The organism is Haliea sp. (genome assembly GCF_040221975.1).
Lineage (GTDB): Bacteria > Pseudomonadota > Gammaproteobacteria > Pseudomonadales > Halieaceae > Haliea.
Map to the genome: position 1 here is coordinate 115,343 of NZ_JAVJWR010000017.1, position 55,895 is coordinate 171,237.

General features: G+C 64.7%; 56 protein-coding genes and 1 riboswitch (1 of these 57 cut by a window edge). Of the genes, 24 read left to right on the plus strand and 32 right to left on the minus strand.

Annotated features, from left to right (window positions below; all coding sequences use genetic code 11):
* Positions 1-266 precede the first annotated feature (266 nt).
* On the minus strand, positions 267-542 hold the full coding sequence (locus RLO07_RS06790) for a BrnA antitoxin family protein (RefSeq protein WP_462291381.1): 276 nt from the start codon (positions 540-542) through the stop codon (positions 267-269).
* Positions 535-828 (minus strand): BrnT family toxin, encoded by a 294-nt coding sequence (locus tag RLO07_RS06795; protein WP_462291382.1) that lies wholly within the window; start codon positions 826-828, stop codon positions 535-537. Before RLO07_RS06795 ends, RLO07_RS06790 begins: the two co-directional genes overlap by 8 nt.
* A 457-nt stretch (positions 829-1,285) precedes the next feature.
* On the opposite strand from RLO07_RS06795, the gene RLO07_RS06800 reads away from it, so the two are divergent.
* Genes RLO07_RS06800 through dapE form a run of 3 tightly spaced genes read left to right on the plus strand, consistent with a single transcriptional unit; the run spans position 1,286 to position 3,850 of the window.
* The gene (locus RLO07_RS06800) at positions 1,286-1,642 is read left to right on the plus strand and encodes an ArsC family reductase (protein WP_462291383.1); all 357 of its coding nucleotides are present in this window, start codon (positions 1,286-1,288) and stop codon (positions 1,640-1,642) included.
* Between the two features lie 40 nt (positions 1,643-1,682).
* Positions 1,683-2,702 (plus strand): 2,3,4,5-tetrahydropyridine-2,6-dicarboxylate N-succinyltransferase, encoded by a 1,020-nt coding sequence (dapD, locus tag RLO07_RS06805; RefSeq protein ID WP_462291384.1) that lies wholly within the window; start codon positions 1,683-1,685, stop codon positions 2,700-2,702.
* Positions 2,703-2,719: 17 nt separating this feature from the next.
* Positions 2,720-3,850 (plus strand): succinyl-diaminopimelate desuccinylase, encoded by a 1,131-nt coding sequence (gene dapE, locus RLO07_RS06810; protein ID WP_462291385.1) that lies wholly within the window; start codon positions 2,720-2,722, stop codon positions 3,848-3,850.
* On the opposite strand, the gene RLO07_RS06815 is transcribed toward dapE, so the two are convergent.
* Positions 3,839-4,594: an SDR family NAD(P)-dependent oxidoreductase gene (locus RLO07_RS06815; protein WP_462291386.1), complete on the minus strand. Its 756-nt coding sequence runs from the start codon at positions 4,592-4,594 to the stop codon at positions 3,839-3,841. The two genes, dapE and RLO07_RS06815, sit on opposite strands and share 12 nt — an antisense overlap.
* A gap of 100 nt (positions 4,595-4,694) precedes the next feature.
* Between RLO07_RS06815 and RLO07_RS06820 the strand changes: the two genes are divergently transcribed.
* Positions 4,695-5,471 carry an SDR family NAD(P)-dependent oxidoreductase gene (locus RLO07_RS06820; RefSeq protein ID WP_462291387.1) on the plus strand — a complete coding sequence of 259 codons (777 nt, stop codon included), beginning with the start codon at positions 4,695-4,697 and terminating at the stop codon, positions 5,469-5,471.
* 12 nt (positions 5,472-5,483) lie between these two features.
* On the opposite strand, the gene RLO07_RS06825 is transcribed toward RLO07_RS06820, so the two are convergent.
* From RLO07_RS06825 to RLO07_RS06835, 3 genes are read right to left on the minus strand one after another with little or no spacing between them, the layout of a single operon-like run.
* Positions 5,484-6,272 (minus strand): class I SAM-dependent methyltransferase, encoded by a 789-nt coding sequence (locus RLO07_RS06825; RefSeq protein WP_462291388.1) that lies wholly within the window; start codon positions 6,270-6,272, stop codon positions 5,484-5,486.
* Positions 6,273-6,317: 45 nt separating this feature from the next.
* Positions 6,318-7,220, minus strand: a complete 903-nt coding sequence (locus RLO07_RS06830; RefSeq protein WP_462291389.1) for a hypothetical protein — start codon at positions 7,218-7,220, stop codon at positions 6,318-6,320.
* Positions 7,221-7,224: 4 nt separating this feature from the next.
* A complete protein-coding gene (locus tag RLO07_RS06835; RefSeq protein ID WP_462291390.1) occupies positions 7,225-8,535 on the minus strand; it encodes a hypothetical protein in 1,311 nt (436 codons plus the stop codon).
* A gap of 112 nt (positions 8,536-8,647) precedes the next feature.
* On the opposite strand from RLO07_RS06835, the gene RLO07_RS06840 reads away from it, so the two are divergent.
* A complete protein-coding gene (locus RLO07_RS06840; RefSeq protein ID WP_462291391.1) occupies positions 8,648-9,142 on the plus strand; it encodes a hypothetical protein in 495 nt (164 codons plus the stop codon).
* Here RLO07_RS06840 and RLO07_RS06845 read toward each other — a convergent pair.
* Genes RLO07_RS06845 through dapA form a run of 3 tightly spaced genes read right to left on the minus strand, consistent with a single transcriptional unit; the run spans position 9,107 to position 11,843 of the window.
* On the minus strand, positions 9,107-9,898 hold the full coding sequence (locus tag RLO07_RS06845) for an MBL fold metallo-hydrolase (protein WP_462291392.1): 792 nt from the start codon (positions 9,896-9,898) through the stop codon (positions 9,107-9,109). The two genes, RLO07_RS06840 and RLO07_RS06845, sit on opposite strands and share 36 nt — an antisense overlap.
* 11 nt (positions 9,899-9,909) lie before the next feature.
* On the minus strand, positions 9,910-10,971 hold the full coding sequence (bamC, locus tag RLO07_RS06850) for an outer membrane protein assembly factor BamC (protein ID WP_462291393.1): 1,062 nt from the start codon (positions 10,969-10,971) through the stop codon (positions 9,910-9,912).
* Entirely contained in the window at positions 10,971-11,843 is an 873-nt protein-coding gene (dapA, locus tag RLO07_RS06855) for a 4-hydroxy-tetrahydrodipicolinate synthase (protein WP_462291394.1), read from the minus strand. The genes bamC and dapA overlap by 1 nt, the downstream gene beginning before the upstream one ends.
* A gap of 166 nt (positions 11,844-12,009) precedes the next feature.
* On the opposite strand from dapA, the gene RLO07_RS06860 reads away from it, so the two are divergent.
* From RLO07_RS06860 to RLO07_RS06880, 5 genes are all read left to right on the plus strand, one after another.
* On the plus strand, positions 12,010-12,531 hold the full coding sequence (locus RLO07_RS06860) for a DUF3806 domain-containing protein (protein ID WP_462291395.1): 522 nt from the start codon (positions 12,010-12,012) through the stop codon (positions 12,529-12,531).
* A 65-nt stretch (positions 12,532-12,596) separates the two neighbouring features.
* Complete coding sequence (locus RLO07_RS06865) at positions 12,597-13,730, plus strand: ABC transporter permease (protein WP_462291396.1); 1,134 nt, start codon at positions 12,597-12,599, stop codon at positions 13,728-13,730.
* Positions 13,730-14,515 carry an ABC transporter ATP-binding protein gene (locus RLO07_RS06870; protein WP_462291397.1) on the plus strand — a complete coding sequence of 262 codons (786 nt, stop codon included), beginning with the start codon at positions 13,730-13,732 and terminating at the stop codon, positions 14,513-14,515. The genes RLO07_RS06865 and RLO07_RS06870 overlap by 1 nt, the downstream gene beginning before the upstream one ends.
* Positions 14,508-15,479, plus strand: coding sequence for an MlaD family protein (locus RLO07_RS06875; protein ID WP_462291398.1), 972 nt, complete (start codon positions 14,508-14,510; stop codon positions 15,477-15,479). The genes RLO07_RS06870 and RLO07_RS06875 overlap by 8 nt, the downstream gene beginning before the upstream one ends.
* Entirely contained in the window at positions 15,476-16,072 is a 597-nt protein-coding gene (locus RLO07_RS06880) for a PqiC family protein (RefSeq protein ID WP_462291399.1), read from the plus strand. Before RLO07_RS06875 ends, RLO07_RS06880 begins: the two co-directional genes overlap by 4 nt.
* Here the strand turns inward: RLO07_RS06880 and RLO07_RS06885 are convergent, their stop codons facing one another.
* The gene (locus RLO07_RS06885; protein ID WP_462291400.1) at positions 16,073-16,834 is read right to left on the minus strand and encodes an SDR family oxidoreductase; all 762 of its coding nucleotides are present in this window, start codon (positions 16,832-16,834) and stop codon (positions 16,073-16,075) included. It abuts the gene before it with no gap.
* A 179-nt stretch (positions 16,835-17,013) separates the two neighbouring features.
* Here RLO07_RS06885 and RLO07_RS06890 point away from each other — a divergent pair, with 179 nt between their 5' ends.
* The 3 genes from RLO07_RS06890 to RLO07_RS06900 all read left to right on the plus strand — a co-directional run bounded on the left by RLO07_RS06890 (position 17,014) and on the right by RLO07_RS06900 (position 20,886).
* A complete protein-coding gene (locus RLO07_RS06890) occupies positions 17,014-17,463 on the plus strand; it encodes a Zn-ribbon domain-containing OB-fold protein (protein WP_462291401.1) in 450 nt (149 codons plus the stop codon).
* Positions 17,463-18,650 carry a lipid-transfer protein gene (locus tag RLO07_RS06895; protein ID WP_462291402.1) on the plus strand — a complete coding sequence of 396 codons (1,188 nt, stop codon included), beginning with the start codon at positions 17,463-17,465 and terminating at the stop codon, positions 18,648-18,650. The genes RLO07_RS06890 and RLO07_RS06895 overlap by 1 nt, the downstream gene beginning before the upstream one ends.
* A gap of 94 nt (positions 18,651-18,744) precedes the next feature.
* Positions 18,745-20,886 carry a hypothetical protein gene (locus RLO07_RS06900; RefSeq protein ID WP_462291403.1) on the plus strand — a complete coding sequence of 714 codons (2,142 nt, stop codon included), beginning with the start codon at positions 18,745-18,747 and terminating at the stop codon, positions 20,884-20,886.
* A 34-nt stretch (positions 20,887-20,920) separates the two neighbouring features.
* On the opposite strand, the gene RLO07_RS06905 is transcribed toward RLO07_RS06900, so the two are convergent.
* The 5 genes from RLO07_RS06905 to RLO07_RS06925 are packed head-to-tail and all read right to left on the minus strand — an operon-like array spanning position 20,921 to position 24,919.
* Positions 20,921-21,784, minus strand: a complete 864-nt coding sequence (locus RLO07_RS06905; protein WP_462291404.1) for an HpcH/HpaI aldolase/citrate lyase family protein — start codon at positions 21,782-21,784, stop codon at positions 20,921-20,923.
* A complete protein-coding gene (locus RLO07_RS06910) occupies positions 21,781-22,239 on the minus strand; it encodes a c-type cytochrome (RefSeq protein WP_462291405.1) in 459 nt (152 codons plus the stop codon). Before RLO07_RS06910 ends, RLO07_RS06905 begins: the two co-directional genes overlap by 4 nt.
* Positions 22,236-23,759 (minus strand): FAD-dependent oxidoreductase, encoded by a 1,524-nt coding sequence (locus tag RLO07_RS06915; protein WP_462291406.1) that lies wholly within the window; start codon positions 23,757-23,759, stop codon positions 22,236-22,238. The genes RLO07_RS06910 and RLO07_RS06915 overlap by 4 nt, the downstream gene beginning before the upstream one ends.
* Positions 23,756-24,454, minus strand: a complete 699-nt coding sequence (locus RLO07_RS06920; protein WP_462291407.1) for an NUDIX hydrolase — start codon at positions 24,452-24,454, stop codon at positions 23,756-23,758. The genes RLO07_RS06915 and RLO07_RS06920 overlap by 4 nt, the downstream gene beginning before the upstream one ends.
* Before the next feature lie 9 nt (positions 24,455-24,463).
* Positions 24,464-24,919, minus strand: a complete 456-nt coding sequence (locus tag RLO07_RS06925; protein ID WP_462291408.1) for a MaoC family dehydratase — start codon at positions 24,917-24,919, stop codon at positions 24,464-24,466.
* Positions 24,920-25,099: 180 nt separating this feature from the next.
* On the opposite strand from RLO07_RS06925, the gene RLO07_RS06930 reads away from it, so the two are divergent.
* The 5 genes from RLO07_RS06930 (at position 25,100) to RLO07_RS06950 (ending at position 34,953) form a co-directional block, all read left to right on the plus strand.
* Complete coding sequence (locus RLO07_RS06930; protein WP_462291409.1) at positions 25,100-28,237, plus strand: efflux RND transporter permease subunit; 3,138 nt, start codon at positions 25,100-25,102, stop codon at positions 28,235-28,237.
* Between the two features lie 14 nt (positions 28,238-28,251).
* On the plus strand, positions 28,252-29,577 hold the full coding sequence (locus tag RLO07_RS06935; RefSeq protein WP_462291410.1) for an efflux RND transporter periplasmic adaptor subunit: 1,326 nt from the start codon (positions 28,252-28,254) through the stop codon (positions 29,575-29,577).
* 41 nt (positions 29,578-29,618) lie between these two features.
* Positions 29,619-30,437, plus strand: a complete 819-nt coding sequence (locus RLO07_RS06940) for a mechanosensitive ion channel family protein (RefSeq protein ID WP_462291411.1) — start codon at positions 29,619-29,621, stop codon at positions 30,435-30,437.
* 128 nt (positions 30,438-30,565) lie between these two features.
* Positions 30,566-31,825, plus strand: a complete 1,260-nt coding sequence (locus RLO07_RS06945) for an efflux RND transporter periplasmic adaptor subunit (protein WP_462291412.1) — start codon at positions 30,566-30,568, stop codon at positions 31,823-31,825.
* Positions 31,822-34,953, plus strand: coding sequence for an efflux RND transporter permease subunit (locus tag RLO07_RS06950; protein WP_462291413.1), 3,132 nt, complete (start codon positions 31,822-31,824; stop codon positions 34,951-34,953). Before RLO07_RS06945 ends, RLO07_RS06950 begins: the two co-directional genes overlap by 4 nt.
* Before the next feature lie 22 nt (positions 34,954-34,975).
* On the opposite strand, the gene sppA is transcribed toward RLO07_RS06950, so the two are convergent.
* Genes sppA through arsC form a run of 4 tightly spaced genes read right to left on the minus strand, consistent with a single transcriptional unit; the run spans position 34,976 to position 38,161 of the window.
* Positions 34,976-36,823, minus strand: a complete 1,848-nt coding sequence (sppA, locus tag RLO07_RS06955) for a signal peptide peptidase SppA (RefSeq protein WP_462291414.1) — start codon at positions 36,821-36,823, stop codon at positions 34,976-34,978.
* The gene (locus tag RLO07_RS06960) at positions 36,820-37,209 is read right to left on the minus strand and encodes a DUF2069 domain-containing protein (protein WP_462291415.1); all 390 of its coding nucleotides are present in this window, start codon (positions 37,207-37,209) and stop codon (positions 36,820-36,822) included. The genes sppA and RLO07_RS06960 overlap by 4 nt, the downstream gene beginning before the upstream one ends.
* Complete coding sequence (wrbA, locus tag RLO07_RS06965) at positions 37,206-37,811, minus strand: NAD(P)H:quinone oxidoreductase (RefSeq protein WP_462291416.1); 606 nt, start codon at positions 37,809-37,811, stop codon at positions 37,206-37,208. Before wrbA ends, RLO07_RS06960 begins: the two co-directional genes overlap by 4 nt.
* Complete coding sequence (arsC, locus tag RLO07_RS06970) at positions 37,811-38,161, minus strand: arsenate reductase (glutaredoxin) (protein ID WP_462291417.1); 351 nt, start codon at positions 38,159-38,161, stop codon at positions 37,811-37,813. Before arsC ends, wrbA begins: the two co-directional genes overlap by 1 nt.
* 122 nt (positions 38,162-38,283) lie before the next feature.
* Between arsC and RLO07_RS06975 the strand changes: the two genes are divergently transcribed.
* On the plus strand, positions 38,284-38,721 hold the full coding sequence (locus RLO07_RS06975) for a TlpA family protein disulfide reductase (RefSeq protein ID WP_462291418.1): 438 nt from the start codon (positions 38,284-38,286) through the stop codon (positions 38,719-38,721).
* Positions 38,722-38,731: 10 nt separating this feature from the next.
* On the opposite strand, the gene sat is transcribed toward RLO07_RS06975, so the two are convergent.
* The 8 genes from sat to RLO07_RS07015 form a co-directional block, all read right to left on the minus strand.
* Positions 38,732-39,913 (minus strand): sulfate adenylyltransferase, encoded by a 1,182-nt coding sequence (gene sat, locus RLO07_RS06980; protein WP_462291419.1) that lies wholly within the window; start codon positions 39,911-39,913, stop codon positions 38,732-38,734.
* Positions 39,914-39,939: 26 nt separating this feature from the next.
* Positions 39,940-40,557, minus strand: coding sequence for an adenylyl-sulfate kinase (cysC, locus tag RLO07_RS06985; RefSeq protein WP_462291420.1), 618 nt, complete (start codon positions 40,555-40,557; stop codon positions 39,940-39,942).
* A gap of 10 nt (positions 40,558-40,567) precedes the next feature.
* Positions 40,568-41,749: a sulfotransferase family protein gene (locus RLO07_RS06990; RefSeq protein ID WP_462291421.1), complete on the minus strand. Its 1,182-nt coding sequence runs from the start codon at positions 41,747-41,749 to the stop codon at positions 40,568-40,570.
* Entirely contained in the window at positions 41,742-42,866 is a 1,125-nt protein-coding gene (locus RLO07_RS06995) for a DUF1214 domain-containing protein (protein ID WP_462291422.1), read from the minus strand. Before RLO07_RS06995 ends, RLO07_RS06990 begins: the two co-directional genes overlap by 8 nt.
* Before the next feature lie 134 nt (positions 42,867-43,000).
* Entirely contained in the window at positions 43,001-43,177 is a 177-nt protein-coding gene (locus tag RLO07_RS07000) for a hypothetical protein (RefSeq protein ID WP_462291423.1), read from the minus strand.
* A gap of 41 nt (positions 43,178-43,218) precedes the next feature.
* A complete protein-coding gene (locus RLO07_RS07005; protein WP_462291424.1) occupies positions 43,219-44,151 on the minus strand; it encodes an NAD-dependent epimerase/dehydratase family protein in 933 nt (310 codons plus the stop codon).
* 77 nt (positions 44,152-44,228) lie between these two features.
* Positions 44,229-44,876, minus strand: coding sequence for a carbonate dehydratase (gene can, locus RLO07_RS07010; protein ID WP_462291425.1), 648 nt, complete (start codon positions 44,874-44,876; stop codon positions 44,229-44,231).
* 20 nt (positions 44,877-44,896) lie between these two features.
* Positions 44,897-46,039 (minus strand): GGDEF domain-containing protein, encoded by a 1,143-nt coding sequence (locus tag RLO07_RS07015; protein WP_462291426.1) that lies wholly within the window; start codon positions 46,037-46,039, stop codon positions 44,897-44,899.
* A 136-nt stretch (positions 46,040-46,175) separates the two neighbouring features.
* A riboswitch (TPP riboswitch) is annotated at positions 46,176-46,277 on the plus strand.
* Positions 46,278-46,328: 51 nt separating this feature from the next.
* Here RLO07_RS07015 and RLO07_RS07020 point away from each other — a divergent pair.
* The 4 genes from RLO07_RS07020 to RLO07_RS07035 are packed head-to-tail and all read left to right on the plus strand — an operon-like array spanning position 46,329 to position 50,216.
* Positions 46,329-48,434: a TonB-dependent receptor gene (locus RLO07_RS07020; RefSeq protein ID WP_462291427.1), complete on the plus strand. Its 2,106-nt coding sequence runs from the start codon at positions 46,329-46,331 to the stop codon at positions 48,432-48,434.
* Between the two features lie 17 nt (positions 48,435-48,451).
* Positions 48,452-48,706: a YkoF family thiamine/hydroxymethylpyrimidine-binding protein gene (locus RLO07_RS07025; protein WP_462291428.1), complete on the plus strand. Its 255-nt coding sequence runs from the start codon at positions 48,452-48,454 to the stop codon at positions 48,704-48,706.
* Entirely contained in the window at positions 48,706-49,359 is a 654-nt protein-coding gene (gene pnuC / locus RLO07_RS07030; RefSeq protein ID WP_462291429.1) for a nicotinamide riboside transporter PnuC, read from the plus strand. Before RLO07_RS07025 ends, pnuC begins: the two co-directional genes overlap by 1 nt.
* A complete protein-coding gene (locus RLO07_RS07035; protein ID WP_462291430.1) occupies positions 49,326-50,216 on the plus strand; it encodes a phosphotransferase in 891 nt (296 codons plus the stop codon). Before pnuC ends, RLO07_RS07035 begins: the two co-directional genes overlap by 34 nt.
* Positions 50,217-50,242: 26 nt before the next feature.
* Here the strand turns inward: RLO07_RS07035 and RLO07_RS07040 are convergent, their stop codons facing one another.
* Positions 50,243-50,725, minus strand: a complete 483-nt coding sequence (locus RLO07_RS07040; protein ID WP_462291431.1) for a YajQ family cyclic di-GMP-binding protein — start codon at positions 50,723-50,725, stop codon at positions 50,243-50,245.
* Positions 50,726-50,816: 91 nt separating this feature from the next.
* Here RLO07_RS07040 and RLO07_RS07045 point away from each other — a divergent pair, with 91 nt between their 5' ends.
* Complete coding sequence (locus RLO07_RS07045) at positions 50,817-51,731, plus strand: 2-dehydropantoate 2-reductase (protein WP_462291432.1); 915 nt, start codon at positions 50,817-50,819, stop codon at positions 51,729-51,731.
* 9 nt (positions 51,732-51,740) lie between these two features.
* Here RLO07_RS07045 and RLO07_RS07050 read toward each other — a convergent pair whose 3' ends face one another.
* The 4 genes from RLO07_RS07050 to ampD all read right to left on the minus strand — a co-directional run.
* Complete coding sequence (locus tag RLO07_RS07050; protein ID WP_462291433.1) at positions 51,741-53,171, minus strand: serine/threonine-protein kinase; 1,431 nt, start codon at positions 53,169-53,171, stop codon at positions 51,741-51,743.
* Complete coding sequence (locus RLO07_RS07055) at positions 53,168-54,742, minus strand: sigma 54-interacting transcriptional regulator (protein WP_462291434.1); 1,575 nt, start codon at positions 54,740-54,742, stop codon at positions 53,168-53,170. The genes RLO07_RS07050 and RLO07_RS07055 overlap by 4 nt, the downstream gene beginning before the upstream one ends.
* Positions 54,743-54,850: 108 nt before the next feature.
* Positions 54,851-55,693, minus strand: a complete 843-nt coding sequence (ampE, locus tag RLO07_RS07060) for a regulatory signaling modulator protein AmpE (protein ID WP_462291435.1) — start codon at positions 55,691-55,693, stop codon at positions 54,851-54,853.
* Positions 55,690-55,895, minus strand: partial view of a 1,6-anhydro-N-acetylmuramyl-L-alanine amidase AmpD gene (gene ampD / locus RLO07_RS07065; RefSeq protein ID WP_462291436.1) — the 3' end only. It continues 361 nt past the right edge of the window; the window shows 206 of its 567 coding nt (coding positions 362-567); its start codon lies beyond the right edge, outside the window; the stop codon is at positions 55,690-55,692. The genes ampE and ampD overlap by 4 nt, the downstream gene beginning before the upstream one ends.

Genomic DNA, 55,895 nt, shown 5'->3' on the forward strand with positions numbered 1-55,895 from the left:
CCGAGTGCCAGCACGGCTCACAAGGTGCGCGGCCAGACGGCAACGCAAGATTATTGAGGGAACGCGCGCCGCATGCGCCCGTAGTGAAGCAAAAGGAGCTTCCCGTGCCGGAGCGACGCAGCAGCCGTCAGGCTGCCACTGGAACGAAGGTAACACGGAGCGACGCTGCGCCGGGACGCGCAGTCCGTCAGGCTGCCAAGTGAACGAAGGGAACTGGAGCGACGCAGCGGCCCTCAGGCCAGCTGCGGAAAAAAAAGCATAAGGACTCAGCGCTGCCGTTGACTCTCTTCCACATCATCAGCAAGCCACGCCTTGATCAGAGACTGATAGGGCATATCACGTTTATTGGCTTCAATCTTGATTCGCTCCAGAAGGCCTTCGGGCAGCCGCAAGGAAATTGTCCTGGTTGATGGTTTCAAATGAGGAAGTACCACCGTCTGTGTCTTGTTCCAATCGACGTAATCGCTGGAGTCATGGCTTTCCCAGAACTCACGCTCTTCGGCTTCTGTATTGAACACAGGTGTTTTCTTCAGTCTACCCATAAAAGGCCCTCTCTTTCCGGTGCATATCTCGAGCCGAGATTACGCGTATCAGGCTTCCAGACTCGCGCAGGGTAAAAGTAACGTGAAGCCGTCGATCATCGTCGGTGCGACCCAGCGCATGCAACCGGGATTCCTGTTGACTGTGTTTCACATCTTCCACGACGAGCAAGGGCTGATTGAAAAAGATCTGTTCGGCCTCTGCCTGGGTAACGTAATGCTTGGCAACACTTTTTCGCGCGTTGCCGGCGTCCCACTGAAACCCGGTGACTTTCCGCCAATCGATCATCTCTGTATATTACCAGCATATACAATATCGGCAAGTGCACTGACTGTGTACTGGCGATGGAGCCTGCACCTTGCGGCAGCAGCGGCGCGCGAGGGTCATTCTGGATCGCTTCGTTCGCGGGGCGGCCTGACGGACGCTGCGTCGCTCCGGGAGACGCGGACTCCGATACTCCATTCCGGGCGCATGCGCCCGCAGTGGAGCAAAAGGATCTTCCCGTGCCGGAGCGACGCAGCAGCCGTGAGGCTGCCGAGTGAACGAAGGGACCGGAGCGACACAGCGCCGGGACGCGCAGTCCGTCAGGCCGCCACGAGAACGGAGGCACTGGAGCGACGCAGCGTCCGTCAGGCCGCCTCGCGAACTAAGGGCACAGAGCGACGCTGCAGCCGAAGTGCCTGTCAGCACCCGCATTTTTTGTTATCCTTGCGTCCCCCAAAAACCCGCCAGGAACGAGGCCCGCATGATCACCCTCTACGGCATCAGCAACTGCGACACGGTGAAGAAAGCGCGCCGCTGGCTGGAACTGCACGAAGTGGAGTACCGCTTTCACGATCTGCGGGAGGATGGCGTCAGCGCAGAGCAGGTAAGGGGCTGGCTCGCCGAACTGGGCTGGGACACCCTGGTCAACAAGCGCAGCACCAGCTGGAAGGCATTGCCAGCGTCCACCCGCGAGGCCATGGATGACAAGGCAGCGCTCGCGGCGATTCTGCAGCACCCCACGCTGATCAAGCGCCCGCTGCTGGACATCGGCCACGAGCGTCACTGCGGGTTCTCGGAAAAAACCTGGGGTGCGCTATTCCAGCGCCACACCCTTTGATTCACACCCGCGACAGCGGGGCAGCCAGGATACAATCGACATGAGCACAACTGCATTTGCCTTCGGCCTGGGCCTGGGCACCCACAACAGCGAGGGCGAATGGCTGGAAGTCTTCTTTGCCGAGCCAGTGCTGAATCCGCCCGCCGCCCTGGTCAATGCAGCCGGCGCCGGTGACAATCGCACGCCGCTCGACCGCGAGCAGCTGCTCGCCCTGGAGGCAGAACTGACGGCGGTGGATGAGACCCGCCAGGCGCAGTTGGCCGCACAGCTCGCCGGCAGCGATGCCCCGGTGGTGGCGGTATTGCTGCGTGAAGATGTAGCGCCAATCACGGTACCCGAGGCCTACCTCAAGCTGCACCTGCTGTCCCACCGGCTGGTGAAGCCCCACGGCACCAACCTGCAGGGGCTGTTCGGCATTCTGCCCAATGTCGCCTGGACCAGCGAGGGCGCCATCGATATCGGCGAGTTGCCGGCGCGCCAGCTCGCCGCCCGCCTGCGTGGCGACACCCTGGAAGTCAGCTGTGTCGACAAGTTTCCCAAGATGACCAACTACGTGGTCCCGGGCGGCGTGCGCATCGCCCACACTGCCCGGGTCCGCCTGGGCGCCTATCTCGGTGCCGGTACTACCATCATGCACGAAGGCTTCGTCAACTTTAATGCCGGTACCGAGGGTCCGGGCATGATCGAGGGGCGGATTTCCGCGGGGGTCACGGTGGGCAGTGGCTCGGACCTCGGCGGTGGCTGCTCGACCATGGGCACCCTGTCCGGCGGGGGCAACATCATCATCTCGGTCGGCAAGGAGTGCCTGATCGGTGCCAACGCCGGCATCGGCATACCCTTGGGTGACCGCTGCACGGTGGAAGCGGGCCTGTTCGTTACCGCCGGTACCAAGGTGGTACTGCTCGACAGCGAGGGTCTGCCGGTAGAGACGGTGAAAGCGCGAGAGCTGGCCGGCAAGTCGGGGCTGCTGTTCCGGCGCAACTCCACCAACGGCTCGGTGGAATGCCTGACCAACCGCTCCGCCATCGAGCTGAACGCCGAACTGCACGCCCACAACTGACCACCGGGAGCACACACGTGGAACGGACACTGGAGCTGACCTGCGACCTGATCCGGCGCCCCTCCGTAACGCCGGACGATGCCGGTTGTCAGGAGCTGATGATGGCGCGCCTGGAGGCGATCGGCTTCGCCTGCACGCCGCTGCAGTTTGGCGAGGTAAAGAACTTCTGGGCGGTGCGCGGCAACAGCGGTCCGCTACTGGTTTTCGCCGGCCATACCGACGTGGTTCCCACCGGGCCGGAGTCGGCCTGGGACTCGGCGCCCTTCAATCCGGAACTGCGCGACGGCCTGCTCTACGGCCGCGGCGCGGCCGACATGAAGGGCAGCCTGGCGGCAATGATCATCGCCTGCGAGGATTTCGTCGCCGCTCACCCGGATCACCCCGGCCGTATCGGCTTCCTGATCACTGCCGATGAGGAAGGTCCGGCCCACGACGGCACGATCAAGGTGGTAGCGCACCTGCAGCAGCAGGGAGAACAGATTGACTGGTGTCTGGTGGGGGAGCCCTCCAGCAATGAACAGCTTGGAGATGTGGTCAAGAACGGACGTCGCGGTTCCCTCGGCGCCCTGTTGACCGTCCGCGGGGTGCAGGGCCACATCGCCTATCCACAACTTGCCGACAATCCCATTCACCGGGCGCTGCCGGCGCTGCATGCGCTTACCTGCCAGGTCTGGGACCTGGGCAACGTCTTCTTCCCGGCCACCTCGCTGCAGCTATCCAATATCAACAGCGGCACCGGCGCGACCAACGTCATCCCCGGCGAGCTGGCAGTGATGTTCAATTTCCGCTTCTCGACCGAGGTGACGGCGACAGAGCTGCGCCGCCGTACCGAAGCGATACTGGACGCCCACAAGCTGGATTACAGCATCGACTGGCAGCTCAGTGGCGAGCCGTTCCTGACTGCCAGCGGAGACCTGGTCAGCGCCGCGGTCGAAACCATTCGCGACTGCACCGGGCTCGAGACCCAGCTGTCCACCGCCGGCGGCACCTCGGACGGGCGCTTCATCGCTCCCACCGGGGCCCAGGTGCTGGAACTGGGCCCGGTAAACGCCACCATTCACAAGCGCAATGAATGCGTGCGCGCCGCCGACCTGCCGCGCCTCGCGGAACTCTATCGCGGCATTCTGCAGCGTCTGCTACTGCAGTGATTGCAGCTGCTGCTGCAGCCCGCCCCGCACCATCTCCAGATTGACGCTGCCGGGGACGACGACGACCTGGTCCTGCGCCAGCGCCGCCAGGCTGGCGGCCACTACCGGCGCCGCATCCATCCACAACTCCGGCGGCATGCGGGTCTTGTCAAAACCCTCGAAATAGGTCGTGTCGTGGATTTCAGTGCGGGTAAGGCCCGGACAGAGGCACTGTACCCGGATGTTATCCGCCGCGACTTCGGCCTGCAGCGCCTGCGAGAAGGAGACCATGAAGGCCTTGCAGCCGCCGTATACCGCGGTCTGCTTCATGTTCAGGAATGCGCCAATAGAGGCCACGTTCACAATCTGGCCGCCGCCGCGTTCACGCATGAAGGGCACCGCGGCCCGCACCAGTTCCAGCGTGGCGTCAATCTGCAGGCGCACCACCTGCAATTCATCTTCCAGCACGCTGCGTCCGAAATCCCCAAAGGTTGAGAAGCCGGCATTGTTGATCAGGATATCCACCGGCCCCTGCTGGCGCAGGGCTTCCACGGTGCGCGTCACGCCTTCCACCGTGGCCAGGTCAGCGACCACCGGCACCAGCCGGGTGCTGCCGGCCAGCTCTGCCTGCAGCGCCTGCAGCCGATCGGCCCGGCGCGCCACCGCTATAATGGTGCCACAGCTTTGCGCCAGCTGACGACAGTACTCCGCCCCCAGTCCCGCGGAGGCGCCGGTAACCAGGGCAATGTGCCGGGTATCGCTCATGACATCGTGTTCCTTGCAGTTGTTCAGGGCTGGCGCAGACAGGCGTCGACGGGTGTCGTACCATGCGCCTTCGGTAAACGATATCTTGGGGAGAAACGGCATGACGCGCAAGCGCACCGCACTGGTTACCGGTGCTTCCGCCGGACTCGGCGCCGAGTTCGCGCGCCAGCTGGCGGCGGACGGCTACAACCTGGTCCTGGTGGCACGGCGTCGCGACAAGCTGGACGCACTGGCTGCAGACCTGCGCCAGCAGTACGGCTGCGATGTGCAGATTGAAACTGCCGACCTGGCCGATCCCGCCGCGCCCCGGACCCTGTTCGACGCCCTCGCTGCCAGGGAGATCACGGTCGATTTCCTGGTGAACAATGCCGGGGTGGCCGGCTCCGATCTGCTCACCGACCGGGACTGGGGCGAACACCAGGCGTTCTTCCAGTTGATGATGCTGGCGGTCGCCGAGCTCTGCCACCTGTTCATTCCCCCCATGCGGGAACGGGGTTTTGGCCGGGTCATCAATGTTGCCTCGGTGGCAGGCCGCATTCCCCGCTCGGGCGGCTGCAACTACGGCCCCAGCAAAGCCTACCTGATCGCCCTCTCGGAGGATCTCGCCGTGACCCTGCACGGCAGTGGCGTCAAGGTTTGTGCCCTCTGCCCCGGTTACACGCACACGGATTTCCACAGTACTGCGGGCCTGCAGGACATGAAGGACGCGATGCCCGGGTTCCTCTGGTATGACGCCGACGTCGTGGTCCGGGAAGGACTGCGAGGGGTGGAGAAGGGGAAACCGGTCTATCTTTCCGGGCGCCTGTACCGCTGGGTGGACCCGCTGTTCCAGTCCCTCCTTACCCGACGCCTGTTCCGGGTGGCCTCCCGGCATTGAACGGATTACAGTTCAGTTTGCGCCGAGTGCCGACAGCACATAGACATCGTGGCGCACGGCCTTGCCGCGGATGGCGTGGGAGGGTGCACGACCAGCCAGAGGGGCCGCTTTAAGCGGTCGCTTCACCACCACCCGGGCCACTGGCGCCTGCAGGGCCCAGCCCAGCAGGGCATCGGCATCCTCAGCGGCCCCGGGGCGACTGAACAGGGCCTGGAACAGGGCCATCTCTTTTTTCACTGCCGCCGATTTATCCCGCGGCGGAAACATCGGATCTAGGTAGATGACATCCTGCCGCAGCAGGGCGGCGGCGCCCAGGTGACGAGCTTCGCCCTCGGCAAGCGTCATCCGCCCGACAACCTCGCGCAGCCAGGCATCGCCGGATCGCTGCGCCCCGACCAGCCCCGAGCGCAATAGCGCCGCCACCACCGGCTCCCGCTCCGCCAGGGTGACCTCACACCCCAGGTCCGCCAGCACAAAGCTGTCCCGGCCCAACCCGGCTGTCGCATCAAGCACCCGCAGCGGGCTCTTCCTGCCAACGCCCACGGCGCGACCCAGCAGCTCATTCTGCCCACCACGGCGCCGGTGACGCATGGCGGCAGCGCCGAAATCAACCACAACCGGGTTTGGCGCAGAGCGACCCGGCGCGCGCAGGGCCACGGTGTCGGGAGAGACCAGCAACAGGGCCACGAAACGGTTTTCGTCCACCGCCTCACCGGGTGCCAACAGCGGCAGCGCAAGGGCGGCAGCGAGTGCCTCTGCCGCCGTGCTGGCGGTGACCACAGTCGCCTGTACGCCGATCATGGCTGCGGCCGCCAGCGACAGTGACGGAGCGCAGGGCAGGCCGGGTCAGGCACTCCGTGCCCGGGACAACATGGCATCCAGGCGCTCGCTGTTGGCAACAATGGCATCAAGATAGTGGTTGCGGCCGCCGAACCAGACACTGGCATAGTGGTAGGCACCGGCAAAATCGCGCTCTATCCGTGGCCCCGCCACCCGGTGGATAAAGTCCGGGGTGCGGCGCATGAGGTCATCCCGGGACAGGTAGACGAGACCGTGGGTATAGGCACAACCATCCTTGCCAGCAAAGCCGCTGGCCTCGAACTCGTCGTACAGCTCTTGCCGGCACTTCTCCAGATAGTCCGGAGCAGCAAGCTGGGCCAGCAGGTCGGCGGTACCCAACAGCCCACCGAGTTGCCTTTCGGCGCCACTGGCCACGCGCACCGTTGCCGGGCTGCGAGTGCAGTTGGTGAAATGAATCAGGCGGGTACACAGGGGCGCCAGTGACTCCAGTCCGGCGGCCGGCAACTGCGCAGCAATCAGGGCAGCCCCGCGGGCAACGTGGGTCCGGGTATAGGCACCCCCAGTGCCGTGGCGGTTGTCCGCCCGCCGCCGCAGGTAACCCGAATCATGCAACAGTGCACAGGCGATACCGGCCAGCGCGAAGTCGGGGCCCAGGCTCCAGGTGTGGCCCCAGCGCAGCTCCCTCCCCGCCAGCAGTCGCGCCATCGCCAGGGTCACATCCAGAACATGTTCCGCATTGTGATAGCCAACTTCGCAGCCACGGTAGTCGGGGTGCCGCCCTTCGTAGAGTTGCCGGAACAGCGCCCCAAGCGGATCCAGTGGCTGCCAATCGGCATCGGGCCAGCAGCGTGCCAGTATCGAGTGCACCTCAGCCATGACAGCCGCGGCATCGCCCAGGCTCACGATATCGGCAACATCCCTCCGGGTGCTCGCAGTCATTCCCTGCAAGGGCCTACTCCTCGCTAATACCTGAGTCGAAACGACGACGTTGCAACAAGGTGGCCAGTTCTTCACCCTGTTGCTCCAGGACTTGCTCGCCCTGCTCCCGACTGGCGGCAAGCTTCGGCTGCCGGCGCGGTGCCGTGGGCAGGGCGCTTTCATCCAGCCCCAGCGCAAGCGTCGTGTCCTGCAGCTGTATCGTCGCTTCCAGGTTGTAGGCGTGGCGAGACAGGCCATGCTTGTCGACGATCACGAAGCGACGCGCCGCACGGCGCTCTCCCGGGTCAGAGGAGCCACTGAGGTAACAGCGGGTATCGGCAATCACCTTGCCGGCAAATTGTACGCCCTCGATCGCAGCCAGTGTGCGACTGCAATGCTGAATGAAAACCGGGGAGAACACTGTCCCCGGCATTTGCGTCACATGGTCGGCGTCTGCCGGCAGGCGGCACTCAAAGTGCCCGACAAGCATCTGGTCGGGCAGGGCCTCACCCACCATCCGTGCCAGTTCGATAGTAACGTCCCCAACAATGTAGCTGTGGACCGTGGGATTGACGCCCTCTGCCTGATACAGCTCGTAGTGACTGCCGATATGGAAAGCCGTGCGGATCACCGGCACGGTGTTGCCGTGGGACGCAGCGCGTGCAACCGCGTTATCCGCCACCACCAGCAGCATGAAGATAAACAAATCCCGGTTCGCGGCCGGGCCCAGCTGTCTATTCCAGACATAATAACCGTCACCGGTCGTAGTCCGCGAAAAGTGAATTTCAATGCCCTTGGACAGCAGCTTGTTATAGGCGGAATTGAACGAATAAGACAGGCTGTTGAGTTGGCTCGCCTGCTCGAAGGGCGTGAACAGGGAAAACTCGGCAATGTCAAACAGCAGCACGGCCCGGTCGCTGACATAACTGAGACCGTAGCGCTTGATCAGCTGCTCCACGGCATTCATGACCGGCGTCTCATCCGCCAGCGGCGCTTCAAGTTTGATGAATCCCGGCGCCACATCCAGCCGCTCGGCTATGGCAAAGAGCTCATCCCGCTGCTTGCGCCGACGGCCGGAGATGAGTTCGCGGACGAATGCCTCATTGTCGGAGCCGGCGACATCACCCACCCGGGCACAGTAGTTGCCGAGGAAATAATGGGGCACAAAGATCACCAGCAGGCCGCGCTCGTCAGCACTCCAGCAAAGCACGATATTCTGGCCCAGACGCCACTGCCTGCGCAGCGATGCCTCCAGCGATTTCAGGTTGCCGCGCTGGACGATGCTGATGGTATTTTCGACGCCACCATCGGACCCGGTACCCGGCGTTTCTCCGGAAGTAGCCATTCCACACTCGTTTTTGTCCGCCTTTGCCGGTAGCATTATAGAGCGCGGCAGAGGTGGAAGCCATGTGTTGTCGGCCCGCACCCGTACCAGGACCCTGAGAGAGGCCACTCTAATGATCTACCGTTTGCTCATGGGACTTGCGGCCATAGTCGGGCTCGGCGCTTGCCAGCAATACGACGTCAGTGTCAATGAACGGGTAGTCTACAGCCCGCGCCCACTGCTGACCGATTTCCGGATCGTCGATCCGGGCCTGCGCGACTGCGTGACGCGCACCATCAACGACAACAGGGTCAGCAGCGTCGGGCAGTTGCAGGAGCTCGAGTGCAGCGGCGCCAACGTGAGGAGTCTCGAAGGCCTGGGACACTTCTCCAGCCTGAGCCGGGTAGACCTGGCGGGTAATGCCATTGCCGATATCGGAGAGCTGCGGGTTCTGCTGGAGCTGCGCACACTGGTGCTGGACGACAACCGGATCGAGGATGCCAGCCCTCTGTATCGATTGCCTGAACTGGCGATCCTCAGCCTGAAAGGCAACGGCGGTTTGCGCTGTCCGGGCCCGGGACAGTTGCAGTCACTACAGCGGCTGACCCTGCCCCGCCACTGCAGGTAACCCCAGCCAGTCGAAACCCCGGTCCTGGGCGGCAAATACCACGCGCTCATCCAGAGGGCCGTAAACCGAAGCCAGCGCAAGCGCCGCCCGTTGCGGGCAATTGTTGTTTTCACTGATATGCGCCAGTACCAGATGTTGCAGCTTTTCGGTACCCAGCTGCTGCAGCAGCGCGGCTGCCTGGTCGTTGTTGAGGTGACCCCAGTCGCCCGCGACCCGCCGTTTCAGTGCAGGCGGGTAGCCGCCGCGACGCAGCATCTCCAGATCGTGGTTGAACTCCAGCACCAGCGCATCGCAGCCCCGGAAGCGCTCCACCACATGGCTGGTCACACTGCCCAGATCAGTCAGCACCCCGAGGCTGCGACCGCCGTGCCGCAGGCGGAACTGGCACGGCTCACGGGCATCGTGCGGGACCGCCACTGCCTCGACCTCAAGCTGGCCGATGTGGAAGCGGTGATCGCAATTGAACCGGACAACCTCGGGACAGCCCTGCAGGCGACCGCTGTTCCAGGTGCCCTGGGTCAGGTAAACGGGAACATTGACCTGGCGAGCCAGACGGCTGACCCCGGCGCTGTGATCACTGTGTTCATGGGTGACGAGGATAGCGCTCAACTGCTCCGCCTCCAGCCCCAGCAGGGCCAGCCGGCGCCGCGTCTCGCGCAGCGAAAACCCGCAGTCAATCAGCACGATGCTGTCGCCCGCAGCCACCACTGTGGCGTTACCCTTGCTGCCACTGCCAAGGGAGGCAAAGCGCAACACGGGCGCCGGCCTCAGTTAATGTTGCCTTTGAGCAGGGCCAGCAGCTCCTGTTCGTCCCGCTTCTCCAGCGGCCCGGCAGCGTCGTCAAGCGGTGCCAGGCGCACGGTGACTGCCCGCTCACCCTCGGCCGCCACGGTGACCAGAAACTCGCGATTGGCCAGCGTATCGTCATCGCTTCCCGAGAACAGCCGCGAGAACCAGCCCTGCTCTTCCTCGGCCTGTTCCCCGAGGTAGCGAACGAAGTAGGTACCCTCGCTGCGATCGCGGTCGGTGATCTCAAAGCGCGAATCTTCCAGGGCCTTGGCCAGAGCGGCCCAGGCACGGGTGAACGGCAGCCCCACCCGGATAAAGGTGTAGCCGGCATCCGCCTCCTCGAGCGAGATCTTGCCCTCGGCACTCATGGCGCGGTCTGCAATCATGGAGACCGGCGCGGAATCGGCGCTGTTGGCTATGAACTGGGCGACCGCGCGCAGCATCTCGCCCTCCTGGGCGATGTTGTCCGACAGGGACGGCCAGGTAACGCCATCCCCGGCCTGGTCCATCTGCAGTACATGCAGTTCACTGCTGCCGCGCTGGACCCCCTGCTCGATCCGGAAACGGAAGCGGGAGGCCATTGCCTGTCCCTCCAGCTCCAGCCAGTCGCTGTCAATGATACCGGCCTGGGCATCCACTCTCGCCACCGGAATACCCGCCGCGGCGAGAAAGCTGCGGACCTGTGGCCACAGCTGTCCCGGAGCGATCGCAATCAACGCCCAGCTCTCGTCACCAAGAGACTGGATACGAACCACATCTTCCCCGGCACCGGCCACCAGCGGAGTGGGTCTCGGCACCTCGAATTCACCGTCCAGGATCAGGTTGTCACGCACTGGCGGGATCGGGTAGATTTCCTGCAGCGCGGAGTCGTCCTTGCCTTCGGGCAGCTGGATAGGCGCCTGCTCCCGCGCCCGCTTGTAATCCTCGGAGGTGTCCGGAAACATGCCCTCCTCCCCGAATAAATAACTGCAGCCGCTGGCGCTGAGCACCAGTGTAGCGGCCACAAGCGCGCGCATGAAAACCCCGATACGTTCTGTCATTAAATTCCTGCTGCCTCCAAAGCTGCCAGGACCTGCGCATGGTAGCGCTCATCCAGTGGGGTCAAGGGTAACCGAATGCCCGACTCGATCAAGCCGCGCTCCCACATGGCCCACTTGACCGGAATGGGGTTGGCCTCGAGAAAAAGTGCCCGGTTCAAGCCCGAGAGCCGGTCGTTGATCAGGCTTGCCTGCTGGCGGTCACCCGCCAGCGCCAGCCGGCACAGTTCTGCCAGCTGCCGGGGAGCGATGTTGGCAGTCACCGACACATTGCCGTGACCACCGGCGAGGATCAACTCCATCGCGGTCGGGTCGTCACCGGAATAAATGGCAAATTCAGCGGGACAGCGAGCCTTGAAGTCCGGTACCCGGGACAGGTCCCCGGTCGCATCCTTGATGCCGATGATGTTATCCAGCTCCGCCAGCCGGACCACGGTGTCGTTGTCCATGTCGACCGCGGTGCGGCCGGGGACATTATAGAGAATCTGCGGAATGGACACCGCCGCGGCAATCGCCTTGAAATGCTCGTAGAGGCCACGCTGGGTGGGCCGGTTGTAGTACGGCGTTACCAGCAGGCAGGCATCGGCGCCATTGCGAGCAGCCGATGTAGTGAGCTCGATCGCCTCGCGGGTGGAATTGGCGCCGGTGCCCGCGATAACGGGAATGCGCCCGTTCACGTACTTGACACAATATTTGATCACCTCAAGATGTTCAGGCACGCTCAGGGTTGCACTCTCACCCGTGGTGCCCACTGCTCCAATGGCACTGGTGCCAGCAGTGATGTGCATGTCGAGCAGCCGCTCCAGGCTCTCCCAGTCGAGGCTGCCATCCGCATGCATGGGCGTCACGAGAGCGACGATACTGCCGGTAATCATTGAAAATCTCCAGAAATGTCCGCTGCTCGGTGGCCTGGCCAGAGGCGCCGGGAAATAAAGAGGGCAATTATCCATGCCGGGGCGAGGATAACAACCGGATTGCGCTAAAATGAACTGCTGCCCGGAAAGGCAGTCTCAAGCCTCTGAGACGGTGACGGAGTATATCATGAGACACATCCAGCGGATGCCGGGCCACGCGACCTGCTACCTGTTGCTGCCAATGCTGATTCTCCTGGCCGCCCCCGTGTCGGCGCAGGACCGGGTGTGGATCAGCGACCTGTCTGCCCTGGACCGCCAGTACATGACCCGGCAGCACACCAGCATTGACGACATTGCGCGCCGCCACTTCGGCCAGGGCTTCATTGGCCAGAAGGACAGGGATCTGGAGTTGCTGCAACGGCTGCTTGACAGCGGCCTGGTGCGCCCGAACCAGACTCGCGAGTTGCAGGCCATGGGGAAGATTCTGGGAGACCTGCTGGCAGACGAACTGGGCATGCACTGGGTCATTTATGAGGACAAGCAGGGGCGCAACCGGGCCCTGCGCTACCGGGAAACGGATAACTACCTGTTCCCCATGACCATGATTTCCCGCCGCCAGGAGGTCGCAAACCGAACCCCGGTGCGGGAGATATACCAGAGGGCCGTGGACGCGATCACCCCCCATCGCACCCCCTTGCCCTTCCAGTAGCCGGCTGGCAAATGCCAGGGGTGACGCGTAAACTGATGCTTCATCTGCCCTGGACCTGACACTGCATGAGCGAGCAAGCTGCCGGCCTGGAACTGCGGCGCGACGACGCTGCGCGCCAGACGGTACTGCATCTCCGTGGCGACTGGACCCAGGGTGCCGAGGTGCCACCCTTCCCCGAACTGCGAGCGCAACTCAATGCCGCTGTGCCGCGGCAACTGACCCTGGTCTGTAACGAGCTGGGCCAGTGGGATTCACTGCTCATGGCCTTTCTGTTGCAGTGCCACAACTACTGCCGGGAGCAGGACATTGAACTCCTGGACGCCGATCTGCCGGACAATGCCCGACGCCTGCTGAGCATTGCCACCTCCGTACCGCCCCGGCGCCCCGAGCAGGCTGCCAGCAAGCGCTGGTGGCAGGGAGGGCACCCGCTGGCAGTGCTCCGCGATCTGCTTGATGATCTGCGTCTGTCACTGGCATTTTTTGGCGATGTCTGCCTGGCCCTCTGGGCACTGCTGCGGGGCCGGGCCAATACCCGGTTCACGGATTTCCGCCACTTCTGCTATCAGGCGGGCCCGGATGCCTTCGCCATCATCAGTCTCACCAGCATTCTGGTAGGCATGATCCTCGGCTACCTGGGTGCCGTGCAGCTACAGCAGTTCGGCGCCGGCATCTATGTCGCGGACCTGGTAACCATCGGCCTGCTGCGGGAAATGGGCGTACTGATGACCGCCATCGTCATGGCGGGGCGCACGGGGGCGGCCTACGCGGCGCAGCTGGGCACCATGCAGGCCAGCGAGGAAATCGACGCCGTGCGCACCATGGGGATCTCCCCCGTCGAGTTCCTGGTTACCCCGCGGATTCTTGCGCTGGTGGTGATGATGCCGCTGCTGACCATCTATGCCAACCTCCTCGGCATCCTCGGCGGCGGCATCGTGGCCGGCGGCATGGGCATCTCCCTGCTGCAATACGCCAGCCAGGCCAGTGCCGCCGTCAGCCTGGCTCATATCGGCGTCGGCATGCTGAAAAGCGTGGTGTTTGCGATCCTGATTGCCATTGCCGGCTGTCGTTCCGGGATGCAGTCCGGGCGCGATTCAGCCGGCGTCGGCCAGGCAGCCACAGAGGCCGTGGTCACCTCCCTGGTCTACCTGATCGTGGCCGACGCGGCGATCAATATCCTGTTCCAGCACCTGGGCGTGTAATGAGCGACAGCGCACGCGAAGTCCATATCGAAGTCCGCAACCTGACAATGGCGTTCGGCAGCAATGTCATCCAGCGCGACCTCGACTTTGCAATTTACCGCGGCGACATTTTTGTCATCATGGGCGGCAGCGGCTGCGGCAAGAGCACCCTGCTCAAGCATATGCTGGGACTGATAGAACCCGCTGCCGGTGAAATACTCTATGACGGCGAGAATTTCACCCGCGCCAGCAACGTCGAGCGTGACATGATGCGTCGCGGCTGGGGGATCACCTATCAGTCCGGCGGCCTGTTCAGTGCCATGACCCTGGAGCAGAACGTCAGCCTGCCGTTGCAACTCTATACCGACTATACGGCGACGCAGGTCGCCGATGTGGTTGACTACAAGCTATCACTGGTGGGCCTGGGCGGGTTCCAGCGCTATTATCCCGCGGAGATCAGCGGCGGCATGCGCAAGCGCGCGGCGCTGGCCCGGGCCATTGCCCTGGACCCGCAAATCCTGTTTTTTGACGAGCCCTCGGCAGGGCTGGATCCGATCAGCTCACGGCTGCTGGACGACCTGATCCTGCAGTTGAAAGAGTCCATCGGCGCCACCGTGGTCATGGTGACGCACGAGCTGGAAAGTATTTTCGCCATTGCCACCAACAGCGTCTATCTGGACGCCAGCAGTCGCACCATGATTGACTATGGTGATCCGCGGCAGCTGCGCGACCGCAGCGAGCAGCCCGTCGTGCGCCAATTCCTGGCCCGCAGCGCTGCCGCAGGGGAGGATCAGGACAGTGAATGACGAACACCCGCACAGCGTCGCCATAGGCGGCTTCATTATCGGTGCGCTGCTGATTGCGCTGGCAACGCTGCTGTTTGTGCTCGGTTCCGGCGTAGGCGCCGAGCGCACCCGGGTAGTGATGGTATTCGACAGTTCAGTCAAGGGCTTGAGCGTCGGCGCCCCGGTGGCGCTGCGCGGGGTGGAGATCGGCCAGGTAACCGGGATCAACCTGATTCTCGACAGCGACACCGCCAACCTGATCATGCTGGTGGAGGCCGACGTGTCCAGCGCCAATGTGCAGAGTACCCGCCGCGCTTCGGAGGAAATGATCGACGACCTCATTGGCCGCGGCCTGCGCGCCCAGCTCAACCTGCAGAGCCTGCTTACAGGCCTGCTCTACGTGCAGCTGGACTTCCACCCGGAGACGCCGGTCCTGCTGGCCCAGATCGATAGCGAGTACACCCAGATTCCCACCATTCCCACCGGCCTGGAAAAATTCACCCGCCAGATCGAGTCGCTGGATATCGCCCAGATAGCCGCGGACGTGCAGAGCATCGCCGCCAGCATTGACCAGTTCATCGGCCAGGAAGAGTTCCGCCAGCTGCCGCAGGAACTGGGCAAGACCCTGGCCGGCATGCAGGCCCTGACCGCGGAGCTGCAGGCGGCCGTGGCCGGCGCGAGTCCGGGCCTGGAACAGGTACTGGCGAGCACCGACAGGCTGGTCAATCAGGCCAGCGATGCCTTGCCCGCGCTCAATACCATGCTCGACCAGAACCTGGCCACCCTGCAGGACGCGGCGGCCGCCTTTGAGAGAACCATGACCGAAATCGACGGTCTGGTGGCGCCAGACTCCGCCACAACCTACCAGCTCAATCAGGCCCTGCGTGAGCTGGCGCTGGCCGGGCGGGCGCTGCAGCTGCTGGCCAAAACCATCGAGGAGCAGCCGGAATCGCTGCTCCGGGGCAAAAGCGAGGACATGCCATGACTCCGATTCGCCTGTTCTGCGGTATTGCCGCGGCGCTATTGCTGGTGGCCTGTGGCAGCTCGCCGCAGCACAATTTCTACCTGCTCAGCGCCGAGTCCCAGGCAGTCGCCGGCGGCCAGTCGCCCTCGCTCGGTATCGGTCCGATCGAGATTCCGGAATACCTGAATCGCAACAGCCTGGTCTACAGTCGCGGCAGCAACCAGCTGCATATCGCCAGCTTCGAACGCTGGGCAGAGCCACTCGCCGACGGGATCCAGCGCGTGCTGGGGCTGAATCTGGCGGCGGAGCTGGGCACCCAGAATATCCGGCCCCATCCCTGGCAACGGACAGATGCGCCCGCCTATGCCGTGCAGCTCTGGGTGCTGTCGCTGGATGCAGCCGACCAGGCGGCGGAACTGGTGGTGGAATGGCGGGTGTCACGCCAGGGCGAGACCGGCACGCTGGAACGGCGCATCAGCCGCCTGTCGCAGCCACTGCCTGGCCCCGGGTGGCAGGCAGCGGATGCTGCCGGCGCCTACAGCAGGCTGCTGCAGGCGCTCAGTACGGAGATTGCGACGGTCATTCGCGCTGCCGAGGCGAGCGGCGACAGCTGATCAGAAGCCGTCGCTGCGCAGCATGGCGTCGGAGCCGCCGTCGACAAAGAACACCGAGCCGCAGACAAAATCAGCTTCATCGCTCAACATGAAGCGCATGACGTTGGCGATCTGGTCTGGCTGCGCCGCCTCCCCCCACGGTACGCTGGCGCCGAATTGGCGCATCAGGTCGCCGAGTTCGGGATCCTTGAACACCTGGTCTGCCAGCGGAGTCAGGGTGATGCCGGGCGCAACCGCGTTGACGCGCACACCGGCCTTCGCCCAGGCCACCACGTTGCGGCGCATCCACAGCACCAGCGCGCATTTGGAACCGGAGTAGACCGTCTGCCCGTGTTCGCCTTCAGCCACAGCCAGCGCCGCCGCCTCATCCCCGGCGAGAAAAGCCTGTACCAGGGGATGCGAGGTCTGGGTCATGGGCGCGGAGTTGGAACTTACCAGCAATACCGTGCCCCGGCGCTTGCCCAGCAGGTCCTGCAGGCCAGTGGCCAGGTCGACCGCACCGAAGTAGTTCACCGCAGCGATGGTGCGCGAGGGGGCGACCGGTGGCAGGCCAGCACAGGCGATAAAGCCGTCCAGGCCATCGGCCGCGCGTTCCCGCACTGCCGCCAGGGCCGCGTCGCGGCCACTGCTGATCGACAGGTCGGCGATGATGTCGCCCTCCTTGATATCAATGGAGATTACCTGGTCCCCGGCCCGCTGCAACTGCGCACGGAGGGCGGCGCCGATGCCGGTGGCACCGCCGGTCATTGCATACAATTTCATGCTGGTTGGTCCTCGTCTGGTCGTGGGAGGCTATTCTCGCCCAGCCCGGGGCGCAGTGGTAACCGCGAAGTCTGCATTGGTATACCCGCCTGTACAGAAGCTTGCCGCGCAGTCCGCAACCTTGCCTGCCCCGGAGGCGAATAGTACCCTGCAGGCCGCGTATCAGCGGAGTACATTGCATGAGCAACAAACCCCTGGCCCCGGCCATTGAGGGCTGGTTTACTCTGGACCAGCAGCCGCGGCTGATCGGCAGCCAGTGCTGCGCCTGCGGCACCTACTTCTTCCCCAAGCAGAACCGGTATTGCAAGAATCCGGACTGCGACAGCACCGAGTTCCGCGAGGTGCCGCTGAGTCGCACCGGGCGCATCTGGAGCTACACCAACGCCTGCTACCAGCCACCAGCGCCATTCGTCGCCGCCGACCCCTTCGAGCCCTACACCATCGCCGCGGTAACCCTGGAAGAGGAGCAGATGACCGTCCTCGGTCAGGTGGTTAGCGGGATTGCCGTGTCGGACCTGAAAGTAGGCATGGAGATGGAGCTGGTGCTGGAACCGCTGCACGAAACCGAGGAAGACATCAAAATGACCTGGAAGTGGCGCCCGCTTGCCAGCCAGGGAGGTCAGCACTGATGAGCAATGAAATCGCCATTATCGGCGCCGGCATGCACCCCTGGGGCAAATGGGGCCACAATTTCGTCGAGTACGGCGTGGCCGCGGCCCGCGAGGCCCTGGCAGACGCCGGCATCCCCTGGCGCGACGTCAAGTTCGTTTCCGGCGGCGCCACCATCCGCTGCGGCTATCCCGGCTATGTCGCCGGCGCCACCTTCGCCCAGGCCCTGGGCTGGCAGGGCTGCGAGGTCAACACCTCCTACGCCGCCTGCGCCTCCGGCTCCCAGGCCCTGGCGGCCGCCCGCAACAAGATCCTGGCCGGCGACTGCGAGGTCGCGCTGGTGGTCGGTGCGGACACGACACCCAAGGGCTTCCTAGCCCCTGCCGGCGGCTACCGTCCGGAGGACCCGGACTGGGTGCGCTTCTACCTGGGCATCACCAATCCCACCTACTTCGCTCTCTACGCGCGTCGGCGCATGGACCTGTATGGGGATACCCTGGAGGACTTCGCCGCGGTCAAGGTCAAGAACTCCCTGGTCGGCAGCAAGAACCCGCGCGCCCGCTACCGCAAGTGTTTCACAGCCGAGGATGTGGCCGCATCGGCCATGGTCGCAGACCCACTGCGATTGATGGACATCTGCGCCACCAGCGACGGCGGCGCCGCCCTGATCGTCTGCAGCCTGGACTACGCCAAGCGCATCGGCAAGGGTGACGCCCCGCGGATCGCGGCCATCTCCACCGTCACCCCCAGCTTCGCCAGTGCCGTGGTGGAGATGCCCGACATCGCCACCGATTCCGCGGCCGCAGCCGGCATTGAAGCTCACAGCTTCCGCGCTTCGCTACCGGTAAAAGCCTATGAGGAAGCGGGCATCAGCCCGAAGGATGTGGATGTGGCCGAAGTCTACGACCTGTCGACCGCGCTGGAGCTGGACTGGATCGAAGACCTGCAGCTGACACCGCGGGGAGAAGCCGCCCGGTGGCTGCGCCGGGGCGACACCGCCGTGGGCGGCAAGATCCCGGTAAATCCCTCCGGCGGCCTGGCCTGCTTCGGGGAAGCGGTTCCCGCCCAGGCCCTGGCCCAGGTCTGCGAACTGACCTGGCAGCTGCGCGGTCAGAGCGGCGACCGCCAGGTGCAGGGCGCGAGGGTGGGCATAACTGCCAACCAGGGCCTGTTCGGGCACGGCAGTTCGGTGATCGTGAAGCGCTGAAACCTTGATTGATCCGCTGTCTTGGGCAGCGTATTTTCTGGTATAAGCAGGTTCCGGGGGCAATACTGCGCCCCCCAGGCAGACAGGAGCCGGCATGAAAACCGTGGTCAGCATCAGCCTTGGCCCAGCGGGCCTCGATTTCGATTTCCGGACCCGTTTCCTCGGCAGGCGGCTGCGGGTCCTGCGCATTGGTACCGACGGCGACACCAGCAGGGCTGAGACACTACTGCAGGAATGGCAACAACAGGCCGATGCCATTGGCCTGGGGGCGGTGCGCGATCATCGGCAGGTGGGGGTGCGCAAGTACGAGCAGGCGCCAACCCGGCGACTGCTGCAGCAGGTCACCCGGGTGCCGGCGACCACGGGCGCCCGACTGCGGGACATCCTCCAGGAATGGTCCATCCGCCACACCCAGAGTACCCTGCCAGGTTTTTTCAACAACAGCCGCACGCTGTTCATGAGTGGCGCCGCCAGCTATCGCGCGGCGCAGATCCTGGCCGAATTCACCGATAACCTCGTGTTTGCCGACCCGGTCAGGGAACTGGGCATCCCCAAGTTCCTCACCTCACTGCCGGCGCTGGAACTGTATGTGGCCGGCACGCACCCGCTACTGAGCTGGCAGGCTCCACAGATACTGCGGCCGTCTCTCGCAGTGCTGCAGGAATGGAACCAGTTCCTGCTGCGCAAGGCACTGCACAAGGCCCACGTAGTCGCCGCCAGCTTCGATGAGCTCGCGCCCTTCGGGCTGGAGGAACTGGCGGGCAAGACAGTGCTCAGTGCCACCACTTCCAGGGAGCGGCTCGCAAGCCTGGGTGAACGGGGTGTCGACATGGTGGTGGACTACACCCCGGTGATCAGCGGCCGCCTGCTGGGAGTCAACGTGGTCGAAGCCATGATCATGGCCGCCCTGGGAAAACGCCCGGAAGAGCTCGGCAACGACGACTTGCTGGAGATCATCGAGAGTCTCGGGATCGAACCGCGCATACTCTACCCCGCGGGCTTCAAGCGCCGGAGTCGCTTCGCCTTCGTCATCCATCCCCTGTCGCAGCAGTACCTCGCCAAGGCCAGGCCACTGGACACTGTCGCCCGCTTCTCGCCACCACCGGTGATGGATGCACTGGAAAAAATTATGGCGTACTCGCCGCCCTTCACCTACTCGAGGGTGAACGGCATCAAGTCACCCACCGGTGCCGAGGCGGAGGGCTGGCTGATCACCGTGGGCGGCACCCCGAAAGAGATCATGGCGCACAGCCCCGAATTCACCTATCGGCGCCTGCTGGCCGCCGCCGAGATGGCGCGCCGGATGGGTGCCCAGATCATGGGCCTGGGCGCCTTCACCAAGGTCATTGGCGACGCCGGCATCACCGTCGCCAAGCGGGCGCCCCTGCCGATAACCACCGGCAACAGCTACAGCGCCTCGGGTGCCCTGTGGGCGGCCCACGAGGCCACCCTGCGGCTGGGGCTGGTGCGGGTGGGACCCAGCGGACGCATGGCGGGCAAGGCCATGGTAGTCGGTGCCACCGGCGCCATTGGCTCGGTCTGCGCCCGGCTGCTGGCGCGGGCGGTGGACGAGCTGTACCTGGTGTCTCCGGAGAGCGCCAAGCTGCTGGCCCTGAAGGAAACCATCGAGCACGAGACCGATAACAGCGCCCTGCACCTCATGGGTACAGCAGAGCGCCACCTGGACGACATGGACATGATCGTCACCGCCACTTCCGGCGCCGGCAAGAAGATCCTGGACATCATGCAGGTCAAACCCGGCTGCGTGATCACCGATGTGGCGCGACCGCTGGACATCCCCGCGGAAGATGTCGCCAAACGACCGGATGTGCTGGTGATCGAGTCCGGGGAAATCCGCCTGCCCGGCGAAGTGCGGATGAAGGACATCGGCCTGCCTCCCAACGTGGTCTTCGCCTGCCTGGCCGAAACCATCCTCCTGGCGCTGGAGGGCCGCTTCGAGAACTTCACCCTCGGTCGCCAGATCGAGTGGGAGAAGGTGCGGGAGATCTACCAGCTGGGCCTGAAGCACGGCATGCAGCTGGCAGCCATTTCCGGTGTCAACGGACCCTATTCAGACGCCGACCTGCAGCAGGTCCGGGAGCTGGCGCTGGCCGCGCGCGAGACGGCCGCCAGGCCCACGCCCAAACCCAGGTCCACGCCCAAACCCAAACCCAAGTCCAAGTCCAGGCCCCGGCCGGCGGCCAACAGTCGACGCCCGGCTCGAGGCAAGGGCTGAGCGACCCCGGACGTTACACGAACCCGGCCGACGTTTACCCCCGCTCCAGCCTCTCGATATGCGCTGCCGCCGCCAGCACCCGCCGCGCCTCGTCCACATGCATGGTCTCGATCAACTTGCCATCCAGCACCGCCACGCCCTTGCCTGCGACCGTGGCCTGCTCCCAGGAATCGAGCACCCTGCGCGCATGCTCCAATGCGGCGGCATCGGGCCCGAATACGGTGTTGGTCACGGCGATCTGCCCCGGGTGAATCAGGGTCTTGCCGTCAAAGCCCAGGGCACGGCCCTGCTCGCAGACAGCGCGCAGGCCTGCTTCATTCTTGATATCCAGATAGACGCCATCCAGCACGGTAACGCCCGCCTGGCGTGCAGCCATGACGCAGCGGCCCAGGGCGTACTGCAGACCAGTGCGGGCCGGGTCCGATGGCAGGCGCAGCTCACAGGCCAGATCCGTGGTGCCCATCAGCAGTGCTGTCAGTCGGCCATAACCGGCAATCGCCTCCACATTGGCCACACCGGCCGGAGTCTCGATCATCGCCCACAGGGTCATGTCCGGGCGCTGCAGTTCCTCCAGCAGAGCGGATACCTGGTGTAACTGCGCCACGGACTCCACCTTCGGCAGGCACAGGGTGGTCACGGGAGTGACGGCCAGGGCGCGGATATCCGCCTCGCCCCAGGGAGTGGCCAGGGCGTTGCAGCGCGCCACCAGTTGCCGGGGACCATAACCGCCGGCGGCCAGCTGGGCTAGCAGCTGCTCCCGGGCTGCGGCCTTTTTCCCGGCTGCGACCGCGTCTTCGAGGTCGAAGACCACCGCATCCACAGGCAGCTCGCGAGCCTTGTCCATGGCCCGCTGGTTGACAGCGGGCATGTACAGCGCGGAACGCAATATCGTGGTCACAGTTCTGTCTCCGTGTTGGCTGCGGGCCCCGATGCCTCTTCGGGAGATGGCTCAACGCCCCGTACCGAGGCGCGTTTCAGGTAGGTCACCAGGTCCGCCCGCTGCTGCGGGTCGGGAATCCCGCGGGCCATCATGGTGGTGTCGGGGAACATGGCCAGCGGGTCTGCCAGCCACAGGAACAGGAGCTGCGGAGTCCAGACAAATTCCGCCTCGCGGAAGGTCTCCGAGTAGTGCTCAAAGCCAGGTTGCTTGCCCGCCACCTGGCCAAAGATCCGGTGCAGACTGGGCCCATTGTTGTGGCCCATTTCCTTTTCGGGGTAGTGGCAGGTACGGCACTGGCCAAACAGCAAACGGCCCCGTTCGTAATCCCCTTCCGGCATCACCACCGGGGCGTTCTCCGCCAGTAGCGCGGGCGCCGCGACAGCCAGGGCAATAGCGGCAAGCCAGCGCTTCACGCGGCCACCCCGGCACGTGCGGCCGCGATACCGGCGCGACGGCCAAAAAAGGTGCAGTCCCCGACCGAGAGGCCGCTGGCAATATAGGGTGCCACCGGCAAACCGGCGGCTGTGCGGCCCACCGCGTAAAGGCCGGGGATGGTTTCGCCGAAGGAGTTTATAACACGCCCGTCGACATCCGTGTGCAGGCCGCCAAAGGTGTGGGCGGTAAAGAATGCCCGCTTCACCGACATGTCCCAGGCCTTGAACGGAGGCTTGTCCAGGGGCTGCAGGTAGCGCTCCTGCTTCTGGAACAGGGGGTCGCGGCCAGTGGCGGCAAAGCGATTGTAGTAGGCCACCGTGTGCTGCAGGGAACCCTGGGGGAAATCGGTACGCGCTGCCAGGTCGCCGATGGTCGGCGCCTCCGCGACCATGAGAAAGTTGTCCTGGTGGAAATCGAAACTGCTGGCAGCATCCGTGATCAACCAGGCCCTGCCCTGCTGCTGGTAGGCGATGGCGTCACCGAGCACACCGTAGTAGCTGTCCTCGCCGATGAAGCGCTGACCGCTGGCATTGACCACGATCCCGGCCAGGGTGGACTCCGGCGGGTAGATGGGCGTAATGGCAAAGCCTTCGTGCATGCGCAGGGTTTCACCTCCGGCGGCCGTACCCATGGCGATGCCCTCCCCCAGATCGCCGGCATTGCCCCAGGGCGTCGAGCAGTCAAACAGCGCAGGCGCGTGACGCTGCACCATGTCGCGGTTGTGAATGAAGCCGCCACAGGCCAGCACCACCCCGCGGCGGGCGCGGACGTTGTACTCGCGTCCGTCCTGGAGCACCTGCATGCCCACCACCCGGCCGTCGCTCTCCAGCACCAGGCGCTGCCCGGATACTCCCGCGCGCATGGTTACCCCGGCGGCCCGGGTCTGCGCCAGCAGCGCTTCCATCAGGCGCCGTCCGCCGGTCATCCCGGGCTCGCCGGGCACATGGCCGCGGGGCGCGGGGCGGGCGGTATCGCGTGCAGGCCAGGCGAGTTCATTGCCAGAGTAGTACAGCGACTCGTCACCCAGGGTCAGTTCCTTGACGTCGGTATAGCGGTCGTTATACGGGATGCCCATCGCCACCAGCCAGTCGAAATGGGCGACGCTCTCTTCGCAATAGAGCTGGATCTTGTCGAGCTGGGGATAGCCGCCACTGTTGTTGGCAATGAAGCGGTACATCTCCTCGACCGTGTCCTCGAAGCCCGCCGCCTTCTGCAGGGCGGTGCCACCGCCCGCGTAGACCACGCCACCAGACATGGCGGAGGAGCCGCCGAAGCGCGGCAGGGATTCGATCAGCAGTACCCGGGCGCCGCTGCGCCGGGCCTCGATGGCGGCACTGCAGGCGGCGGAGCCGGAGCCCGCGACCAGCACGTCGACGCTGTCATCCCATGCCCCGATCTCGCGGCTGGCCAGCGCCGCAGCCGGACCGGACAGGGCAACACCTGCACCCAAGCCGAGACCCGCCAGCAGCTGCCTGCGCCGGAGACCGGAGCGCGTCACCGGGGTAGCTCCCGAATGTATTCTAGCTGGTAATTGATCATGTAGGTTCGGTGGCGGGGCCCTGTGGCGCTTTCACAGCAGTCCTCGTAGCCCGCATCGCCCTCGTAGAGAAAGCAGATTCCACCCTCCAGCATCACCATTCGGGGCACGTACAGGAACGGTTGCCGCTCGCGCACGGCGGCCTGGGCCGCTGCGCAGCAATCATGGTCGGCAAGGTCGGCCAGGCTGATGAAAGTCGGCGGCAGCAAACGAAACACGTTGTCGGTGTCGCGAATTTCCGCAAAAGCCTGCTGCGGACGCAGCCAGCGGTGGGCAGCGATCTCGCCGCCATCGACCCGGATTTCCTGGTCGTCATCCAGCACCGCGAGGAAGAACCAGGTGCTGTAGCGGCGCTTGGCGCCTTCCGGAGTGGTCCAGTGGGAGAGATAACTGAGCTGCTCCGGCGCGATCACCACCCCGGCCTCTTCCCCGGTCTCGCGGATGGCCGCATTGACCGCGGCCTGGTAGTCATCGCCAGGCGCTGTGTAATCGGCGGGATCGACCCGTCCGCCCGGGAACACCCACTCGCCGCCCATGTGCTTGAGAGCGGCGTTGCGCTGCAGCAACAACACTTCCGGCCCGGTGGGACCGTCCCGCATCAACACCACGGTCGCCGCCGGGTGCACCGGCACCGCCTGTTCACTCAGCTCAAGCATGCCATCACCTCAGGGAAAGAAGCGGCTGATGGTGTCGATCACACAGGCCGGCCGGTCACTGCCCTCGACTTCGATGGTCATGCGCACAACCACCTGCACCCCACCTTTCACTTCTTCGGCACTGAGGATTTCGCCACTGCCCCGGACCCGGCTGCCCACCGGCACCGGTGCCGGGAAGCGGACCTTGTCGCAGCCATAGTTCACGCCCATGGAGACATTGTCGACCCGCAGCAGCTGGGGCAGAAACAGGTTCGCCAGCGACAGGGTCAGGTAGCCGTGGGCTATGGTCTTGCCGAAAGGCCCCTGCGATGCGCGTTCGGGGTCGACGTGGATCCACTGGTGGTCCCCGGTCGCCTCCGCAAACAGATTGATACGCTGCTGGTCTATCAGCAGCCAATCGCTGCTGCCGAGGTGAGTACCTGCGGTGCCCAGCAGGGCGGCTGGATTGTCGAAAACGGTCGTCATCGGGGGCGGTATCCCTGTTGCCAGACAGATCGGGACTATAGCACCCGGAGCCAGCAGGGGCAGCCGGGACGGTTCAATGTTTCCCACCAGCCGTTGCGGGATTCATGTCAGCAGGTATTGGCGCGATTACAATCATGGTGTTATAGTTATGTATAACACCATATCAATGCGGACAGAACCATGCGATCTCCCTGCGGCGAGCACGACGCGCACCCACACTATCTGATTACCACCTTCACCCGCCATCCCCTGGCTGCCAACCTGCTGATGATCATGCTGGTGCTGGCCGGCGCCTGGGGCCTGCGCCAGCTGACCGTGCAGCTGAACCCCAGCCAGCCGACCACTGGCGTGGAAATTGTCCTGGCCTGGCCGGGAGCCGCAGCCGAGGATGTAGAGCGCCTGGTCACTGAGCCCGTGGAATTCCAGCTCAGGGGCCTGCAGAACCTGCGCAGCCTCAGCTCCACAACCAGTGACAGCAGCGCCACTATCCGCCTGCAGTTCACCAAGGGTACTGACATGGGTGAAGCCCTGGAGCGGGTGCAGCAGCAGGTCGCGCTGGCGCGCGGCCTGCCCGCCAATCTGGAACCCCCCGTGATCAGGCTGAACGAGTATCTGGAAACGGTCGCCGCCATTCTGCTTACCGGCGCCGGGTCACTGGCGGAGCTGGTGCCTGTGGCCCGCCAGATCGAGCGCGACCTGATCGCCCGCGGCGCAGACCAGGTCGAGTTCAGGGGCATTCCCAGGGAGGAGATCGCCATCCAGATCGACAGCAAGACCCTGTTCGAACTCGGCGTGCCCCTGCACCAGATCGCCGGCAGGATCCTCGACAGCAGCCGCGATATCGCCGCTGGCAGTGTCGGCAGCGGCCAGCAGGAACGTCAACTGCGCAGCCTGGATCAGCGCCGCAGCAGCACGGAGTTCGCGCAACTGCCGCTGCGTGCCACCGCCGACGGCGCCCTGCACTACCTGGGCGACATCGCCCTGATAGAACGCCGGCAACAGGACCATCAGCGCCTGCTCTATCACGATGGCGAGGCAGCCATCATGATTCGCACGCGCCGGGCGCCAGGCTCGGACATGATGGACGAGGCCGCCATCCTGCGCGCCTGGCACGCCGACAATGCCCCCCTGCTGCGGCAGCAGGGCATTGAGGCCACGGTGTGGCTGGAGGCCTGGCGTTTTGCCCGCGACACCCTGATGCTGGTGGTGAACAATGGTCTCACCGGCATGTTGCTGGTAGTCGCCACCCTGTTTCTGTTTCTCAACACCCGCGTCGCCGGCTGGGTCACCCTGGGCATCCCGGTATCTTTCCTCGGGGCGCTCGCGGTGTTCCATTTCCTGGGCGGCTCGATCAATTTCATCAGCCTCACCGGCGCGGTAATGGCATTGGGCATCGTGGTCGACGATGCCATCGTGGTCGGCGAACACGCGCTGACCCGGTTCGAGGACGGCGCCAGCCCGCAGGATGCCGCCGCCCAGGGTGCCCAGCGCATGTTTGCCCCCGTCATGGCCTCCTCCCTCACCACCCTGGCGGCCTTCCTGCCCCTGCTGGTGTTGAACGAGCCGTTCATCCGCGAGATTCCGCTGCTGATGAGCTGCGTCATCATTGCCTCCCTGGTGGAGTGCTTCCTGATCATGCCCGGCCACCTGCGTCACAGCTTCGAGGGCATGCAGCAGCGCCGGCCCGGCCGTTTCCGGCGCCGCTTCGAAGCCGGCTTCAAGCGCTTTGCCGAGCACCGCTTCCTGCCGCTCCTCAACGCCGCACTCAACAATCGCCGCACCGTGTTGGCCGCGGCCATTGGCGCCTTCGTGGTGGCGCTGTCGCTGCTCGCCAGCGGGCGGGTGAAAACCGAGCTCGACCTGCAAGTCAACTTTGAATTCGCCGATGTACACCTGCAGTTTGCGCCCCAGGTGACCGCAGCGGAAAAGGCGGCGGTACTCGCAGACCTGGAGCAGGCCCTGCTGGATACCAACGCCGCGCTGGGTGGCGAGATCATCGTCACCCATATCCTCCACCGCAACTGGGCGGAGCTGGAACGACAGGAGCGCAGTGGCTCCCAGTATGCGGCGATCCAGGTGGAGCTGGTCTCACCGGACCAGCGCGAGGTCACGCTGGCGGAGTTCTCCACCGCCTGGCAGTCACGGGCACCCGCCAATCCCGCCGTGGAGGTGATTGCGTTTTCGTCGGGCGAAGACCGCTTCCCCGACCTGCAGCTCTACTTCAGTGGCGGCGACCTGCTGACCCTGAAGGCCGCCGCGGAAGAACTGGCGGTTGCCCTTGCCAGCTATCCGGGAGTCACCCAGGTCTTCGACGACCTGCCCTATGGGCGCGAGCAGTGGGTGTTCTCGCTGACCACCGAGGGTCGCGCCGCGGGCCTCACCAGCACCGACATCGGGCGCCAGCTACAGGCTGCCTTCAACGGCCAGCGTATCCAGCTGTTTACCGAGCACGATGCCGAGCTGGAAGTACGGGTATCCCTGCCCGAGGCCGAGCGTTTCGACCCCGGTGCCATCAGCCGGCTGCCGATCGTCACCCCGTCCGGTGCCGTGGTGCCGCTGGCCAGCGTGGCGGAAACCGGTGCCCGCCGCGGTATCGAGCGCATCAACCACCGCAATGGCCAGCGCGTGATCAATGTATTCGCCAACATGAACCGGCGGGTGAACACGCCGATGGCAGTGATTGCCGATCTGGAACAGAACGTGATACCGGCGCTGGTCGCTCGCCACGGCATCCAGTACGGGCTCGGCGAAGGCTCGGCGGAACAGGCGAGGCTGATGACTGACCTGCTGCTGGGCGCGGGCCTGGCACTGGTCCTGATCTATCTGGTGCTGGCCTGGATCTTCGCCTCCTGGACCTGGCCCCTGGCGGTCATGGTCGCAATTCCGATGGCCCTCACCGGCGCCCTGATCGGACTGCAGCTCATGAACCTGAACCTCGGTGCCATGGCCATCATGGGCCTGTTTACCCTGACCGGCGTCATCGTCAATGACTCGATCATCCTGATCACCGCCTACAAGCGCTACCGCGATCAGGGCACAGAGGCCAGGACAGCGCTGGTGGACGCCTGTCGCGACCGCTTGCGGCCTGTGATTCTGACCTCCCTGACCACCACCCTGGGGCTGGCGCCGATGATGCTGGAAAGCTCGCCCATGGGCGCGGCCATGGCGCCGCTGGCAGTCGTGATCTGCTTTGGCCTGCTCTACGGCACCACCCTCATCCTGATTACCATCCCCGCGCTGCTGTCCCTGCTGGACCGGCAGGCCCACAGCGCCGGAGCGACCAGCGACCTCCCAGTCGCCGTGCCCGCAAATACCTGAGAGGATTGCAAAAAATGAAACTTGAATTACAGCTGTCACGCCTGCTGCAGGCGAAAAACCGCCGCTTCGCCCTGGTCGCACTCGCCAGTATGCTCAGCACCGCCGGACTGATGGCTACGGCACCGAAACACGAACCACCGGTGAACCGTGAGAAAGTCTGGACGGTAACCGCAATCAGCCCGCAGGCCGAGTATCTCAGCCCGGAGCTGCAGCTGTTCGGGCGTATCGAGACTCCCCGTCACGCCCAGATCGGTGCCGCCCTTGAATCCCGCGTGCTCACGGTGTACGCGAACGAGGGGCAAGCCGTGGCAGCCGGTGAACTGCTGCTCGCACTCGACGACGAAGAGCAGGCGCTGCAGCTGCGCCAGCGAGTAGCCGACCGGATTGAGGCTGAAGCAGCGGTGGCAGCGCTGCAAACCGATTTCGCCAGCGAGCGCACGGTGCTGGAACAGCAGCAGACACTGCTCGACCTCACCCAGAGCCGGGTCGAACGGCTGCGGACCCTGCATGCCCGCAATCTGGTCGCGACCGAGCAGCTGGAAGGCCTGCAGCGGGAAGCGGCGAGCCAACAGATAGAATTTGCCCGGCAGCAGGCGCTGGTTGCCAAGCAGCCGCAGCGACTGGCCAGTGCCCAGGCCCGCCTGGAAGGTGCCGCGGCGCGGGAGGAGGACCAGCGCCGCAGTCTGGAGCAGACCCGGGTCCGGGCGCCGTTTGCGGGCCGCGTCGCGCGCCTGCAGGCAGCCCCCGGCGATCGGGTGCGGCCGGGGCAGACCCTGCTGGCACTGTATGACGATCGGGCGCTGCAGCTGCGGGTGCCGGTGCCGGGCAGCCTTGCCGGCACGCTCAAACAGGCGTTGACTGCAGGTACCGTGGTGGAAGCATTCGTGGGTGAACAGCAGATACCCGCCCGGTTGCTGCAGCTGGCCAGTGAAGTGGGCCAGGGCCGTACCGGCCTGGAAGCCATCTTCGCCCTGCCCGCAAGCGCCGGCAGCAGTCACGAACTGGGACGCGCGGTGGACCTGTACCTGCGCCTGCCCCCGACCGGGCCCGCGGTCGCCCTGCCCCTGCAAAGCCTCTACGGCCAGAAGCGGATTTACCTGGTGGAGAATGCCCGGCTGCGGGGACTGGAGGTCTCGCCACTGGGTACCCGCCGCAACGCGCTGGGGGAGCTGGAAGTGCTGGTGGATGCCGCGGCCATACCGGCGAACAGCAGGGTCTTGACCAGCGATTTGCCCCAGGCCAGCTCGGGTCTACCAGTTGAAATCCTGGGCGACGCCGCCATCGCCGATACCGGACCGGGCGCCGACAGAACCGCGACACGACCTGTAAATAGCGCCTGAATCCGGTATATTGGGTGCTTTTCCAAGGAGAACCGCGACAAATGCCCGAAAACATCGATATCAACATGCTCTGGCAGAGCTACCTTATCCCCTGGGGCACGCGCATCATTCTGGCCCTGGTCATCTTCTACATCGGCCGCGTAGTCGTTGCCACCGTTGTCGGCCTGATCATCAAGGTCATGCAAGCGCGGCGGGTGGACGAGGTCCTGGTGCGCTTCCTCTCTGCCATCCTGCGCTGGGTGTTGCTGCTGTTTGTCATAATCGCGGCCCTGAGCCAGCTCGGTATCGACACCACGTCCATGGTCGCCCTGCTCGGTGCCGCCGGTCTCGCCATCGGCCTGTCGCTGCAGGGTTCGCTGTCGAATCTGGCCGCCGGCGTGCTGCTTATCACTTTCCGTCCATTTACCAAGGGCGATTTCGTGGAGGCAGGCAATGCCATGGGCGTGATCGAAAGCATCAGCATTTTCACTACCACCATGACCACCCCGGACAACAAGGAAGTCATCGTTCCCAACAGCGCCATCCTCGGTAACAACATCACCAACTATTCCGCGCGACCCACCCGCCGCGTGGACATGGTCTTCGGCGTCTCCTACGATGACGACATCCGCAAGGCGAAACAGCTGCTGGAGGAAGTCATCACCGCCGACAACCGGGTGCTGGCGGACCCGCCACCTACTATTGTGGTCGGTGAACTGGCGGACTCCAGCGTTAACTTCCTGGTCCGGCCCTGGGTCAAGTCGGCGGATTTCTGGGGCGTATACTGGGATACCACCGAGGCGGTGAAGCTGAAGTTCGATGAGGCGGGCATTACCATCCCGTTTCCGCAGATGGACGTGCACATGCCGGAAAAGGAATGAAAACGGCCCTTTGTCACCAGTATTTCACAGCTCCGATCCGGCTCGGTGTGATATAAACACGGCTTCGTAAAAGCCGAAGTGCCCGTTCACCCAGGAAAGGGCACTACGACCTCAGACCGGATCCTGCTGTGGCTTCTGTAAAACGCCAGATTTTCCTCGCCGCCGGCCTCCTCGCAGGCGCGGCTGCCATCACCTTCCTGTTGTACCTGAACCGCCCCTCCACCGACATTACCGAGCCGGTTTACATCCCGGTAACCGTGGATGTGGTGGAAGTGAAGAAGGAAACCATCCGCATTCCGGTGCAGGCCCAGGGCACCGTGTCACCGCTGCAGCAGACCGTCCTGGTGGCGGAAGTGCAGGGGCGCATCGTCGAGGCGGCTGACAACTTCAACGTCGGCGGCTTCCTGCGCCAGGGCGATGTGCTGCTGCGCATTGATCCCCGCGACTACGAGGCGCGCCTGGCCCGCACCCAGGCCGCACTGCGCAGCGCAGAGAGCGAGCTGTTGCAGGAGCAGGGCCGGGCCGATGTCGCCCGGCGCGAATGGGAGAAGCTGCCCGCCGGCAGCCAGCGCTCGGACGCAGCCCGCGACCTGTACCTGCGCAAGCCACAACTGGCCCAGGCCGAAGCCCAGCTACTGGCCGCGAAGGCGGATGTGAGCACGGCCAGGGATGACCTGGAGCGAACTGCGGTACGCGCTCCCTATGACGCCCTGATCCGGGACAAGCATACCGAGCTGGGACAGTATGTCACCCCCGGCACCAGTCTCGCGGAGATCTTCGCGGTCGCCACGGCCGAAGTGCGCCTGCCCATCCCGCAGACACGGCTCGCCTACCTGGATCTTCCCGGGGTCACAGCCGATTCCGGCGGTGCCCTGATCGACCTGTACACCGATGTTGGCGGTGACGTCACCCACTGGAGCGCGCGCCTGCACCGCAGCGAAGGCGTATTCGACGAGCGCTCCCGGGCGCTGTTCGCGGTTGCCCGCGTGGATGACCCCTATGCCCTCGACAGTCCCGGGCGCGAACCCCTGCGCGTCGGCACGTTTGTCAACGCCAACATAGAGGGCCGGCCCATGCCCGGGCTGGTGGCCTTGCCGCGCTATGTACTGCGGGCAGGCGACACGGTGGCGGTGGTGGATGCCAACAATCTGGTGCGCAATCGCAAGGTGACGGCATTGCGCGCCAGCGGCGACTTCATCTATGTGTCCTCGGGCCTGGAAAACGGTGACTTGGTTATTCTCACCACCCTGGACAGCGCGCTGACCGGAGCCGAGGTCGAAGTGGTCTCCAAAGTCAGCAGCAGCGACCTGCGGCGCCGGGAGACAACACCGCCAGGTGTACCTGCGGAGACGACGTCGGACGCGCCGGAAATAGCCGCCAGCCCATGAACATGGGGCGGCACAAGGGCATCATCGCCTGGTTCGCGCATAACCCGGTCGCGGCCAATCTGCTGATGGCGATCATCCTGGTGGTCGGCCTGGGCTCGGCGTTCACCATCCAGCGCGCCATGTTCCCCACCTTCGACATCGACATGATCTTCATCAACATGGCCTACCCCGGCGCCTCACCGGAGGAGGTGGAGCAGGGTATCGTGCTCAAGATCGAGGAGGCCATCAACGATCTCGACGGCATCAAGCGGGTGGAATCGGATGCGCTGGAGTCCCTCGCCAGAATCATGATCGAACCGCTGGACGGTACCGATATCAACGAGCTGCTGGCGGATATCAAGAACCGCATCGACGCAATTCAGCATTTTCCCGAAAATGCAGAAAAAGCCATTATCAGCCAGCCCGAGCTGCTGTTTCCCGCCCTGCAACTGCAACTGTCCGGGGACCTGGACGAGCGCAGCATGAAGACCCTCGCCGACGAGCTGCGCCGCGAACTGCTGACCCTGCCGGAGGTTTCTGCGGCGGAGGTGGTCGGCGCCCGCGCCTACGAGATATCGGTGGAGATCTCCGAACAGCTGCTGCGCGAGTACCACCTGAGCCTGGGGGAAGTGGCGGACATCATCGCCCGCTCATCGCTGGACCTGCCTGCGGGTTCCCTGCGCACCCGCCAGGGCGACATCATGCTGCGCACCCAGAACCAGGCCTATGTGCAGCAGGATTTCGAAGCAATCGTCCTGCGCAGTTTTCCCGACGGCACCCGCCTGCTGCTGGGGGACATCGCCACGGTCCGGGACGAGTTCGAGGAGACCCGTGGTTTCGCCCTGTTCAACGGCAGCTACTCGCTGGGGATACAGGTTTTCGCCATGGGCAGCCAGGACATAATCGATACCGCCAATGCCACCCGGGCCTGGGTAGAGCAGAAGCAGGGACAGCTGCCGGCGGCGGTGACCCTGGATATCTGGTCGGACATCACCTACTACCTTGAAGGCCGGCTCGGCATGATGGTCAAGAACCTGGCGATGGGCGCGCTGCTGGTCTTCATCGTGCTGGCCCTGTTTCTGGAGATCAAGCTTGCCTTCTGGGTGATGCTGGGGATTCCAGTCTGTTTCCTCGGCGCCATGGCGATGATCAATACGCCGTACATACACGCCAGCCTGAACATGATCAGCCTGTTTGGTTTCATCCTGGTGCTCGGTATCGTGGTCGACGATGCGATCATCATGGGCGAAAGCGCCTACTCCGAGCAGGAACGGCACGGCCACAGCATCGACAGCGTGATCGACGGCGTGCAGAAAGTTGCAATGCCGGCCACCTTTGGCGTACTTACCACCATCGTCGCCTTTGCCCCCACCCTGTTCATGGAGGGCGTGTTCGCCGCCTTCCCGGAGGCCTGCGGCTGGGTGGTGATCCTGTGCCTGATGTTCTCGCTGGTGGAGTCCAAGTGGATCCTGCCCGCTCACCTGGCCCACAGCAGCGCCACCCGCAGCCGGGTGCTGCTGGCAGTGGATCGGGTCCAGGAAACCGTGAACCGGCACCTCAAGCAGTTTGTGGAGCAGCGCTACAGTCCGCTGATGCAGCGCTGTATCCAGTATCGCTACGTCACCCTGGCGGGGTTTCTCGGCCTGCTGGTCCTGTGCAGCGGCCTGGTCGCAGGTGGCCTGGTGCGCACCGTGATCGCACCTGATGTGCCCGGGGAGTTCATCAACGTCGAGGTGGAAATGACCGAGGGCACCCCGGAGGAGCGCACCCTGGAAACCATCGCCGATATTGTCGCCGCGCTGGATCAGGTCGAGGCGGACTACCGGCGCGAGTCCGGCCGCGACGAACGCCTGGTGCAGCATGTCTTTGCCTATGGCAGCAGCCGCATCAGCGGGGGCGTCAACCTGGAGTTGAGCAAGGAGGACCAGCGCAGTATCAGCACCCGCGAGATCGAACGGCGCTGGCGCGACGCGGTGGGAACACCGCACGGGGTAAAAATACTCTCCATCAGCAGCGCCGACGGGCCCCGCTTTGGCCCCTCCATCGCCTTCGACCTGATGCACCGGGATTTCACCATGCTGCGCGCCGCCGCCACCGAGCTGGAGACTGCCCTGCGCCGCTACGACGGGCTCTACGATATCCGCAACGGCGCCAGCGAAACCTCAGATGAATTTCACATCGAACTGCTGCCGGAAGGCGAGTCTCTTGGCCTGTCGCGGCTGGAACTGGCCAGCCAGGTGCGTCACGCGTTCTATGGCGCCGAGGCGCAGCGGATACAGCGCGGTCTCGACGAGGTCAAGATCATGGTCCGCTATCCGCGCGCGGACCGGGAGACAGTCAACTCCCTGAACGACATGAATATCCGCACGCCGGCCGGCGACGAGATCCCGTTCGACACCGTGGCCCGGCTGGAGGTCAAGCAGGGCCTGCAGAAGGTCACCCACATCAACTATCAGCGCGCGGCTGAAGTCACCGCAGAGGCAAACAAGGACCTGGTAGAGCCGGCGCGGGTGGTGGCCGACATCGAGAAGCAGGTGCTGCCGGACATCCTGCAGCGCTATCCCGGCCTCAGCTACGCCATTGCCGGGCTGGCCGATGAAGAGCAGAAAATGCTGACCAGCATGCTGATCGGCTTCAGCCTGGCCCTGTTCGGGATCTATGCCCTGCTGGCCGTGCCCACCCGCTCCTATCTGCAGCCGCTGATCATCATGGGCGTGATTCCTTTCGGCGTGATTGGCGCCATTGTCGGGCACTGGATCACCGGCTATCCCCTGAGCATGATGTCGCTGATGGGGGTCATTGCCCTGAGCGGTGTCGTGGTCAACGACAGCCTGATTCTGGTGGACCGCATCAACAGCTCCATCAAGGATGGCGTGGAGCCCCTGCGGGCGGTGGTCGAAGCCGGCAGCAGCCGCTTTCGCGCCATCCTGTTGACCTCCCTCACCACCTTCTTCGGTCTCGCCCCCATGCTGCTCGAGCGCAGCGCCCAGGCCCAGGAGATCGTGCCCATGGCCGTATCCCTGGCCTTCGGCATCGTCTTCGCGACGGTAATCACCCTGCTGCTGGTCCCCAGCCTCTACCTGATCCTGCTGGACCTCAGGGCCTGGCACGGGCGCCTGACCAGCAGCCCCCTGGAAACAGCTTCCTGACCTTGAACCGGCGCGCGCCCCCTCAGGGCAGCGCCGAACAGGACAGGCAGCGCATGTACAAGTGCGCTGGATCGTTCATCTCGGCGAGGCTACGGGCGACGCTGGCCAGCGGCCGCACCAGGCCCTGCAAACCCGCACTCAACCCCGGCCACGGGGAAGCGGCGGCTCCGACCCGGGACGCGAGCTGCTGTAGCAGCATCTCCCGCGGGGACAGCGGCTCCTGCACATACTCGACCTGGTAGCGCTCGCCAAGGCCACCGAGGGTCGCGGCAGCGGCGATGGCATCGCGCAGGGAGCCCAGCTCATCCACCAGCCCCAGGCGCCGGGCATCGGACGCGCTCCAGACCCGGCCCTCTGCCGCCTTGACAACCTGCTCGCGCTCCAGCTCGCGCCCCGCGACGACAATATCCAGGAAGCCCTCGTAGGTGAAGTTCACCGTGCTGGCCAGTGATGCCGCCACCTGTGGATTGAGGGGGCGGTCGAAGCGCAGGGAACCGGCAAGACTGGTGGTACCGACGCCGTCTGTATAAATACCTGCGCGGTCCAGCAGCTGTTCAAAGGTGGGAAACGCCATGAATACGCCGATACTGCCGGTCAGGGTCGCCGGGGTCGCCCAGATCTGGTCCGCCTCTGCGGCGATATAGTAACCGCCAGAAGCCGCCAGCGAGCCCATCGAGACCACCACCGGAATGCCCTGCGCCCGCACTCGGGCGAGCGCATGGCGAATCCGCTCGGAGGCGAGCACACTGCCGCCGCCGGTGTTCACCCGCAATACGATCGCCTTGACTCCCTCCTGCTCCGATGTCTGGCGCAGCAGGCGCGACAACGAGTCACCGCCGATAGCCCCCGGCGGCTGATCTCCGGACATGATATTGCCCTCGGCTGTTACCACCGCCACCCGGTCGCCGCTAACCTGGGTGAAGCTCGACGGGCGGGTGCGGGCAATGTAACCCTCGAAGAATACGGCCTCATAGAAGCCCCCCTCGTCTTCGGCTCCGACCAACTGGATCAGGTAATCGTTGGCATCGGGGCGCGCCAGCAGCCTGTCGACCAGGCCCTGCTCGAGGGCCAGCCGGGCACTGTCACCGGCCGCCGCCGCCAGCAGCACATGATAGTTGTCGACATAGGCGTCCACTGCACCCGGGGACAGTTGCCGCCGCTCCTCCACCAGGGCGGTATAGCGGCCCCACAAGTCCGCCAGCCAGCGCGCGGTGATAGCCTTCTCTTCCGCGGACATATCGTCACGGAGGAACGGCTCGGCCATGGACTTCTGTTTGCCGGCATGGAACACATGCATCGAGATCAGGGCCTTTTCCAGCGCCTCGCGGAAATGATTGCGATAGCTGGCAAAGCCCTCCAGCGGCACCGCGCCCATCGGGCTGAGGATGATTTCATCGGCCTGGCTGGCCAGCAGGTACTGATCCTGGGTGAAGTAGTCGCCCACCGCTACTACCGGCTTGCCGCTGGCCTTGAAGGCGGTGATGGCTTCGGCGATCTCCATATTCTTGCTGATCCCGGACGACACCAGGTAATCCAGCTCCATGACCAGGGCGGTGATCATCGGGTCTTTGGCCGCATGGTGGATGGCATCCAGCACATCCCGCAGTACGATCTCTCGTTCCGTGGGCGCCGGCTCACCCAGCAGGGCCTGCAGCGGGTTGGTACGCGACTTCTCCTCCACCACGGTGCCGCCGAGATTCAACAGCAGCGCCGCTTTCTCTGGCAGCGGCTGCTGGCCACCACTGAAATAGAGAACGTAGATCAGCACCAGGAAGACCAGGAACAGGATGTTCGACAGGGCCAGGCGGAACCAGGTGAGGCCGGCCCAGAACCGGGAAAAAATGCGTCGCAGCAGGGAGGGCTTGCTCATTCGGGGGACTCCGATTCATTGGCGGTTACAGGGGATTGCAGCTCGCGAGCACGCCAGCGCACGTAGAACATGGCGCTGCAAAACAGGGTGACGACAGCCACCATGCCCAGCCACGGCAGCACCGCCTGTGGCGTAGCGAACAAGCGCTCCACCAGGGTAATGAAATACAGCAAAGACACGAAACACAGCCAGATGAAGCTGCGCAAGCGATCCCGCGACATGCCCGGCAGGAACAGCAGCAGGGGCAGCAACTTGCCCAGCCAGATGATCCAGGGCGGCTGGAACTGGAACAAGTCCGCCACTTGCTGGAACAGCAACAGGCCCCAGCTGAGCCAGGTCAGCCACCAGGTCCAGAGGCTTGCGCCGCGGCGCGCGCGCACCGTCATGACAAGGCTCCCAGGCCCAGTGCCAGCCTGCCGACGCGTTTGCCCAAAGCCCGACACAGGGCGGCCTCCGCCGTATCCAGGGCGCGGCTGTTGTCTGCTCCGGCCCAGTGCGAGGCGCCGTAGGGAGTGCCGCCGCTGGTACTGCTCATCAATCCGGGCTCGCTGTAGGGCAGGCCGACCAGCACCATGCCGTGGTGCAGCAGGGGCAGCATCATGCTCAGCAGGGTAGATTCCTGGCCGCCATGGAGACTCGATGTGGAGGTGAATACCCCGGCCGGCTTGTCAATGAGAGCGCCGCCAAGCCAGAGCGCAGAGCTCTGGTCGAGGAAATATTTGAGCGGCGAGGCCATGTTGCCAAAGCGGGTGGGACTGCCGAGGACCAGGCCCGCACAGTCACGCAGGTCGTCGAGCTCGCAGTAAAGTGGCCCGTCGTCGGGAATCTCATCCTCGGTCTGTTCGCAGGTCGCGGAGATGGCAGGGACAGTGCGCAGCCGGGCGCTGATCCCGGCCACACTTTCTACGCCGCGGGCCACCTGCGCAGCCATGGCCGCGGTGGCGCCGTGGCGGCTGTAGTACAGCACCAGAACATGGGGATCGGCCATCAGCCCAGCAGCGCCAGTACGTTCTCCGGCGGCCGCCCCAGTACCGCCCGCTCACCGCGCACGACGATGGGACGCTCGATCAGCTTCGGGTGCGCAGACATGGCCCTGAGCAGATCGGCCTCGGAGCTGCCAGTATCAAGGCCCAGCGCCTTGTACTCGGCCTCGCCGCGGCGCACCAGTTCCGTGGCACTGATATCGAGTTTTGCCAGCAGGCGCTTGAGGGCCGCCTGCGAGGGCGGGTGTTCAAGGTACAGCACGATTTCGGGCTCAATGCCGTGTTCCTGCAACAGCGCCAGGGTAGCGCGGGACTTGGAACAGCGCGGATTGTGGTAGATCTGGTATTCGCTCACGACGGACTCCGGGGCCAAAGGGCCGCCATTATAGCAAAAGGGCTGCCGGTGGAACCGCCGGCAAATCATGGCATACTTGCCGCCGTCGACAATCCACATCGAGACCCGCGGAGCCCCCCAACGTGAGAATTACCTGCCTTGCCCTGCTGACGCTGCTGCTCACCGGCTGCCAGCCACCCGCAGCACCGGCCGACAACGCTTCCCTGCTCGAGAGCCTGCGCGGCCAGTGGGTAGTCATCAACTACTGGGCAAAATGGTGCAAGCCCTGTATCGAGGAAATACCGGAGCTGAATGCACTGGATCAAAAGCACGCCGACATCACGGTGCTGGGGGTCAACTATGACGGCGCCACCGGGGAGGACCTGGCCGGACAGGTCCGGGACCTGAAGGTCGCCTTCCCCACCCTCGAGCAGGATCCGGCGGAGCTGCTGGGGCAGCCCCGACCCTCGGTGCTGCCCACCACCTTCATCATCAATCCCGCGGGGGAGCTGGTGCACTCCCTGGTGGGGCCACAGACGCTGGAATCACTGCTGGCTGCCACCAGCGGCGGCCAGCAATAGACTGGGCCGATTACAGGCTCTGGTAATAGTCCATCAGGATCCGCGCCACTTCCGGTCGGGAAAATTCCGGCGGCGGCGCGATACCGTTGCCCAGCATTTCCCGCACCTTGGTCCCGGAAAGCAGCACGAAATCCTCGGGGCCGTGGTCCGGCGCATCGCGCATCATGACGACCCGGTCCAGCTTCTTGCTGTAGGCGGTGTGGTCGGCGCGGTAGATCTGCAGCTCCAGGGCGCCGGCCGGCACTTCTTCATCAAAAATGGCCTGGGCGTCAAAGCCGCCATAGTAGTCGCCGACACCGGCGTGGTCGCGGCCAACGATCAGGTGTGAGCAGCCGCAGTTCTGGCGGAACACCGCGTGCAGCACCGCTTCCCGCGGACCTGCATAGAGCATGTCGAAACCGTAGCCGGTGACCATGACCGTGTTCGGCGGAAAGTAGACTTCCACCATCTTGCGGATGGAGGCATCGCGCACATCGGCGGGAATGTCACCCGGCTTCAGCTTGCCCAGCAGCATGTGGATCAGGATACCGTCCGCGTGCAGGTCTTCCATCGCCATCCGGCACAGTTCCTCGTGGGCCCGGTGCATGGGGTTGCGGGTCTGGAAGGCGACCACGGTGTTCCAGCCGCGACTGGCGATCTCCTCGCGGATCTGCACCGCCGTGCGGAAGGTGTCCGGGAACTCCTCCGGGAAGTAGGAGAAATTGAGCACCTCGATGGGACCCGACAGCAGGGTGCGGCCCAGGCTCTTGAATGTGGCGACCCCGGGATGTTCCGGATCCAGGGTGCGGAACACTTTCTCGGAAATAAACCCGATCTGCTCCTCGCTCACGGTCTCGACCGCTTCCACGTCCATGATCGCCAGCACCGGATTGCCCTCGACGTTGGGGTCGCGCAGGGCGATGCGGCTGCCCGCGGCGATGTCGGCAGACTCGGTCAGGTTGACGATCGGCACCGGCCAGAACAGGCCGTCGACGGTCTGCAACTTGTCGGCAACGCTCAGGGTATCGGCCAGGTTCATGTAGCCGTTGAGCGGGTTGAAGTAGCCGGCGCCCAGCATCACCGCGTTGGCGGCGGCGGCGGAATTGAGCAGGAGGGACGGCAGCTGCTGCGCCTCCTGCAGCAGGGCGGCGCGACGGGCGTCGTCGGCAACATGGAGGGGATGCAGCTCAGCAGAGCCGTGGGGCTTGATCATGATGGTCTCCGTGTGTTGTCTGTGGCTCAGGCCTTGATGATGCCGCGCTCGCGCAGCAGGGCCAGAATCTGTTCCACCTCTTCGTCCAGGGTCTGCTGGTCGGAGTGGAGGTGAATTTCGGGTTTGAACGGCGCCTCGTAGGGATCGTCGATGCCGGTGAAGTTCTTGATCTCGCCGGCCCGGGCTTTCTTGTACAAGCCCTTGGGATCCCGGGCTTCCGCCGCTTCCAGGGGGCAGTCGACGAAGACCTCGATGAAGTCCATGCCGGCTGACTCGTGCAGTTCACGCACCTGGTTGCGATCGCTGGCGTAGGGGCTGATAAAGCTGCTCAGGGCGATAACGCCGGTGTCGACGAACAGCTTGGCGATCTCGCCGATGCGACGGATATTCTCGGTGCGGTCCTCGGCGCTGAAGCCCAGGTTGCGGTTGATACCCAGGCGCACGTTATCCCCGTCCAGACGGTAGGCCAGCACCCCCAGCTCATTGAGCCGACCCTCCAGCTCTACCGCCACCGTGCTCTTGCCGCTGCCGGAAAGGCCGGTAAACCACAGGGTCGCGCCCTTGTGGCCCAGCAGGCGCTGGCGGTGCTCACGGGTAATGTCCCCTTCGTGCCAGTGGACGTTGGTTGCTTTCTGATCTGCCATAACTGTGCTCTCATGCTCCATGTATTGACGTAACAAAGGCCTCGCGGTAGCCGCGGAACTGTTCCTGCAGCCCCGCCTCGGTGAAGCCGAACTGCTCCAGGGTGTAGGCGTGCGCGGGCCGCAGCTCGCGACGGTTGAAATCCTGCCAGCGAGCCATCTCGGTACTGGCCTCGGGGGTCAGGTCCATGCCGAGGAAGTCGTAAATCCTGGCGATTTCCACCAGCGGCTGGCTGACCGTGTCCTTGAACCAGAGGTCCAGGAACCGCTCCTCACCCACCTGCCGGCGCACATCCAGGGTGTGCTGCATGCCGTTGGCAAACTTGCGCGCCCACTGCTTCCCTACTGCCACCGGATCGGCTGAATCCGAGTACACTTTCCAGACATTGGCAATCATGCTGGCCAGAGAGGGAATGGTCTCGACGGGATCGCGGTGGGATTGTACTACACGCGCGTCGGGAAATACCTTGAATACCAGGTCCATGTAGTGCAGGTGATGCGGCGCCTTGAGCGCCCAGCGCTCACCCTGCTGGCCACTGCGCTTCTTCTGCCACTGCAGGAACTGCAGCAACAGTTTCAGGTACTCGTAGGCGATCGTATGGTCCTGAGCCTCGATCCAGGCGTCAAAGCTGGGTACATTGGCCAGCGCCTGGATGTTGAAGCTGTAGAAGGACTGCTCCAGCAGCATGATGTCCTCGTCCGGCTCCATCGCATCCAGCGGATGTATTGCCAGCAGGTCCGGGCTGGCGTCGATCATCATCTTCACTTCAGCCCTGGCGTCAGCGATGCGGCGGTCACCGGCGGCGGTAAAATCCCAGTCCAGGTCCGGGCAGGGGTAGCGCACTTCGTACCACAGCGGCGCGTACATGCGGGGATCCGCGGCGATGGTGCGGTGCAGCATGGTGGTCCCGGTGCGCGGCAGGCCCACAATCACCAGCGGCGCGACGATCTCCTCGTCGCGAATCTCCGGGTGCCGGCGCAACCACTCCTGCACCCGCAGACGGGTACTGAGGATGTCCAGCATGCGCTGGTACATGGCGGGGCGACCGATGGCATTGAGATCGGCCTCGTGCTCCAGCGACCACAATAACCGCTCCAGTGGCTCGCGATAGCTGTCGTCGCCAAAATCCTGCAGCCCATCCACGGCCCTGGCGGCGGCAACCAGCGTATCGGCATCCAGGCGAATATCAGTCACGGCGGGCAGCTCCTTCGGCAATCAGTTCATCCAGTGCGACCACCTGTGTGTGCACCGGCGGGAAGTCGGTGGCCTCGACATAGCGCAGAAGCATGGCGCCGCAGTCGTGGCCAGCGGTGCTCAGCCAGTTGCGAAAAGCCGCCCCGGGGGCCCTCGCGGCCACCACGATCCGTACCCGGCCGTCGGCGTCCAGCTGCGCGCTGCTGCGATTCAGGTGGATGCGGTGGTAGCGGTAGTCCAGGGATTCCATCCAGAAGTTCGACAGCTGGAAATTCCAGGTGCGGCAATTCTCTGGCGGCGTGAAATCGATGACCAGCGCCTCGTCCGGCGCCAGCTGCCAGTAGCTGTTGTGGTAGTAGATTGCCGGGTCGCCGCCGGCGCGCAGGCACATCTGCTGGTCATTCGGCGGCAGCTGGTTGATGTGGGACGCAAAGCCCAGCATCCACTGCCGGAACAGGCCGGCAGTGCCGTTGATAAAGGGTACCACCTTGCCCAGCTGGGCCGCGAACTGCGCCGGGTCCAGCACCGCTTCAGCGTGCGGGTCCAGACATTCGATCCGCAGTTCGACCTTGCGCTCGCGGCGCCGATCGCGGAATGTCTGCCGCACCAGAATGTTGTCGGACTCCGGGGTCATGGGCAGCCAGTTGCCCGGCTGCGGCGCGGCACTGACCAGCAGCTCGAACTCCCCTCCCGGACCCAGCTCCAGGTCATCCAGAGTCACGTGCCCGGTGGGTGCCATGTCGCCCTGTCCGGCAAAGGAGCCGGCCTTGGTCTCGATGCTCAGGTACTCGGCCTGCCCTGCATTGCCGGTAATCCGGTAGCGGCAGCGGCCGTCGATGGCGCAGTTCTGGTAATAGTTGTCCGGGTTGTCGTTGCCGATCTTGGCGGTTTCATGCGACAGGGAGTAGAACTGGGGGTAGAAAGGGTCACTGAATTCCAGGTGCTTCTCCAGACTGAGCCGCAGCAACCGGGTGAGATAGCGAAAGCCTTCGGCGCGACTGAGATCATCAGCGGGCGCACCCGCGGCAAGGATCTCGGCGCCGGCGCTTTTCAGGGATTCACAGAAGTCCAGCCAAAGCTGACCGCTGCGCAGGGATTCCAGGTTCGGTTCAGACATCGTTCTTATACTCTCCGTCGGTAAAACAGGACACGATCGTCGGCGCCAGTGTGACAAGCGCAGCTCCAGTACGCATCACCCGTCAGGGTGACTTGCTTCCAGTGCCCGCTGCTGGCCCCCTCTGCAAGTACTTTCTACAGGTAAAAGTCCAGCAGCGACAACAGCAACATGACGCCGACCAGGGGCACCAGCCAGCGTCGCATCCGCGCCATTCGTTCCGGGTCCGCGGGCCGGGCATACCGCTCGCCGAGGAACACCATCAGGGCAACGCTCCCGAAGACAAACAGCAACAGCATTAGCAGATTGTTCACGCAGCCTCCCGCTGGCGGGCGCCGGCAGCCGGCGCGGTGACCTACCGGCCCGGCTTCAGCAGCTGCGGCGACAGCGCAGCCACCATGTTGCGCACGCCCTCGCGCCAGTCTACCCGGGTGGGGCCGACAAGAGCATGCATGCGGGTGGTATCGATCGCCAGGCTGCCAAAGGCCTGTGTATTGTCACGAAACTCCGGCACCAGGCCAGTGAGTTCCTGCAACCAGCTACACCAGTCCTCGATACTGACCGCCTCGGAGCCGCCGAAGTTCACGGTGGTCGTCTCGGTGCTGGCCGCCGCCAGCAGCAGCGGCAACTTTTCGATGTAGTCGTCCGTATGCAGCAGGTTGTAGCGGTTGGGCCGGTCCGGGTGGACATCGATCGGCATGCCCTGCTCCATCATCAGCAGGTGATACCAGGGCCAGCCGCCATTGTTGCCGTAGGGCACACTCAGGCGGGCGATAGTCGCCGGAATACCGAACTGCCTGGCAGTAAATCGGCACACAGTCTCGGCGGCGATCTTGCTGATGCTGTAGGTGGGGAACATGACCCGGTGATTGTCTCCCAGTGGCGCATCCTCCGCCCGCGGCTCCTGGCCCGCGTACTGGTACACCGCGGTCGATGACAGGTGCAGGAAAGCCTTCACATCGCGGCAGTGCAACATAAGCCGGCCCAGGCCCTCGGCATTGGCGGCAAGGTCGTAGTCGAAGCTGTCGGTCTTGACCACCGCGAAATTCAGCACGTAGTCGAAATCTGCAGGCAACCCCGCCAGCGCGTCAGGGTCGGCGAGATCCGCCTGCAGGCAGCGCACCCCCCGGGCCTCCAGCGCCTCGCGCGCGGCGGGATCACTGAACCGCGCGAGTGCCGTGAGCTCGGCTTGCCCTGCCCAGGCCGCAATGACCGGAGCGGCCACCTGGCCCGTGGGACCGGTAATCAGGACTTTACTGCCCGCAATCGTGACTGGCTTGACTGGCATGGAGCGACTCCGCAGTGAGTGGACGTAGACGCCAGTCTAGCGCAGGATGGCGGCCCCTTGCTCACCCATACGGGGGATCAGTCGTCTTCGCGATCCGGCAGTACCCGATAGATCGCGGAGATCTGGTCGGGGCCGCTGACCGTGCACTTGAGATCATTGATCAGGCCGTCCTTGAGACTGTATACCCAGCCGTGCACGGACAGGGGTTGCCCCCGGCTCCAGGCATTCTGAACAATGGTGGTGTGACAGACGTTGAATACCTGGCTGATAACGTTGAGTTCGCAGAGCAGGTTGACCCGGTCTTCGTCACTCTCCAACGCTGCAATACGGCGCCGATGGCGCTGCTGCACATCCTTGATGTTGCGCAGCCAGTTGTCGATCAGGCCGTTGTCGTGATTTTCATAGGCCGCGCGCACGCCGCCACAGTTGTAGTGCCCAACGACCAGTACATGCTTGATTTTGAGTACATCCACCGCATACTGCAGTACCGTCAGGCAGTTGAAGTCCGTGTGCACCACCATGTTCGCCACGTTGCGGTGCACGAAAACCTCGCCCGGCAGCAGCCCGACGATCTGGTTGGCCGGGACGCGACTGTCGGAGCAGCCGATCCAGAGGTACTCCGGAGCCTGCTGGTTGGCCAGTTTTTCGAAGAAGTCCGGATCACTGGTTTTAACACTCTGCGCCCAGGCGCGATTGTTGGCGAAGAGTTCATCGATACTTCTCAAGAGTGCTCTGGCTCCGGCTGTTAAATCATCAGGGTGGACAGGCGGCCGAGCTTGAGCTGGTTGCCATTGCTCGCGACCGCGCCCTGTACCGCCTTGGTACCCACTGATTGCATCTGCTTCGCCAGCTGAGCCATATCTACCGCGGGGTACTGGTGCGGCTCCCAGGTCACCAGTCCGAGACTCAGGGTGACCTGCATCACCGCGCCGCGGCCGTCGTCAATGGAAAAACCTTCGATGTCCCTGCGGATACGCTCCGCGACATCGCTTGCGGGCGCTTCACCGGTTCCCGTCAGCAAAGCGGCGAGCCGGGAATCCGACAGGCGGGCCAGATGGTCTGTTGCCCGCAGGCCGGACGACACCCGCTCGGTCACTTTCTTTAACACGAAGCGACCGGTAATCTCGCCATAGTGCTCGTACAGCTCTTCGAATTCGTCGATTTCCAGCATCAGCACCGACAAAGGCTCATCGGCGCGCCTCGCGCGGGCGATTTCCCGGGCGATATCTTTCTCGAAGCCACGCAGGTTGCTGATCTGGGTGAGCGGATCCAGCATGGTGAGACGGGAAATCTGCTGCCGGCTGACCGCGTTCTTGAAACTGATGGAGACAACCGTGGCAAGATGCGCAATCAGGCGCTCGTCGTGTTCCGTCGTCTCCATGGGCGTCTCGGTAAACCCGCAGTGATAACTGCCCATCAGGCGCCCTGAGTCCAGCAACGGCACCAGCAGGGCGTGCTGGATTCCCTGGTCGGCTTTCAGCACCTCGAACATGCGGGAGTCCGTGGCGTCGAGCAGCATGCTCTGCGGCTCCAGATCATAAAGCTCCTGCATTTCAAACACGTCATGGTGCAGTTGCAGGTACTGACCGTAGCGATGCCCCGAGGTAATGAGTCCCGCGAGCACATGCTCCGGGTCGTACAGCCAGAGCTCGGCAACCCGAAAGCCGAAGTGGCGCGGCATGCTGACCAGCAGGACTTCCAGCAACGCCTGCAGGTCCGCGGCTTCGAGCAGCATGCACTGCATCTGCCGCGCCTGCTGCAATAGCCAGCGGTTGAGTTCGACCTTTTCCGACAGGCGCTCCTCGCGGATTTCGTCGGCGCTCTGCAGTGCCGGAGCCGCCTCGATTTCTTCTTGAGGCAGCTGTCCGTAAAAAAGCTCGTCAGCCATGCAGTGATCTCGCTCTTTGACCGGGCCGAATGCCCGATGCCGGGAATATAATTATTGGCTCACTAGTGTAAGCCGCCTATACTACGCTTTGCAAACCTGCGCGTTGTTGCATAAACACATTCATGTAGTGTGGGTTTGACCAACCTGGGGGTGGCTTCGGCCTGAGATACCGCGTGCGGTAAACCCTTTGAACCTGATCCGGTTAGGACCGGCGTAGGGATAGGTGCACGTCTCCTTTTCCGTTTCGCACATCCAACCGGTTCTCTTGCCAATTGTCGAGGAGAACCTGATGAAACATTCCACCAGCCTGCTGCTGCCCGCCCTGCTGCTGGCCGCCGCCGGCCATGCCCACAGCACCGAACTCACCGAAATCCTGGTGACCGCTGAATTGCGCGAAACCCGGCTGCTGGAGCAGCCCGGCAGCACCAGTGTGCTGACCGCCGACACCCTGCGCGAGCGGGCCGCCCAGCACCTGGAAGAGGTGCTCAACGTCATACCCAACCTGAACTATGCCAGCGGCGCTTCACGGGCGCGCTTCTTCCAGATCCGCGGCATCGGCGAGCGCAGCCAGTTTCAGGAGCCCCTGAACCCCTCCATAGGCCTGCTGCTGGACGGCGTCGATTTCAGCGGCCTGGGGGCTGTCGGGACCCTGTTCGATGTCGAGCAGGTCGAGGTGCTGCGAGGGCCCCAGGGCACCCTGCACGGCGCCAACGCCCTCGCCGGCCTGATCAACATCCGCAGCGCCGCGCCGCAGTCCACCCCGGCGCTGACCCTGCAGGGCAGCCTCGCCGAGTACGACACCTGGAGCCTGGGAATCGTGGGCACAGGCCCGCTGGTGGACGAGCGCCTGCTGTATCGACTGGCGGTGCAGCAGTACCGCAGCGACGGCCACTACCGCAACGACTTCCTGGGCCGGGACGACACCAATCGGCGCAATGAGACCACGGTGCGCGGGCGCCTGCGCTGGCTGCCGGGAGAGGCCGACACCGTGGACCTGAGCCTGATGGCCGTGGATGTCGACAATGGCTACGACGCCTTCTCCCTGGACAACACCCGCCGCACCCTCTCCGATGAACCCGGACGCGACCGCCAGGAAACCGCCGCGGCAAGCCTGCAATGGACGGCCGAGCGCGAGGCCCTGACGGTCGAGGCCACTCTCAGCGCCGCCGGTACTGACACCGAGTACAGCTTTGACGAGGACTGGAGCTTCGTCGGCATCGCCCCGGAGCTGGAGTACAGTTCCTTCGATCGCTACCTGCGTGACCGGGACAGCAGCAGCGCCCAGCTGCGCCTGCTGTCCAGCGAGCGCTCGCGCCTGTTCGGCGGCCGCGGTGACTGGGCTGTCGGTATCTACCACCTGGCCGACCGGGAAGACCTGCTGCGCCAGTACACCTACCTGGCGTCGGACTTCGCCAGCAGCTATAACACTGACACCAACGCGGTGTTCGGGCAGTTGGACACCGCACTCAGCGATACCCTCACCCTGGTCACCGGCCTGCGCATCGAGCAGCGGCGCACTGACTACCGCGACAGCAACGGTGTCAGTCACCGGCGCAGCCGCGACCTGTGGGGCGCCCGGCTGCTGCTGGAGTACCAGCAGCCGGAGGGCGCCCTGTTTTATGCCGGGGTCTCCCGGGGCTATCGCGGCAACGGTGTCAACGCCGGCATCCTGGCCAGCGTGGAGACCACGACCGATCCGGCCCTGCAGCAGCGCCTTGAGGGGCTGGGGCGCTTTGACGAGGAGACCCTGCTGAACTATGAGGCGGGCTACAAGGCCAGCTACGCCGGTGGCACCCTGCAGACCCGCCTGGCCCTGTTCTACATGGACCGCGACGACCAGCAGGTCAAGGGTTCCCTGGTGTTGCCGCGGGACGACGGCAGCACCGCGTTCATCGACTACACCAACAATGCCGCCCGCGGCACCAACTACGGCCTGGAGCTGGAGCTGGACTGGCTGGCCAGCGAGCGCCTGAGCCTGTACGCCCACCTGGGCCTGCTGGACGCGACCTTTGATCGCTACACCAGCCCCGACGGCACCGACATGGCTGGCCGCGACCAGGCGCACGCGCCCGGCTACCAGGCGGCCCTGGGCGGGCGCTTCGAGCTCGGTCGCCACCTGTACCTGAGGGTTGATCTGGAAGCGCGAGACAGATTCCATTTCTCGGATCGCTACGACCTGCTGTCCGACGCCTATGAACTGGTGCACATGCGCCTGGGCTGGCAAACCGGACAGTGGGAAATTGCCCTCTGGGGGCGCAACCTGGGCGACACCGACTACGCCACTCGCGGCTTCGGTGACTTTGGCAATGATCCGCGCAAGGGCTATGTCACGGAGCCCTACTACCAGTATGGGGAACCGCGCAGCCTTGGCGTCAGCACCAGCTACAGCTTTTGAAACGGGAGCACAGCAGCATGCACATCACCGCAGAACTGAGCCTGTATCCGCTGCAGGAGGACTACATTCCAGTCATCACACGTTTTATTGAGCGGCTGGCGACCGCCGGCGACCTCACCCTGGTCACCAATGCCATGAGCACCCAGATCAGCGGCGAGGCGGAGCAGGTCTTTGCGCTGGTCAGGGAGGCACTGACCGCCAGCCATGCGCAGTTTGGCAAGCAGGTGCTGGTCTGCAAGTTCATCCCCGGTCTGCTGCCGATCCGCGACTGATGGCCACAAGCGATCTGTCCGCCCAGCTGGTCGCAGCCGCCACCAGTCTCTCGGCCTGGGAACTGGTGGCGGTCCTGCTGGGCGTCGCCTACCTGCTGCTGGCAGTACGCGAGAGCATTTGGTGCTGGTATGCGGCTTTTGTCAGTACCGGCATTTTCCTCTGGCTGTTCTGGGAGGTGAACCTGCTGATGGAATCGGCGCTGCAGCTGTATTACCTGGCCATGGCGGTCTACGGCTGGCACCAGTGGCGCCACGGTGGCCGCAGCGACCGGACTGCACCCGCTGCCGCCGCTGCCAGCAATAGCGGCCAGCCGCTGCGCATAGGCACCTGGCGTCTGCGCACACACTTGCTGGCAATTGGCGCCGTGGTTGTCGCCAGCGCCGGCAGCGGCTTGCTGCTGGCGCAGCACACGGATGCGGCCCTGCCCTACCTAGACTCGTTTACCACCTGGGGCAGCATCCTTACTACCTGGATGGTGGCACGCAAGATTCTCGAGAACTGGCTGTACTGGCTGGTGATCGACAGCGCCTCGATCTACCTGTATCTGGAGCGGGGGCTGCTGCTGACCGCAGGGCTGTTCGCGGTCTATCTCATCATCGTTGTTTTCGGGTACCGCAGATGGCTGCAACAGTACCGGCACCAGTCAGCCTGAGGCTGCAACAGGCCCTGGGGCAGTGGCGCCAGTGGCAGCTGACAGCGCCGCTGTCCCAGGCGCCCAGGGTGCTGCAGCCACTGGGGCGCGGCCTCAGCAACCACAGTTTCCTGCTGGCGAGCGGGGAGCGGCGTTTCGTCCTGCGCCTCGACGGCATCAACCCCGCCGCCAACGGCCTCAGCCGCCAACTCGAATGGCGCATCCTGCAGCAGGCCCACGCGGCGGGCATCGCGCCGGCACCGCGCTACTGCAACCCGGAACTGGGCGCCCTGGTTTGCGACTACCTCGCCACCGATGACGCCAATGCGGACGATCCGGCGGCTGTAGCCTGGCTGTTGCAGCGGATCCACCGCCTGCCTGCGGTACATGCCCGGCTGGACCTCGCCGAGCGCTGCCGTCGCAGCGAGCACGGTCTGCGCCAGGGCCAGCCGGACCGCTGGCAAGCCCTGCGCGGCGCGGCCGCCATGATTGCCGCACTGCTGCCGCGGCTGGCGACCAGCGGTGGACCGCTGACGCTGTGCCACAACGACCTGCTGCGGGCCAACCGCCTTGGCCACGACGGCCGCTTGTGGGCGGTGGACTGGGAATATGCGGCCATGGGGCCAATCTGGTTTGACCTGGCCGCGGTTATCGCGGGTGACGAGTGGACCGACGCAGCGGTCGCAGCGCTGCTGCAAGCCTATCTGGGCAGGGCGCCCCTGCCCGGAGAAAAGGAGCGCTTGCTCGGCTTCGAATGCGCCTATCGCTATCTGGAGCTCCTGTGGTACCTGCTCGCCCCGGAGCCACCGCCCGCCGAGTACCTGGCACGCAAGCACACGCTGCTGGAAGCGCGCCTGCAAGCGCTGCCCGGCAGCTGACGGGACTGGCCGCGCGCCAGCCAGGTTCAGTCGCGGAAGTTGCTGAACTGCAACGGCAGACCGACGGGGCTTTCCCTGAGCAGGGCGATAGCCTGCTGCAGGTCGTCGCGCTTCTTTCCGGTGACCCGCACCTGGTCACCCTGGATCTGCGCCTGCACCTTCAGCTTGGCGTCCTTCAGAGTCTTGACGATGGTCTTGCACTGCTGGCTGTCGAGACCATGGCGCAGGGTGATGGACTGTCGCACCTGCTTGCCGCTGGCGCTTGGCTCTCCACACTCCATCGCCTCCGGGTCGATCTCGCATTTGATCAGGGCGCTGCGCAGCATGTCCTCCATCTGTGTCAGCTGGAATTCAGCTTCCGCATGCAGGACGACGGTGCGCTCCTCGCGCTCGAAGCCCGCATCCACACCCTTGAAATCGAATCGGTTGCCGATAATCCGGGCAACCTGGTCAACTGCATTGGTGAGCTGGTGCAGGTCGACTTCCGATACAACGTCAAAAGATGGCATAGTGCATGTCCCCGGTTTACCGCAATGTTCTGGAGCCCCATGGTAATCTGCCCGCGCCGCTTTGCAATCCCCGTCAGCGGCTGAGATAGCTGTGCAGCACTGGCACATTCTCGGCGCCGGGGCTATCGGCGGCCTGTTCGCCAACCTGCTGCAGACAGCGGGCACACCCTGCACCCTGCTGTTGCGGACAGACGACCCCGACCTGGCTGTGGGCACTGCAGCGCTCACCCTGCGCCGGGGCGATCAGCAGCAAACCTGCCGATTCAGCGTCTCCGCCAGCAGCGACAACATCCCGATCAGCCACCTGCTGGTCTGCACCAAGGCCCAGGACATCGTCGCCGCCATCGCCGGTGTCGCCCACCGCCTGGCACCGGGCGCGGTGGTCGTTCTGCTCGCCAATGGCATGGGTTACCAGCAACAGGTGCGCGCGCGCTGGCCACAGCTGGACTGCTTCAGTGGCAGTACCACCGAGGGCGCATTCCGGGAGGGACGCCGCGCCATCTGCCACGCCGGACAGGGCAGCACGCTGATTGGCCAGCCGGGCCGGGTTGCGGCGCCGGACTGGTTCCGGACCTGGCTGGCGCTGCCAGCCCGCTGTGCGTGGAGCGCCGACATCGACACAGTGCTCTGGCGCAAGCTGGCCATCAACTGCGCCATCAATCCTGTCACCGCCCTGCATCGCTGCCGCAATGGCGAGTTGGCGCAGCGGCCGCAACTGGCGGCGCTGGTCGGTGAACTGTGTGCGGAAATCAGCGCGATAGGCATTGCTGCCGGCCAGCAACGGGCGGTAAGCAACCTCCGGCAACAGGTCATGGCGGTGATTGCCGCCACTGCCGACAACCGCTCCTCCATGCTGCAGGATGTGCTGGCTGGCCGCGCAACTGAAATAGACTACCTGACCGGTTACCTCCTGGCCCGGGGCCGGGAGCATGGCGTGCCCGCGCCGCGCAACGCGGCACTGCTGGCAGCGGTGCAGGCAGTACACGCGGACAACCTCGGTGCCTGAAGCACCCGCTCAGCCATCCGCGGCAAACAGCTCCGCCAGCGTCAGGCCAATCAGCTGTTGCCAGTGTGTCGCGGGGGCACTGGCCAGCAACAGCGCCTGGCGATAGCGGCGCCAGGTCGCGCGCTCCCGCTCAAGGCCGAGCACGCACCAGGCCTGCTGGCAGTGCAGGACTATCCGCAGCTGCTCCGGTGCCGGCGGTTGCCGCAGGGTGGCGAGACTGCGGTCCAGGATGCGAGAACGAAAAGGTGGCAGCTCGCCGCTGAACACCAGCCCCGGCTCAACCTGCAGCGCCTGGTCCCTGACCTGACCCAGCAGCCAGGCCGTGTCCCGCCCCTCGGGCAGGGTCGCCCCTGCCTCGATCACGATCTGCGGCTGCGGCACATGGACGCGATAACTGGTGGGCCAGAGCCAGACCAGCAGCGCCGCCAACATCCCGGCAGACACGGCCGCTGCCGCCAGCCACTGGCGGCGACGCCAGTGGCGACCGAAGCCGAACAGCGACCACTGGCCGGGGCGCAGGGGCATGCGGGAGCGTCCCTGATGGCGCAGACTGCCCGGGATCTGCAGCGGCAACTCGTCAGCGGTCTCCTCCCGGAAGGCGGGCCGCGCCTCTTCCGCCAGCGGGCGATAGAGTGTGCGCGGCAGCCCCGAGGCGATTTCGTGCAGGCGCTGGCGTACCTCGTGGGTATTCTGGGGCCGCCGTTCAGGATCCACCGCCAGCAACTCGCACACCAGGTCGGACAGGGCGGCCGGCAGCGGCGTACCATCCGCGAGCGTCGCCGGCAGCGCTGGCGCTTCCCGCAGCAGGGCTGCCGGATCAACAACACCGTTCCTCAGGAAGGGGTGGTGGCCAGCGAGCATGCGGAACAGAAGGCAGCCGAGCGCAAACAGATCCGAGCGCACATCCAGCGGCCTGCCTTGCAGCTGCTCCGGCGACAGACAGGAGAGACTGCCACGGCCACTATCAGGGCTGCCCTGTGCCTGGGCGATGCCAAAATCGGTCAACTTGACCCGGCCGTCTGTCGTTACCAGCACATTGCCAGGCTTGAGATCGCCGTGGACGATACGCTGCTGCCGCGCCAGGGCGATTGCTGCGGCGACATCGCCTGCCACCACCAGAATGCTGGCGAGGGAGAGATCGCAACAGCCCAGTAATTGTTCCAGATCACAGCCGGGCACATACTCCATGATCATGGCCAGGTGGGTATCACCGACAATCACGTCGTAGATCTTGACCACCCGCGGGCTGTCCAGCCCCGCCACCAGCTGCGCTTCCTGCAACACCTGCTTGCTGCGCGCCGGATCAGCCGGCAAGGTGTAGAGTTTCGCCACGATGCGCCGGTCCAGGCGGTCGTCGAAACCGAGGAAAATCGAACCCTGGCCACCGCGCCGGATCAGCCGGAGAATACGATAGGGACCGATCCTGTCCTCGATACTCACACCCGGTCGCCAGTGTCCATGTCATCGGGGCGGTTGCGCAGGCGACCGCGCAGGGCAACCGTGGACACCCGCAGCAGCATTGCCGCCGCCCTGACATCGCCATCGCCGTCGACCAGTGCCTGCTGCAGCTCTGTCTCGGGCACCTGTGCAGCCAGCCGCAGGCCGAGTTCGGGCAGGCGCCGGTAGAGAGCCTGGCGACTCATTCCGGCGCGCCGAGCAGCCGCAGCGACTTCATAGCACTCCTGCTCCAGCAGTGCACGCAGGGCATTGTCTCCGAGTTGCACAGGAACCCGCTCCTCGGTTTGCGCGTACTCCTCGGCCACGGCTGCCGCAGACTGCTGCAACAACAGTGTCGGAGGCTGGATCCCGATGTCACTGTCGAGCACCACCTGGCGAGCGCAATTGGCCAGTTCGCGGACATTGCCCGGCCACGCATGGCGCAGGCAGAGGTGAAACAGCTCTGCCCATTGGGCAATCCGCAACTCATCCGCAGCCGGCTCCGGCAGCAGCGGTGACCGCCCGATCTCGGTACAGGCCCGGTTGATGAAGTGACAGAACAACTCGCCGATATCCTCGGGATGTGCACGCAGAGGCGCCAGCTGCACCTCGGCACTGCCGAGGCGGTGGCGCAGGGCACTGCGGAAGCTGCTGGCCGGTCCGTCCAGGGCTGCATCAGTGGCCGAGATGACCCGCACGTCCACTTTTTCCAGCTGGCCGCCCACCGGTTGTACCTCCCGCTCCTGCAGGACGCGCAGCAATTGCGGCTGGACGTCGTCCGGGGTATCGCCGACCTCATCCAGGAACAGGCTGCCGCCGCCGGCCTGCTGGAAGTAACCACGATTGTTGCGATCGGCACCCGTGAAAGCGCCCCGGACGCTGCCAAACAGGGCGGCGGGCGCAACCCCCGCGGGAATCGCTGCCATGTTGACCGCCACCAGGGGGCCCGACCGGCGTTCGCTGTGGGCGTGCAGGGCACGCGCCACCAGTTCCTTGCCGCTACCGGTTTCACCGCGAATGAGCACGTCGAGACCACTGTCCGCCACCCGGGCAATTTGCTGCCGCAGGGATTGCATGTAGAAGCTGCTGCCACACAGGGCGGCGTCATCCGCCTCCTGCAACGCACTCGTCAATGGCTCCGGGGGCACGGGCTGCTCGCGCAACAGCAGCACCACGCTGTGCGCCAGTTGCAGGGCGATACCGCGGCGCAGGGCAGCGCGGTCCAGGGTTTGTGCCGTGCTGACCCAGGTGCCGTCGATGCGACAGCGACAGGCAGCCGGCAGCGGTTCAAGAGTCACTCCGGCAGCGCTGAAAGACAGGGACAGGGCCTGGCGACTGATATGGGGATCGTCCAGGGGCCGGGCATCGCCCGCGGCAGCGGGGCTGAACAGCGGCTGTTGACGCCCCAGTACCAGCGTCCGGGAACCGGGCTCGGGAACCAGCCAGCGCTCGCCGATCCGGTTCGGGTCGGGATGAAAGACAATGGTCACTACCCGAGCGGTGCGAGCCTGGTTTACCGCCAGCCTGGCAAACACCGAGGGCAGCGTCGCGTCCGTGCGGGAATAATCCGGCATAGGCACACCTGTACTGCTGAGGGCAACCCTACGATTAGGGAAGTCTAGCAGGGGTGTCCCCGGCCTGCCTGTTTTGGTCGCATTTGACGTCTCCGTACGGCGGCACGCCTACGCGAATATCGCCAGTACCGCGATCAGCACCACCCAGACCACGGCGCTGCGGGTCATCAGGCCAGCCAGGGCAGTGACCTCCCCGGCGGCCTGGCGGGACGCTGAAGTGTCGGCGGCAGAGCCAGCCGCCGCACTGCCCACCACCAGCAGCAGGCTCTGGCTGTCGGCCCAGGGATCGAGCAGCGCCGCGACCAGCTCATCGCGGCTGCGGACAAAATCCCCCGCCAGGGTAAAGGTGACCAGCAACAGGCGTGCTGGCAGCCAGTCCAGCAGAAACAGTATGCTTGCCGCTGGCCCCTCGTCCCCCTCCGCTTCGCGGTACTGTTGCAGCAGGCGATAGCCCAGGGCCGCCGCCGGCCCCAGCAGCACAAACCAGAAAACCACCGCGAACCAGCGCTGGAAGCCGTCGTAATAGAGACTGGCCTGCAGTTGCTGGTGCAGTTGGTCGGGCTCCAGGCCGGGGTCGACCTCAAGCGGATCGCCCGCATGCAGTTCCTCGCGCAGATACAGCCAGGCGCCCTCACGGTTGTCGCGTTCGCAGTAATCGCGGTAGCGGGCAATACGGGCATGGAAGTCGCCGCGGCCAAAGGCATACAGCAGCACCAGTGCGGCAGCGATAATCCAGGGCAGGCCAAACAGCAGCGGCCGCAGCAGATCCAGCACCAGCAGCGCCAGCAGCAGCGGCAGGCCGACCGTCAGTACCATCTGCACCCAGGGCAGCAGACCGAGCCCGCAGGCCCGCTGCCGCCATTCAAGCCACCAGCTGTCGCGGTGCAGCCAGACTTCCGCGCCCCACAACTGGCGCAGGGCCAGGGCGATCATAAATGCGAGAAAATTCATGCCTGCTCTCCTGCAACTGCCAGGCTGGCGCGGTAGCGCGGCCAGTCAAAGGCGGGGCCGGGATCCGTCTTGCGGCCCGGGGCAATGTCCGCATGCCCCGCCAGCTGCTCCCGGTCGAGTGTGGGGTAGTGCGCCAGCAGGGCCCGGGTCAGTGCCGCCAGGGTCCGGTACTGCGCATCGGTGTAGGGCAATTCATCGCTGC

Coding starts and splice junctions, on each gene's coding strand:
- RLO07_RS06790 (WP_462291381.1), bottom strand. CDS start 542: ATGGGTAGACTGAAGAAAACACCTGTGTTCAATACAGAAGCCGAAGAG.
- RLO07_RS06795 (WP_462291382.1), bottom strand. CDS start 828: ATGATCGATTGGCGGAAAGTCACCGGGTTTCAGTGGGACGCCGGCAAC.
- RLO07_RS06800 (WP_462291383.1), top strand. CDS start 1,286: ATGATCACCCTCTACGGCATCAGCAACTGCGACACGGTGAAGAAAGCG.
- dapD (WP_462291384.1), top strand. CDS start 1,683: ATGAGCACAACTGCATTTGCCTTCGGCCTGGGCCTGGGCACCCACAAC.
- RLO07_RS06815 (WP_462291386.1), bottom strand. CDS start 4,594: ATGAGCGATACCCGGCACATTGCCCTGGTTACCGGCGCCTCCGCGGGA.
- RLO07_RS06820 (WP_462291387.1), top strand. CDS start 4,695: ATGACGCGCAAGCGCACCGCACTGGTTACCGGTGCTTCCGCCGGACTC.
- RLO07_RS06825 (WP_462291388.1), bottom strand. CDS start 6,272: ATGATCGGCGTACAGGCGACTGTGGTCACCGCCAGCACGGCGGCAGAG.
- RLO07_RS06835 (WP_462291390.1), bottom strand. CDS start 8,535: ATGGCTACTTCCGGAGAAACGCCGGGTACCGGGTCCGATGGTGGCGTC.
- RLO07_RS06840 (WP_462291391.1), top strand. CDS start 8,648: ATGATCTACCGTTTGCTCATGGGACTTGCGGCCATAGTCGGGCTCGGC.
- bamC (WP_462291393.1), bottom strand. CDS start 10,971: ATGACAGAACGTATCGGGGTTTTCATGCGCGCGCTTGTGGCCGCTACA.
- dapA (WP_462291394.1), bottom strand. CDS start 11,843: ATGATTACCGGCAGTATCGTCGCTCTCGTGACGCCCATGCATGCGGAT.
- RLO07_RS06860 (WP_462291395.1), top strand. CDS start 12,010: ATGAGACACATCCAGCGGATGCCGGGCCACGCGACCTGCTACCTGTTG.
- RLO07_RS06865 (WP_462291396.1), top strand. CDS start 12,597: ATGAGCGAGCAAGCTGCCGGCCTGGAACTGCGGCGCGACGACGCTGCG.
- RLO07_RS06870 (WP_462291397.1), top strand. CDS start 13,730: ATGAGCGACAGCGCACGCGAAGTCCATATCGAAGTCCGCAACCTGACA.
- RLO07_RS06880 (WP_462291399.1), top strand. CDS start 15,476: ATGACTCCGATTCGCCTGTTCTGCGGTATTGCCGCGGCGCTATTGCTG.
- RLO07_RS06885 (WP_462291400.1), bottom strand. CDS start 16,834: ATGAAATTGTATGCAATGACCGGCGGTGCCACCGGCATCGGCGCCGCC.
- RLO07_RS06890 (WP_462291401.1), top strand. CDS start 17,014: ATGAGCAACAAACCCCTGGCCCCGGCCATTGAGGGCTGGTTTACTCTG.
- RLO07_RS06895 (WP_462291402.1), top strand. CDS start 17,463: ATGAGCAATGAAATCGCCATTATCGGCGCCGGCATGCACCCCTGGGGC.
- RLO07_RS06900 (WP_462291403.1), top strand. CDS start 18,745: ATGAAAACCGTGGTCAGCATCAGCCTTGGCCCAGCGGGCCTCGATTTC.
- RLO07_RS06920 (WP_462291407.1), bottom strand. CDS start 24,454: ATGCTTGAGCTGAGTGAACAGGCGGTGCCGGTGCACCCGGCGGCGACC.
- RLO07_RS06925 (WP_462291408.1), bottom strand. CDS start 24,919: ATGACGACCGTTTTCGACAATCCAGCCGCCCTGCTGGGCACCGCAGGT.
- RLO07_RS06930 (WP_462291409.1), top strand. CDS start 25,100: ATGCGATCTCCCTGCGGCGAGCACGACGCGCACCCACACTATCTGATT.
- RLO07_RS06935 (WP_462291410.1), top strand. CDS start 28,252: ATGAAACTTGAATTACAGCTGTCACGCCTGCTGCAGGCGAAAAACCGC.
- RLO07_RS06940 (WP_462291411.1), top strand. CDS start 29,619: ATGCCCGAAAACATCGATATCAACATGCTCTGGCAGAGCTACCTTATC.
- RLO07_RS06950 (WP_462291413.1), top strand. CDS start 31,822: ATGAACATGGGGCGGCACAAGGGCATCATCGCCTGGTTCGCGCATAAC.
- sppA (WP_462291414.1), bottom strand. CDS start 36,823: ATGAGCAAGCCCTCCCTGCTGCGACGCATTTTTTCCCGGTTCTGGGCC.
- RLO07_RS06960 (WP_462291415.1), bottom strand. CDS start 37,209: ATGACGGTGCGCGCGCGCCGCGGCGCAAGCCTCTGGACCTGGTGGCTG.
- wrbA (WP_462291416.1), bottom strand. CDS start 37,811: ATGGCCGATCCCCATGTTCTGGTGCTGTACTACAGCCGCCACGGCGCC.
- sat (WP_462291419.1), bottom strand. CDS start 39,913: ATGATCAAGCCCCACGGCTCTGCTGAGCTGCATCCCCTCCATGTTGCC.
- cysC (WP_462291420.1), bottom strand. CDS start 40,557: ATGGCAGATCAGAAAGCAACCAACGTCCACTGGCACGAAGGGGACATT.
- RLO07_RS06995 (WP_462291422.1), bottom strand. CDS start 42,866: ATGTCTGAACCGAACCTGGAATCCCTGCGCAGCGGTCAGCTTTGGCTG.
- RLO07_RS07005 (WP_462291424.1), bottom strand. CDS start 44,151: ATGCCAGTCAAGCCAGTCACGATTGCGGGCAGTAAAGTCCTGATTACC.
- RLO07_RS07015 (WP_462291426.1), bottom strand. CDS start 46,039: ATGGCTGACGAGCTTTTTTACGGACAGCTGCCTCAAGAAGAAATCGAG.
- RLO07_RS07020 (WP_462291427.1), top strand. CDS start 46,329: ATGAAACATTCCACCAGCCTGCTGCTGCCCGCCCTGCTGCTGGCCGCC.
- RLO07_RS07025 (WP_462291428.1), top strand. CDS start 48,452: ATGCACATCACCGCAGAACTGAGCCTGTATCCGCTGCAGGAGGACTAC.
- pnuC (WP_462291429.1), top strand. CDS start 48,706: ATGGCCACAAGCGATCTGTCCGCCCAGCTGGTCGCAGCCGCCACCAGT.
- RLO07_RS07035 (WP_462291430.1), top strand. CDS start 49,326: ATGGCTGCAACAGTACCGGCACCAGTCAGCCTGAGGCTGCAACAGGCC.
- RLO07_RS07040 (WP_462291431.1), bottom strand. CDS start 50,725: ATGCCATCTTTTGACGTTGTATCGGAAGTCGACCTGCACCAGCTCACC.
- RLO07_RS07055 (WP_462291434.1), bottom strand. CDS start 54,742: ATGCCGGATTATTCCCGCACGGACGCGACGCTGCCCTCGGTGTTTGCC.
- ampE (WP_462291435.1), bottom strand. CDS start 55,693: ATGAATTTTCTCGCATTTATGATCGCCCTGGCCCTGCGCCAGTTGTGG.